This is a genomic window from Hwangdonia sp. (assembly GCF_048381975.1).
Lineage (GTDB): Bacteria > Bacteroidota > Bacteroidia > Flavobacteriales > Flavobacteriaceae > Hwangdonia > Hwangdonia seohaensis.
In genome coordinates this window covers 57,672-115,342 of sequence record NZ_JBLWYT010000003.1, presented here as the reverse complement: position 1 = coordinate 115,342, position 57,671 = coordinate 57,672, and the positions used below count along the sequence as shown (strand labels likewise).

37 protein-coding genes and 1 pseudogene (2 of these 38 cut by a window edge) are annotated in these 57,671 nt (G+C 36.8%); 33 read left to right on the top strand and 5 right to left on the bottom strand.

Features of this window, described 5'->3' with window-relative positions:
- The 6 genes from ACN5J7_RS06700 to ACN5J7_RS06675 form a co-directional block, all read left to right on the top strand.
- Positions 1 to 1,170: the 3' portion of a sodium:solute symporter gene (locus ACN5J7_RS06700; RefSeq protein WP_418603304.1), read on the top strand. It extends 411 nt beyond the left edge of the window; the window shows 1,170 of its 1,581 coding nt (coding positions 412-1,581); its start codon lies off the left edge, out of view; it ends in the stop codon at positions 1,168 to 1,170.
- 14 nt (positions 1,171 to 1,184) lie between these two features.
- Complete coding sequence (locus ACN5J7_RS06695; RefSeq protein ID WP_418603303.1) at positions 1,185 to 3,269, top strand: beta-glucosidase family protein; 2,085 nt, start codon at positions 1,185 to 1,187, stop codon at positions 3,267 to 3,269.
- A gap of 55 nt (positions 3,270 to 3,324) precedes the next feature.
- The gene (locus tag ACN5J7_RS06690; protein WP_418603302.1) at positions 3,325 to 6,192 is read left to right on the top strand and encodes an FAD-binding and (Fe-S)-binding domain-containing protein; all 2,868 of its coding nucleotides are present in this window, start codon (positions 3,325 to 3,327) and stop codon (positions 6,190 to 6,192) included.
- Positions 6,193 to 6,214: 22 nt separating this feature from the next.
- Positions 6,215 to 7,330, top strand: a complete 1,116-nt coding sequence (locus tag ACN5J7_RS06685) for a pyridoxal-phosphate-dependent aminotransferase family protein (protein ID WP_418603301.1) — start codon at positions 6,215 to 6,217, stop codon at positions 7,328 to 7,330.
- Between the two features lie 171 nt (positions 7,331 to 7,501).
- A complete protein-coding gene (locus tag ACN5J7_RS06680; RefSeq protein WP_418603300.1) occupies positions 7,502 to 8,938 on the top strand; it encodes an alpha-L-fucosidase in 1,437 nt (478 codons plus the stop codon).
- A 67-nt stretch (positions 8,939 to 9,005) separates the two neighbouring features.
- Positions 9,006 to 11,042 (top strand): family 20 glycosylhydrolase, encoded by a 2,037-nt coding sequence (locus ACN5J7_RS06675; protein WP_418603299.1) that lies wholly within the window; start codon positions 9,006 to 9,008, stop codon positions 11,040 to 11,042.
- Between the two features lie 137 nt (positions 11,043 to 11,179).
- Here ACN5J7_RS06675 and ACN5J7_RS06670 read toward each other — a convergent pair whose 3' ends face one another.
- Positions 11,180 to 11,929: a DeoR/GlpR family DNA-binding transcription regulator gene (locus ACN5J7_RS06670; protein WP_311940397.1), complete on the bottom strand. Its 750-nt coding sequence runs from the start codon at positions 11,927 to 11,929 to the stop codon at positions 11,180 to 11,182.
- A 614-nt stretch (positions 11,930 to 12,543) separates the two neighbouring features.
- Between ACN5J7_RS06670 and ACN5J7_RS06665 the strand changes: the two genes are divergently transcribed.
- The 10 genes from ACN5J7_RS06665 (at position 12,544) to ACN5J7_RS06620 (ending at position 29,566) form a co-directional block, all read left to right on the top strand.
- A complete protein-coding gene (locus ACN5J7_RS06665) occupies positions 12,544 to 15,732 on the top strand; it encodes a SusC/RagA family TonB-linked outer membrane protein (protein WP_418603298.1) in 3,189 nt (1,062 codons plus the stop codon).
- Between the two features lie 13 nt (positions 15,733 to 15,745).
- Positions 15,746 to 17,233 carry a SusD/RagB family nutrient-binding outer membrane lipoprotein gene (locus ACN5J7_RS06660; RefSeq protein ID WP_418603297.1) on the top strand — a complete coding sequence of 496 codons (1,488 nt, stop codon included), beginning with the start codon at positions 15,746 to 15,748 and terminating at the stop codon, positions 17,231 to 17,233.
- A 163-nt stretch (positions 17,234 to 17,396) separates the two neighbouring features.
- On the top strand, positions 17,397 to 18,584 hold the full coding sequence (locus ACN5J7_RS06655; RefSeq protein WP_418603296.1) for an exo-beta-N-acetylmuramidase NamZ domain-containing protein: 1,188 nt from the start codon (positions 17,397 to 17,399) through the stop codon (positions 18,582 to 18,584).
- 13 nt (positions 18,585 to 18,597) lie between these two features.
- A complete protein-coding gene (locus tag ACN5J7_RS06650; RefSeq protein ID WP_311940405.1) occupies positions 18,598 to 20,046 on the top strand; it encodes a sodium:solute symporter in 1,449 nt (482 codons plus the stop codon).
- A gap of 20 nt (positions 20,047 to 20,066) precedes the next feature.
- Entirely contained in the window at positions 20,067 to 20,894 is an 828-nt protein-coding gene (murQ, locus tag ACN5J7_RS06645; protein ID WP_311940407.1) for an N-acetylmuramic acid 6-phosphate etherase, read from the top strand.
- Positions 20,887 to 22,593, top strand: coding sequence for a glycoside hydrolase family 3 protein (locus tag ACN5J7_RS06640; protein WP_418603295.1), 1,707 nt, complete (start codon positions 20,887 to 20,889; stop codon positions 22,591 to 22,593). Before murQ ends, ACN5J7_RS06640 begins: the two co-directional genes overlap by 8 nt.
- Positions 22,594 to 22,645: 52 nt before the next feature.
- Positions 22,646 to 24,115, top strand: coding sequence for a glycosyl hydrolase family 18 protein (locus ACN5J7_RS06635; RefSeq protein ID WP_418603294.1), 1,470 nt, complete (start codon positions 22,646 to 22,648; stop codon positions 24,113 to 24,115).
- A gap of 47 nt (positions 24,116 to 24,162) precedes the next feature.
- Positions 24,163 to 25,380, top strand: a complete 1,218-nt coding sequence (locus ACN5J7_RS06630) for a DUF1343 domain-containing protein (protein ID WP_311940413.1) — start codon at positions 24,163 to 24,165, stop codon at positions 25,378 to 25,380.
- Positions 25,381 to 25,389: 9 nt separating this feature from the next.
- Entirely contained in the window at positions 25,390 to 28,323 is a 2,934-nt protein-coding gene (locus ACN5J7_RS06625) for an FAD-binding and (Fe-S)-binding domain-containing protein (RefSeq protein ID WP_418603293.1), read from the top strand.
- A 46-nt stretch (positions 28,324 to 28,369) separates the two neighbouring features.
- On the top strand, positions 28,370 to 29,566 hold the full coding sequence (locus tag ACN5J7_RS06620; RefSeq protein ID WP_418603292.1) for a DUF5009 domain-containing protein: 1,197 nt from the start codon (positions 28,370 to 28,372) through the stop codon (positions 29,564 to 29,566).
- 72 nt (positions 29,567 to 29,638) lie between these two features.
- On the opposite strand, the gene ACN5J7_RS06615 is transcribed toward ACN5J7_RS06620, so the two are convergent.
- Positions 29,639 to 30,397, bottom strand: coding sequence for a polysaccharide deacetylase family protein (locus ACN5J7_RS06615; protein ID WP_418603291.1), 759 nt, complete (start codon positions 30,395 to 30,397; stop codon positions 29,639 to 29,641).
- Positions 30,346 to 32,133 (bottom strand): glycoside hydrolase family 9 protein, encoded by a 1,788-nt coding sequence (locus ACN5J7_RS06610; protein ID WP_418603290.1) that lies wholly within the window; start codon positions 32,131 to 32,133, stop codon positions 30,346 to 30,348. The genes ACN5J7_RS06615 and ACN5J7_RS06610 overlap by 52 nt, the downstream gene beginning before the upstream one ends.
- 195 nt (positions 32,134 to 32,328) lie before the next feature.
- Here ACN5J7_RS06610 and ACN5J7_RS06605 point away from each other — a divergent pair, with 195 nt between their 5' ends.
- Entirely contained in the window at positions 32,329 to 32,574 is a 246-nt protein-coding gene (locus tag ACN5J7_RS06605; RefSeq protein ID WP_418603289.1) for a CBU_0592 family membrane protein, read from the top strand.
- A 6-nt stretch (positions 32,575 to 32,580) separates the two neighbouring features.
- Here the strand turns inward: ACN5J7_RS06605 and ACN5J7_RS06600 are convergent, their stop codons facing one another.
- Entirely contained in the window at positions 32,581 to 33,192 is a 612-nt protein-coding gene (locus ACN5J7_RS06600; protein ID WP_311940421.1) for a TetR family transcriptional regulator, read from the bottom strand.
- A gap of 156 nt (positions 33,193 to 33,348) precedes the next feature.
- On the opposite strand from ACN5J7_RS06600, the gene ACN5J7_RS06595 reads away from it, so the two are divergent.
- From ACN5J7_RS06595 to ACN5J7_RS06540, 12 genes and pseudogenes are all read left to right on the top strand, one after another.
- Positions 33,349 to 36,483, top strand: a complete 3,135-nt coding sequence (locus tag ACN5J7_RS06595) for a SusC/RagA family TonB-linked outer membrane protein (RefSeq protein ID WP_418603288.1) — start codon at positions 33,349 to 33,351, stop codon at positions 36,481 to 36,483.
- A gap of 13 nt (positions 36,484 to 36,496) precedes the next feature.
- Positions 36,497 to 37,963, top strand: a complete 1,467-nt coding sequence (locus ACN5J7_RS06590) for a SusD/RagB family nutrient-binding outer membrane lipoprotein (protein ID WP_418603287.1) — start codon at positions 36,497 to 36,499, stop codon at positions 37,961 to 37,963.
- Between the two features lie 19 nt (positions 37,964 to 37,982).
- A complete protein-coding gene (locus ACN5J7_RS06585; RefSeq protein WP_418603286.1) occupies positions 37,983 to 38,825 on the top strand; it encodes a hypothetical protein in 843 nt (280 codons plus the stop codon).
- Positions 38,826 to 38,966: 141 nt separating this feature from the next.
- Complete coding sequence (locus tag ACN5J7_RS06580; RefSeq protein ID WP_418603285.1) at positions 38,967 to 40,334, top strand: xylulokinase; 1,368 nt, start codon at positions 38,967 to 38,969, stop codon at positions 40,332 to 40,334.
- Positions 40,331 to 41,401, top strand: coding sequence for an endonuclease/exonuclease/phosphatase family protein (locus tag ACN5J7_RS06575; protein ID WP_418603284.1), 1,071 nt, complete (start codon positions 40,331 to 40,333; stop codon positions 41,399 to 41,401). The genes ACN5J7_RS06580 and ACN5J7_RS06575 overlap by 4 nt, the downstream gene beginning before the upstream one ends.
- Before the next feature lie 21 nt (positions 41,402 to 41,422).
- A pseudogene (locus ACN5J7_RS06570) lies at positions 41,423 to 42,681 on the top strand (hypothetical protein); the annotation flags it as partial.
- A complete protein-coding gene (locus ACN5J7_RS06565) occupies positions 42,682 to 43,314 on the top strand; it encodes a right-handed parallel beta-helix repeat-containing protein (protein WP_418603510.1) in 633 nt (210 codons plus the stop codon).
- A gap of 25 nt (positions 43,315 to 43,339) precedes the next feature.
- Positions 43,340 to 45,697 carry a glycosyl hydrolase family 95 catalytic domain-containing protein gene (locus tag ACN5J7_RS06560; protein WP_418603283.1) on the top strand — a complete coding sequence of 786 codons (2,358 nt, stop codon included), beginning with the start codon at positions 43,340 to 43,342 and terminating at the stop codon, positions 45,695 to 45,697.
- A gap of 20 nt (positions 45,698 to 45,717) precedes the next feature.
- On the top strand, positions 45,718 to 46,584 hold the full coding sequence (locus ACN5J7_RS06555) for an alkaline phosphatase family protein (RefSeq protein ID WP_418603282.1): 867 nt from the start codon (positions 45,718 to 45,720) through the stop codon (positions 46,582 to 46,584).
- A 32-nt stretch (positions 46,585 to 46,616) separates the two neighbouring features.
- Positions 46,617 to 48,800, top strand: a complete 2,184-nt coding sequence (locus ACN5J7_RS06550; RefSeq protein WP_418603281.1) for a right-handed parallel beta-helix repeat-containing protein — start codon at positions 46,617 to 46,619, stop codon at positions 48,798 to 48,800.
- 163 nt (positions 48,801 to 48,963) lie between these two features.
- Positions 48,964 to 51,567: a beta-mannosidase gene (locus ACN5J7_RS06545; protein WP_418603280.1), complete on the top strand. Its 2,604-nt coding sequence runs from the start codon at positions 48,964 to 48,966 to the stop codon at positions 51,565 to 51,567.
- A 15-nt stretch (positions 51,568 to 51,582) separates the two neighbouring features.
- Positions 51,583 to 53,181 (top strand): cellulase family glycosylhydrolase, encoded by a 1,599-nt coding sequence (locus ACN5J7_RS06540; RefSeq protein ID WP_418603279.1) that lies wholly within the window; start codon positions 51,583 to 51,585, stop codon positions 53,179 to 53,181.
- 136 nt (positions 53,182 to 53,317) lie between these two features.
- On the opposite strand, the gene ACN5J7_RS06535 is transcribed toward ACN5J7_RS06540, so the two are convergent.
- Positions 53,318 to 53,974, bottom strand: a complete 657-nt coding sequence (locus tag ACN5J7_RS06535; RefSeq protein WP_418603278.1) for a YceI family protein — start codon at positions 53,972 to 53,974, stop codon at positions 53,318 to 53,320.
- A gap of 157 nt (positions 53,975 to 54,131) precedes the next feature.
- On the opposite strand from ACN5J7_RS06535, the gene ACN5J7_RS06530 reads away from it, so the two are divergent.
- The 4 genes from ACN5J7_RS06530 to ACN5J7_RS06515 form a co-directional block, all read left to right on the top strand.
- Positions 54,132 to 54,677 (top strand): nucleotide exchange factor GrpE, encoded by a 546-nt coding sequence (locus tag ACN5J7_RS06530; RefSeq protein ID WP_311940447.1) that lies wholly within the window; start codon positions 54,132 to 54,134, stop codon positions 54,675 to 54,677.
- 51 nt (positions 54,678 to 54,728) lie between these two features.
- A complete protein-coding gene (dnaJ, locus tag ACN5J7_RS06525; RefSeq protein WP_418603277.1) occupies positions 54,729 to 55,847 on the top strand; it encodes a molecular chaperone DnaJ in 1,119 nt (372 codons plus the stop codon).
- 347 nt (positions 55,848 to 56,194) lie between these two features.
- On the top strand, positions 56,195 to 57,121 hold the full coding sequence (locus ACN5J7_RS06520; protein ID WP_418603276.1) for an ABC transporter ATP-binding protein: 927 nt from the start codon (positions 56,195 to 56,197) through the stop codon (positions 57,119 to 57,121).
- Between the two features lie 111 nt (positions 57,122 to 57,232).
- Positions 57,233 to 57,671 carry the beginning of an ABC transporter permease gene (locus tag ACN5J7_RS06515; RefSeq protein ID WP_418603275.1) on the top strand. 869 nt of this gene lie beyond the right edge of the window, so only the first 439 of its 1,308 coding nucleotides appear in the window; its start codon is at positions 57,233 to 57,235; its stop codon lies off the right edge, out of view.

Here is a 57,671-nt window from a genome sequence, read left to right as displayed (position 1 = left end):
GCTGCGGTTTTATATGCCGGCGCTTTAGTCGTGCAATTAGTATTTCCAGACATTCCCGTTTGGCAAATTGTAACCGTATTAGCTGTGGTTGCCGGTGCTTATACAATATCAGGTGGTTTGAGTGCGGTAATTTATACCGATGCAATTCAAGCCTTGTTACTCGTTATGGGGTCTGTAATTATAACGGTTATCGCTTATAATTCTATTGGTGGTGTCGACGGTATTCGTGAAGTAGCAACCACGGGAACATTAAATCTTATAAAACCAGCGGATGACAAAGCGTTGCCGTGGCCTGCACTTATAGTGAGTTTGCCTTTGCTCGGTTTTTATTATTGGACAACAAATCAATTCATCACCCAAAGAATACTGAGCGCAAAAAGTATAGATCATGGTCGGTGGGGTGTTTTATTCGCAGGTTTTTTAAAACTGATAACCTTGTTCATTATGATATTACCAGGCGTTATGGCAAGAAAACTTTATCCCAATCTCGAAAACGCAGATTTGGTATTGCCTACCATGATATTCGATTTATTACCACAAGGTATTATAGGTTTAGTTGTGGCAGGCATAATAGCGGCATTAATGTCGAGTTTAGATTCTACTTTAAATTCTGCATCTACATTAGTTACAATGGATTTTGTACATAAATTTAAACCCAATCTCAACACAAAACAGTTAATGAATGTTGGCCGGATAACCACGGTTTTATTTATGGTTTTCGCAGTGCTTTGGGCACCTCAGATAGCAAAATTCGATTCATTATTTAGGTATTTGCAAACCATGTTATCTTATATAACCCCACCAATTGCAGCTGTGTTTTTATTCGGGTTATTTTGGAAAAAAACGACCTCTAATGCAGCATTCAACTCTTTATTGATAGGAATGGCAACAGGAATAATCATATTTTTAAATAATGTCATTTTCGAAAGTATTGATATCCATTTCTTATATGTGGTTCCGGTATTATTTACGGCAACGAGTCTCTCTTTGATAATAATTAGCCTGTACTCCAAGGAAACCAAAAAAGATGTAGAGGCATTCATTTGGAGTAGGGAGATTTTTAACCAAGAAAAAATCGAATTAAAAAATAAAAAATGGTACTTGAATTATAGAATCTTATCCATTATTCTTTTAATAATAACCGCAATTTTAGTGTACATATTTAGATAAAAAAACATAATAAGATGATAGAAAGCAATAACAATAAAACCAAAAACAAATTGAATATTAATAGTCTTATCTCTAAAATGACACTGGCAGAAAAAGTGTCTATTATCCATGCATCGCAAAAATTTGAATCGGGAGGCGTAGAACGCCTAGGTATAGATAACTTGGTGGTTTCCGATGGACCTCATGGAATTCGTCCGGAATTAATTCCAGATATAGTCGCTTTTGTTCAGGCTGGAAGAGACGACGATTTTTCAGTTTATTTACCAACCGAATTGGCTTTAGCTTCAACATGGAATATTGATTTCGCTTACGAGTTTGGTAAAACTTTAGGTACAGAAGCTAGGTATAGAAAAAAAGAAGTCTTGTTGGGCCCAGGCATAAATATTATCAGAACACCTCTTAACGGGCGGAATTTCGAATACTTGAGCGAGGATCCGTATTTAACAAAAACATTTGCCGTAAAATACATTATCGGTGTTCAGGACCAAGGTGTGGCAGCGTGTGCCAAACATTTGGTGGCCAACAACCAAGAATGGGAAAGGTTTACCATAAGCTCGGAAATGGATGAAAGAACACTGCAGGAAATATATTTACCTGCTTTTAAAGCTGCCGTTTTAGAAGGAGATGTAAAATCTATTATGGGCGCATACAATAAATTTAGAGGGCAATATTGCTGCCATAATGATTATATATTAAATCATATTTTAAAAGAAAAATGGGGGTTCGAAGGCTTGGTGATGTCCGATTGGAATGGCACCCACGATACTATTGAGGCCGGGAATAACGGGCTCGACCTCGAAATGGGAACCGAACAAGAATGGGACAATTACTATATGGCAAACCCGTTAATTGAAGCTGTTAACAACAACCAAGTGCCCATGTCTAAAATAGACGATAAGGTAAAACGGGTTCTTAAAGTAATGGCTTTTGTTAGGAATTTTTATACCAGTGGTTTGGAAGCTTTGGATACAGACAAGCACGACCATTTTGCGTTAAAAGTTGCCAGAGAGTCTATTGTTTTACTTAAAAACGAAAATCAACTTTTACCGCTAAATCCTTTGAGCTTGAAAAAAGTATTAGTGGTTGGTTCAAATGCTAAGAGAAAACACGCTATAGAAGGCGGAAGCTCACAAGTTAAAGCACGATATGAAGTAACGCCGTTAGAAGGGATTCAAAATCATTTTACTGATGTAGAAATTACATATTGCCAAGGCTACTCAGAAGATGAGGATGCAAATGCTGATGCGTTAAGGGAAGAAGCTGTAAACGCAGCAAAAAACGCCGATGCTGTTATTGTTGTTGGTGGACTTAACCATACGGGACATGACAGGGAATATATTGACAGAGTGGACATGAATTTGCCTTATGGTCAAGACGATTTAATCGAGGCCTTGGTCGATGCAAATCCAAACACGATAGTCTCTTTGGTTGCAGGAACACCAAATAATATGAGCCGTTGGATTGATAAAACCCCTGCGGTAATTCAGGCTTGGTACAACGGTATGGAAGGCGGTAACGCTTTAGCGGAAGTGCTTATTGGAAAAACAAACCCATCTGGTAAACTTACCATTACTTTCCCTAAAAGACTCACCGATTCTCCGGCGCATTCAAGTCCAAAATCATATCCAGGAGTTGATGGGAAAGTGTTTTATGATGAAGGAATTATGGTGGGTTACAGACATTACGATACGCATAAAATAAAACCCCAATTTTGTTTTGGCCACGGGTTGTCGTACACTTCTTTTTCGTACAGTAACCTGAGTGTCTCAAATTCAAAGTTAACAGATGATAAAGAAACCATTCAAGTTAAATTTAACGTGGAAAATTCGGGGAGCTTAACGGGGTCAGAAATTAGTCAATTATACATTGCTCCAAAAAACAGTTTGGTAAAAAAGGCGGCAAAAGAATTAAAAGGATTTTCGAAAGTGAAATTGAATCCCAATGAAAATCAAAATATAGAACTGACTTTAACCAAAATCGAATTTCAACATTTTGATGAGAATACAAACGAATGGGCTGTCGAGGCTGGGAGTTACGATATTTTAATAGGAAGCTCTTCCGAAAATATACATCTCGCCACAACGATCGACGTCGAATAATAAATTGGACAAATAGCAAGCGGCATTAACAACTAAATTTTTTTTTTGAGCTTTTATGGAACAAATATTTCAGCATTTAAAAAGTAAAATTAAAGGCGAGGTTTTAACCGATGCTGCATCATTAGGGATGTATTCAACAGATGCTAGTATTTATCAAATTAAACCGATAGCCATTGTACTGCCAAAAGATGCTGATGATGTTGGTATCGCCATAAACACTGCTTTTGCCAATAATATTGCCATTTTACCTAGAGGTGCTGGTACAAGTTTAGCGGGACAAACCGTTGGGAAATCTATGATATTGGATTTTTCAAAATATATGAATGCCATCATTGAAATTAACGAAACCGAAAAATGGGTTCGTGTGCAACCGGGCATGGCAAGAGACGATTTAAACGCTGTTTTGGCGCCTTTAGGTTTGCATTTTGCACCCGATCCCGCAACCAGTAGTAGAGCCAATGTTGGTGGTATGGTGGGAAATAATTCATCGGGTACCAAAAGTGTTTTGTTCGGAAAAACGGTAGACCACGTCTTGGAAGCCCATGTTATTCTAGCCGAAGGAACACCCTTGCATTTAAAGAATTATTCACCGGAAGAATATCAAAAAAAAGCAGCACAAAACAATCGTGAAGGCGAAATTTATAAAACATTCAAAAATTTAGTACTTCAAAATCAAGAAGAAATAAAAGCCCGTTTTCCAAAGGTTATGCGGCGCGTTGGCGGTTATAATTTAGACGAGTTTGTCTATACTGATAATTGGAACTTAAGCAAACTTATTTGCGGCAGTGAAGGAACGCTTGCCACAACGGTGGAACTAAAATTGAATCTCGTTGATCTTCCCAAACATAAATCCGTTTGTGTGGTGCATTTTTCTGAATTGCTGGAAGCTATTTCCGCAGTCGAATCGATGTTGGAATTCAATCCTTCCGCAGTAGAAATTTTAGATAAAACGGTGGTTGGGTTGAGCAGAGAAAATTTATTGACAAAACACCACTGTCATTTTATCGAAGGTAATCCGGCTGCAATTCTTATAGTTGAATTTTATGGAGATACCAAAGCGGATGTGATGGACAGGCCTCAAAAAATGATAGCCTATTTAAAAGAGAATAACTTTGGATATGCCTATCCTTTATTCCCGGAAGGAAAATCCTATGATGATGTTTGGGTAGTGCGTAAAAAAGGATTGGGTTTGATGCTCGGTTTAAAAGGAAACAAAAAACCTTTACCGTTTATTGAAGATGCTGGGATACCCTCAGAATCATTACCCGAATACATAGACCAAGTATTAAAGGTTTGCGAAAAACACCAAACCAAGGCTGCAATGTACGCCCATGCAAGCGTTGGTGTTATTCATGTAAGACCTATTTTAGATTTAAGATTGGCAGAAGATATTGAACGACTAAAAAACATTACCGAGGATACTTTTGAGTTGGTCATGAAATACAAAGGGTCGTGGAGCGGAGAGCACGGAGATGGATTGGTAAGAAGCGCCTATAATAAACGGTTTTTTGGCGATACACTTTACAATGTCTTTATGGATATTAAAAAGCTAATGGATCCTAAAAACTTAATGAATCCGGGAAAAATCATTGAAGCTCAAACCATTGAGAAGAATTTAAGATATGGGGTTAACTATAAAGATGAAAAGGTAAAAACCGAATACAATTATAAAGCCGAAGAAGGATTTGAAGCCGCAGTACATATGTGTTCTGGTGTTGGTGAATGCCGAAAGGTTTTGGGCGGAACAATGTGCCCTAGTTTTAAGGCTACCAGAGATGAAGAACATTCTACACGCGGGCGAGCCAATGCGTTGCGCTTAGCCATGTCAAACCAATTGGGGGCAAATGCACTTTCCGGTAAAAGATTGCATGAGGTGATGGATTTATGTTTGTCCTGTAAAGCATGCAAGTCCGAATGCCCAAGCAATGTGGATATGGCTAAAATGAAGGGTGACGTATTGCAAATGTATTACGACCAAAATAGGATATCTTTTAGGGATAAATTGATACGCGACTCTTCCAAGGTGGCAAATAAAATTTCTGGAGCCACGTCGGGCATTGTAAACGCCATTCAAAAATCGAGTATATTTAAGTATATTTTAGAAAAAGCTGCGGGTTTTGATAAACGTAGAACCCTACCGGATTTTGCGAAAGAACCTTTTTATAAATGGTTTGCTAAAAATGCGTTTAAAACAAACAAAGGGAGCAAAAAAGTTGTTTTGTTTGCTGATACCTATTTAAATTATCACGAGCCACAAGTTGGAATTTCAGCACTCGAATTATTGAATTCCTGTGGTTATGAAGTTGTTTTAGCAAATGTGGGCTGTTGCCAACGTCCAAAAATTTCCCATGGATTTTTAAGAGATGCGAAACGTGAAGGTGCAAAAACCATTGAGGGATTAAAACCTTTTTTGGACCAAGGATTAAAAATTGTGGTGTGCGAACCAAGTTGTGCTTCGGCATTAAACGATGATTTGCCGGATTTAATTAGCAATCAAGAAACAGCAGAACAATTAAAAAATGGTGTTAGGATGATTGATGTTTTCCTATCGGATGAATATAATAACGGCAGGTTGGATGTGGATTTTGAACCCGTATCAGAACAAATTGTAATTCACGGACATTGCCATCAAAAGGCCCTTTACGGCACAAGTGCCATGAAATCATTGTTAAAAAATTCTAAGAAAGACGTGTCGGAGATTCCATCCGGTTGTTGCGGAATGGCAGGGTCTTTTGGTTATGAAAAAGAGCATTACGACTTGTCGAAAAAGATTGGCGAAGACATTTTATTTCCCGCGGTTAATAAACTAAAGAAAGATTCAGAATTGGTGGCTTGCGGATTTAGTTGTCGCCATCAAATAGAACATTTTACAGAAGCAAAACCAAAACATTTTGTTGAGGTTATTCGAGCTATAAAAAAATAAGATTTTTAAAATATAAATTATCATGAGACAGATAAACGAGCTAAACACGAGTAACAGAATTTTAATGGGACCAGGCCCAAGCGATGTGCACCCAAGGGTATTAAAGGCGATGTCTACCCCATTGGTCGGCCATTTGGATCCGGAGTTTTTAGAAGTCATGGACGATATTAAACAAATGACTCAGCAAACCCTAAAAACCAAAAACCCATTAACGTTTGTGGTTTCTGCACCCGGAAGTGCCGGTATGGAAACCTGTTTGGTAAACCTGTTGGAACCGGGCGATGAAGCTGTAATTTGTATCCATGGAGTTTTTGGAACTAGACTAGTAGATATTGCTGAGCGTTGTGGTGCTAAAGTGATAAAAGTAGAATCAGAATGGGGCAAACCAATAAATCCAAACGAAGTTAAGAAAGCCTTAGCAAGGTGTAAACCTAAGTTGCTTGCCATAGTTCATGCGGAAACATCAACCGGTGTTTTGCAACCGTTGGAAGAAATTAGTAAACTCACAAAGGAGTCGGGTGCTTTATTGGTTGTAGATGCGGTTACCTCATATTGTGGTGTCGATTTAAGGGTTGATGAATGGGGCATTGATGCTTTGTATTCGGGAAGCCAAAAGTGCTTAAGTGCGCCTCCGGGATTATCGCCAGTTACTTTCAGTCAAGCTGCTATTGATGTTTTGGATCATAGAAAAACAAAGGTTCAAAGTTGGTTTTTAGACCTCACTATGGTCAAGAATTATTGGGAAGGCGCCAAAAGGGCTTATCATCACACAGCTCCTGTTTCCGCGATGTTTGCCATGAGGGAATCGCTCAGGTTGGTATTGGAAGAAGGATTGGAAAATCGGTTTAAAAGACATCAACAAAACCATGAATTGTTAAGAGATGGATTAGAAAATTTAGGATTTGAGTTTTTGGTAGAAAAAGAATATAGATTGCCCATTTTAAACGCCGTTAAAATCCCTAAAGGATTAGACGAACTCGCCATAAGAAAACAATTATTAAACGAATATAATATTGAAGTTGGAGGAGGCTTAGGGCCATTTGCCGGAATAATTTGGCGCGTTGGATTAATGGGCGAGAGTGCCACTATAAATCATGTAAATATGCTATTGGGAGCTTTAAAAACCATAATCAAATAGAAGATTTCAACATGAAATATGTACTGTTTAATCCTATAAATCAAACCAAAAATCATTTATACCACAATAACTTTTTAAGAATGAATTCATTGATGGCATGAAATGAATATTATTAAAATAAAACTTTGAATCATGGTTAGAAAACAAATAAACATTTTCATATTTTTTTTAATGCTTTTCCAATTTGTAGCAGCACAGGAAAAGTATGAACCTAATTGGGAATCAATTGATACAAGACCGGTAGCTCCTTGGTTTGAAGATGCTAAATTTGGTATTTTTATTCATTGGGGGCCTTATTCCGTTCCGGCTTGGAGCCCTGAAGGAACCTATGCCGAATGGTATCAATATTGGATGCAAAACAAAACTCTTTCGGGCAATGGCAAATTTACGGGAAAGGAAGTTTACAATCACCATGTAGAAACCTACGGAGCGGATTTTAGTTATTACGACTTCGGAAAAATGTTTACCGCCAAAAGCTATAATGCCGATAAATGGGCGAAACTTTTTGAAGACGCCGGTGCAAAATACATGATTATTACCTCAAAACACCACGATGGTTTTACATTGTGGCCTAGCGAAACAGCAAATAAATCATGGGGTTTTAATTGGAATGCCAAAGACCTTGGTGCAAAAAGGGATTTATTAAAGGAATTAGAACTTGCGGTTAAGAAAACAGATGTAAAGTTTGGAACCTATTATTCTTTTTTGGAGTGGTTCAATCCAATTTATATCAAAGACAAAGAGAAGTTTGCCGTAGAACACTCGAAACCCCAATTTAAAGAACTTGTCGAAAACTATAAGCCTGATTTAATATGGTCAGATGGTGATTGGGGCATGAGTCCTGAGCAATGGCGTTCTCCCCAATTGTTAACATGGCTGTTCAATGAATCTTCAATCGGTGACTCGGTAGTTATTAATGATAGATGGGGAGATGGCACAAGATTTAACCATGCCGGTTATTATACGAGCGAATACGGTTCGGAATTGGATGGAAGCAAGCCTTGGGAAGAATGTAGAGGTCTTGGTTTTTCTTTCGGATATAACAAAAATGAAGATGCTTGGGATTACGCTTCCGAAAGAACATTAATTTATTTATTGTTAAATGTGGTAAGCCACGGAGGAAATTTATTGTTGGATATAGGCCCTGATGCAGACGGTAATATCCCACCAATTATGCAAGATAGGTTATTGGCCATGGGAGAATGGTTGAATGTAAATGGCGATGCTATCTACGGAACAAGAAAGTGGAAGCATGCCAGCCAATGGTCAGAAAAAGGTATAAAAAACTGGAAACCGGAAGGTGTTCATTACATGCCCAATAACGTAATTATAAAACAAACCATCGACCCCGAACCAGGATATGCGGTACGTGAAATATTCTTCACAAAGAAAGGCGAAGATGTTTTTGCCATTGTGCCCAAGTGGCCAAAAGACACGTTAGAGATTCGCGATATAAAAGTTTCCAAAAACACTGAAATTACTTTGGTGGGTACCGATATTAAGATCGATTTCGAACAAAAAGGAAAAGATATCATTTTAAATATTCCTTGTTTGTCGCCAGAAGAACTGCCATGTAAATATGCTTATGCGTTTAAAATATCACAGTAGATAAAAAATCAAACACATCATTAAACGCGATAAGTTTTCGAAATTCAAAAAAATAAAAATATTAAGTATGAATAATAAGCAATTTGCAGTTCAACTATTCATTTTCATATTCAGTTTGAGTATGTTAGGGCAAAGTAATTCAGATTTCGAATCAAAATTTACCGTTGCGCATTTAAAATCGGCACCCGTTAAACTCATTCCCTTTCCGCAAGAGTATAAATGGCAAGATGGATATTTGAATTTATCAGAAGTTACCATTGATTCAAAAGAAATAAGCAATCAAAACACTGTTGTATTATCAGAATTAAAATCAATATTAAGTGCGAACAATATAAAAGTATTGGCAAACGCTTCCGCCTTCATAACTTTCAAAAAGGATAAAAAAATTAAAGATGAAGGGTATAAATTAAAAGTTGCAAAAAAAGGGATATCCATCGCTTCATCATCAGAAAGCGGTCGTTTTTATGCTTTGCAAACTTTACGACAATTAATCGATAATGCCCAAGTTCCTTTCGTGGATATTTCAGATTGGCCTCAACATGCTTTTCGGGGCTATATGATTGATGTTGGAAGAAATTACCAAAGTATGGAGAGCCTAAAAAAGCAGCTGAATATTATGGCAGCGTATAAGTTAAACAAGTTTCATTGGCATTTAACCGACAGGCCAGCTTGGAGAATAGAAAGCAAATTATATCCTGAACTTACATATAGCAACAACCATAGACAGACCAGAGACCCGGGAATCTATTATACCTATGATGAAATACGAGAAATTTTTAAATATGCCAAAGACAGACACATTCAAGTAATTCCTGAAATTGATATGCCGGGGCATAGCGATTCCTTTGTAACATCTACCGGAGTTAAGATGGAATCTGAAAAAGGCATGGAAATTTTAGAAGGTGTTTTAAATGAATTTTTCACTGAAATCCCTCAAGAAGACTGCCCCATAATCCATATTGGCTCTGATGAAGTAAAAATCCCCAACCCCAAAGGATTTATAGCCGCCATGGTAAAAATCTGTAAAGATGCCAACCGAGAAGTTGTCGTATGGCATCCCGGATTAGAGGTTGATGATGATGTTATTCACCAAACTTGGATTGCGGAAGATGTTAAACCCGGTAATTTTAGGGAAATAGATTCATGGCATAATTATGTGAACGGTGCAGAGCCCATGATGCAAATCCAAAGGCTGTTTTTCAGACCTATCGGGTTTCCTTCAGTGAATAACGTTATTGGCGGCACGCTCTGTTTTTGGCCCGATGTAAATTTAAAACACGAATCGGAGACTTTTGAGCAAAACCCGGTTTATTCTTCCATGTTAACTTACGCTTGGACAACCTGGACAGCTGATTTAGCAAAAGGATACCCGGAATATTACACCAAAATGCCATCAAAAGACACAAAGGCATTAGATTATTACAGTGCTTTTGAAGATATTATATTGTATCATAAAGAGAAATACTTTTCAAATGAGCCGTTTCCGTATTTCCGACAAAATGATAAAGAATGGCAACTTATAGGGCCTTTTAATGGCGATGATGGCGATGTGATATTAAAGGAAATGAAAGAGACTTATAATTATGGCGATACGATTTTATCTTGGAAAAATGCCATTGGAAATACCATTGTAATGAAGGAGCGTTGGATGCTGACTGGACACTTTGAAGATGCTAAAGTAGGACAAACGGTTTATGCCATGACTTATATACATTCGGATGAAAACCGTGAAATTGAAGCTATGATTGGATTTGAAACCGCTTTAAGAGCAAATAAAATATATTTAGGAGTTCCTAAAATTGGTTCTTGGGATCCCGCAGGAGGAAATATTTGGGTAAACAACAATCCGGTTGCTCCACCTTTATGGGAAAATGCAGGTTGGAAACCCTCTAAGCAAACAGGTTGGGGCTCAAAAGTAGATCAAGAAATTCCTTGGGAAGAACAAGACTTCTATTGGACCAGAACACCGACTAAAATACAATTAAATAAAGGTTGGAATACCGTTTTTGTGAAAATTCCCCGTGCTACTACCTATCAAAATTGGATGTTTACTTTTATTCCAACAGATATGAGTGGATTAAGATTTAGCCCTGATAAAAACTAGGATGCAAAAGAATAGTTGGCAGCCTAAAAACCTGCAAACTTTTCTTTCATGTTCAGTTAATAGATTTGTAGAATTCGATAAGCTTGCTAAACTTTTTATAAAGCTTAAGTTTTTTGCTCTCGTTAGTAAGTCCAATTTTACAGTAAGTTTACATCTTTTAAAATATATTCTTTAAGCTTTGGATCGTCAGTATTAAGATCGGTAACCATGGTGCCAATATCTTTTAGGCTACAAACATCATAATTATGCCTTACGTTTAATTTATTTGAGGTAGCTAAATAAACAATCCTGTCAGAGGCATCAATCATGGCCTTTTTTATTATAGAAACCTCGTAGCCTTCATCTGTTATACCTTGCTCAATATCTACACCGCTTACACCTATAAAACAGATGTTTGCTCTTATGTTAGAGAGATATTGGATAACATCAATGCCTGTTGTAACCATTGAGTTTCTATGAATTTTACCTCCAATAAATATAGTTTCTATTAATGGATGTTCGGTTAATTGCATGGCTATAGGCAGGCTATAGGTGTAAATGGTTGCTTTTATGTTTTTTGGAAATAATTTAGCAAGCATTAGGTTTGTGGTGCCTCCGCTCATAATAATAACCAAACCATCTTCCAATAAAGTAATGGCTTTTTGAGCTATAAGAATTTTGCTTTCTCGATTGTATATAACATCTTCATTATAATGATAAAGTTTTTGGATAGTTGAGATGGCACCACCATGTATTTTAGTTAATAATCCGCGCTCATCCAATTGTTTAATATCTCTTCGTATGGTATCTTCAGAAACGTTTAGTTTTTCAGATAAACTAATAGAACTCACTTTTCTGCTAATATTTACTTCATCAATTATTTTTTGTTGACGTTCTTTTTTTTTCATTTAAATCTGTTTTAAATATAACAAAAATGCGAAATTGTGTATTAATATAAGTGTTTTTTGCGTGTTTATGCTTGTAAACTTGCATGTTTGAAAAACAAATAATGGGTTTCGGCATCGCTATTGCTAACTTTTGCTAATGTATAAAATTATGGGTACTTCTAAAATAATAATTTTATTAAACGCTTAAATTAAAGGTAATTGTTTTTCGTGTTATGGAACAGGATTAATGATTAAATATAGCGTTTACAAGTCTTTTTTAACATGAATCGTGATAAATGTTATCCTAATAAATATTGTTTTTCTTATAAGCACAGAATTAGTTTTGTTATTAAAGCAGCGTTTAATTTATATCGGAGGTTTAAAAAAATACAATAATTAAGTATCGCTTCAACTAATAAATTTGCTTTTTTATGGTTAATCGCATTATCATTTTATTAAATTTTTGCTGTTTTTCTTTTTTTGTGATAAATAAGGTGTGATTTAATAGGATTATTGCATTAAAATAGTAGTTAATTACAGTTTATTTGTATTAAATACGCATATTTTTGCAAAAAAAGTGCTGTTTTGTAATTTGTTTTTATATTTTTACAGAAACTACAAATACTATAACTTATATGAAAAATTATTATTATCAAATGCTCACCTTGTTAATGGTGTTTTTTGTGCATAGTGCTTTTGCGCAATCTGCATCCATTTCTGGTGTTGTTACAGAAAAAGGAACAGGTATACCTTTAGTTGGCGTAAATGTTATTATTGATGGCACTTCAGAAGGAAGTGTTACGGATTTTGATGGTAAGTACGCTATTCAAGCAAACGATGTTGCAGGTAAATCGATTGTTTTTAGCTTTATCGGTTTTAAAACTGTTACTCAAGTTTTAACTGGCGAAAACCAAGTAATAAACATCGCGATGGAAGAAGATGCAACTAGCCTTGATCAGGTGGTTGTAACAGCTTTAGGGATTAAAAGAGAGGCAAAGGCCTTGGGTTACGCCCTGAGTAAGGTTGATGGCGATGAATTATCGCAAGTAAAAACCACAAGTGCTGTAAACTCATTGCAGGGTCGCGTTGCAGGGGTTAATATTTCAACTAGTAGCACTGGTGCTTCCGGTTCAAGTAGGGTAATTATCCGTGGTGCAAGTTCCTTAACAGGCAACAATCAACCATTGTATGTAGTTGATGGTATACCGGTTATAAACAACACAAATGGTTCGGTTGTAGGCCCTACGAATGATGGAACTGGTGATGGTGGCGACGATATATCATCACTTAATCCTGATGATATCGAATCTGTTTCCGTATTGAAAGGTAGTTCAGCTTCAGCACTTTACGGTTCGTTGGCCTCAAATGGTGTTATTATGATTACCACAAAATCAGGAAAAGGACAAAAGAACCTAGGTATAGAGTACTCTAGTTCGTATACGTTTGATAGGATAAATACAAGTCTTCAAGATATGCAAACCATATATGGGCAAGGAAACAATAGGCTGAAACCAGGATATGAATACGATGTAAATAATAATCCGGTAGAAATTTCAAATGTTGAAAATGCTATTGATGATTCTTTTGTAAGTTCATTACAATCTTGGGGTGCTATAATGGATGGTTCGCTGGTATATAATTGGGATGGCGTTAAAAGGCCGTACAGTTACAAAGGCAATAATTTAGATAAGTTTTATGATACCGGCACAACGGCAGTAAACACCTTGGCATTAACAAAAGGAGGTGATGGATACAACTACCGTTTTTCTTTTTCTAATTTAGAAAACAAAGATATTTTCCCAGGATCGACTTTAAACAGAAAATCATTATCGTTAAATGCATCGGCTGAGATTAATCCCAGATTAACTTCAACAATTAATGCTAAATATGTTATTGAAAAAGTACACAACCGTATTAATATTGGAGACACGCCAGGAAATGCAAATACAGTAGCGTTTGTGTTGCCTAGTAGTTTAGATATTTACGATTTAAAACCGGGGTCTAATACAGAAGGAACAGAGCTTCTATTTCAGCCAAGTCAATTTATTTCAAACCCATATTGGGCCGTCAATGATTTTAATAATGATGACAGGAAAAACAGACTAACCGCATCTACCAATTTACGTTACGATATAACAGATTGGTTGTATGCATCTGGTCGTGCTGGTATTGATACCTACGATTTGTCAAGAAGAAATGTAACACCTTACGGAACGGCTTATCGTCCTGCGGGTCAATTAGAGCAAAGAAAAGCTACGTATTCATCTTTTAATGCAGATGTTATGCTAGGGATAGATAAGGCTATTACTGGTAAAATATCAACTAATTCTATTATTGGTGCCAATACAAGAACGTCAACTTTTGACCAGTTAAGCGCGCTTGGGAGAGGTTTTATTGTAATTGGTTTAGAGGATTTAAACAATACAACTTTACCCGAACCAACCAATAGTTATTCTAAAACCAAAACCAATTCGTTGTACGGTTCTTTTGAATTTGATTACGATAAATTCTTTTACCTCACATTTACAGGAAGAAATGATTGGTTCTCAACCCTGTCTTTTCCTGGTAAACAAACTCCAAATAACGACTTTTACTGGTCTGTAAGTAGTAGTTTATTGTTAAACGAGGCTTTAAATTTGCCAGATGTTTTTACTTATACTAAGTTAAGGGCAAGTTATGCGCAAGTGGCCGGAGGTGCTAGAAATGCCTATGCCTTAAATTTAGACTACGCTATAACAGGGTCGTTCCAAGGACAATCATTTGGACAATTAAATGGAAACTCTATACCTAACCCTAATTTGGTGCCGTTTCAAAAAACAGAATACGAATTTGGTTTAGATGCGAGATTTTTTAATAATCGTTTAAATCTTGATGTCGCTTATTACCATAACCAAACCACTAATGACATTGTTAGGGCCGCGGCGTCGCAATCATCTGGTTTTACATCATCGATCCTAAATATTGGTGAATTGGAAAATAAAGGAGTTGAATTGTTAATTGGTGGTACGCCTATTAAAACCGAGAATTTTTCATGGAACACATCGTTTAACTTAGGTTTTAACGAAAGTAAAATTATTTCTACGGATGATGAAGATACACCCATAAATGTTGATGGCAGCCAAACCCGATCAAGAACAGCGATAATTTCCCATATCGTTGGCGAAAACTACGGTGTAATTTTTGGATCGTCTTATAAGAGAGATGAAGACGGAAACATTATGTACGATATTAGTGGTACAATTCCAAGACCCATTCAAGGAGAAAATAAAATATTAGGGCAAGGTGTTGCGCCTTATACATTAGGTTTTTCAAATACCTTCAGATACAAAAACGTATCATTAGGGTTTTTAATTGATGCCAAATTTGGTGGAAGCGTGCATTCAGGCACCAATAGAGAATTGATGTTAAGAGGATTACATAAAAAAACGCTCGAAGGTAGAGAAACAGGCTTAGTTGTTTCGGGAATCGACGATGCTACTGGTCAGCCATTTACAGCAACTGTAGCACCAGAAAATTTAAGAACGTATTATGGCCGAATTGGAGAAGAGAGCGCAGGTATATCTGAGGAGTTTGTTTACAGTACCGACTTCATTAAATTTAGAGAGCTAAGTTTGTCGTATAATTTGCCAAAAGATATTCTGAAAAATATTTTTATTAATGATTTAAGAGTTTCATTAATTGGTAGAAACCTTTTCTTTATTCATAAGGAAATTGACAATGTTGACCCGGAAGCAGCTTTAAACAACCTGAATTCCCAAGGCATTGAAAGATTCGGAATACCATCAACCAGAAGCTATGGTTTTTCTGTAAATGTTAAATTTTAAAAAGAAAAGAAAAATGAAAAAAATACTTATTTTACTAGCAATAGTTGTAACGTTTGGATCTTGCGATGAAGGCTTTGAGGAGCTTAACGTAAATCCTACAAAACCAACACAGCTCGACCCTTCAACAAAGTTAACCTATATTCAGTTACATACTGGAGGCAGTAACTACGTTGCTTATTTATTTTGGAACGTTATTCATTTAATGCAGAATGTTCAGCACCTAAACAACACCTCTTATGTTTCATTTTTATATAAAGAAGGAAATACACATTGGCTTTTTGAAGAGCAATTTAAAACTACGGTTAAAAATATAGTTGATCTAGAGGCTCAATTAGAAGCAAGTACAAGCCCTACAGCAACCACCGATTTGGCCATAGCGAAAGTGCAACGGGTTCTTATATTTAGTAGAATTACCGATGCTTACGGAGATATCCCTTATAGCGAAGCTGGTAGAGGCTTTTTAGAAGGTATTCGTTTTCCAAAGTACGATAAGCAAAGCGATATCTATGCCGATATGTTGGCAACGCTAGAAAGTGCTGCCGCTACATTAAGCTCTGGAGGCGATAGCTCTTTTGGATCTGCCGACTTGTTATTTGCCGGCGATACTGCAAAATGGCGAAAATTTGCAAATTCACTCATGTTGCGTTTAGCTATGCGCATGGTAAACGTCGATGAAGCTGGAGCTCAAGCTTGGGCTACCACAGCCATTAACGGAGGTGTTATGACAAGCAATGATGATATTGCCTATACCCAATATGAAGACTCTGCTAATGATGGAGGTCCAAATGTTAACCCGCTTACAAAATGTTTTACGTCAAGAGGACCTACCCAAGTGAAAATCTCTAAGACCTTTATGGATTTTATGAAGGATAGAAACGATCCAAGAGTATCGGTATTATGCTCAACGGTTGATGGAAACACGGATTTTGCACTACAATTTGGTCAAGATATAAACGACCCAACTAGAGGCACAGCAAATTCGAAACCGAACATTAACATTTTTGGAGGCTCTGGAGTTATTGTTTATGATGCGCCTTTTTTCTTTCAAACTTATGCTGAAGTAGAATTTATGTTAGCTGAAGCAGCAGAACGTTGGGGATTAGCTGGAGGCGATGTTGAAGCGCATTACAACGCAGGTGTAACTGCCGCAATGAGTTATTTGTCTTTATATGGCAATGGTGTTAATATTACATCTACTCAAATTCACGATTATTTAGCAGCTAATCCATTTGTGCCTACGGATGCCTTAAAAATGATTAATGAGCAATATTGGGTAGCCACGTTTGGAAATGGCTTAGAAACCTTTTCAAATTGGAAAAGATCGGGGTATCCTGTTTTGGTTCCCGCAGATGTCGCAGACCTTGTTTCAGATGGCCAAATACCAAGAAGATTACCATATCCAGGTTCTGAAAAATTAAACAACCCAGAAAATGTTGCTGCCGCTATCGAGCAACAAGGTGGCGACTCCTTGTTAACCAGAATGTGGTGGGATGTAAATTAAATCAATAAAAAGAGATAGATTTAATATTTTGATGTGATTACAGTTTTAAGCCTCATTAATATAGTTAGTGTTTAGTTTTGAGTTAGTAATTGAGGTGAGGGAAATCAGTTTATTACTCTCACCTCTTTTTTTAATTGGTGTATTTAAGCTCAAAGAGTTTATTATGAAAAAAGTTAGAACAGGTCTTGATGTATTGATAAACAACGAAGGCTTGCAAAAAACTTTCAACGGGAATGTGGCATTGCTTTGCCATAACGCTTCTGTTGATGCTACCTGTGTGCACGCTGCATTTAGATTTAAAGAACTATTTGGGGCTAGGTTTGTAAAATTATTTGGACCACAGCATGGTTTTAATACCGATGCTCAAGATAATATGATTGAAACCGATCATTACATACATCCTTATTTCAATATACCTGTGTATTCGTTGTATTCTGAAACACTTATACCCACAGACGATATGCTAAAGGGTATCGATTATTTATTTGTTGATTTTCAAGATGTTGGGTGCCGCATGTACACATACATTTACACACTTACGCTTCTACTGGAAAAATGCAGTGATAAAGACATTCAAGTTGTTGTATTAGATCGCCCCAATCCAGTAAACGGAATAGACACGGAAGGCAATATTTTAGATTTAAAGTTCGAGTCTTTTATAGGAAGGCACCCTATACCTGTGCGCCACGGTATGACTATTGGCGAAGTGGCATTGATGCATCAAAAGTTTTGGACAAAAAAGAAAACCAACCTTAAAATAATAAAAATGCAATACTGGGAGCGTAATATGTATTTTGAAGATACTAAGCTGCCATGGTTGTTGCCTTCTCCTAATATCCCGAGAATTGAAACTACATTCACCTTTCCGTCAACCGTTTTGTTTGAAGGTACCAACTTAAGCGAGGGACGCGGTACCACCCAATCTTTGGAAATAATGGGGCATCCAAAAATCAATTCATTTTCATTTTATAGCAATCATTTATCAAACAGGGTAAAACAGTCTAAACTAAAAGGGGTTGAACTTCGGCCTATAACATTTACACCCACTTTTGATAAAAAAGCGAATGAAGTTTGTGGTGGTTTTCAGGTTCATGTTTTAGATAGAACAACTTTTAGGCCTTGGCGTGTTGGTCAATTTATAATACGCGAATTATACCATTATTTAGGCAATGATTTTGAATGGAAAAACCCGTCTTTTGAATATAACTACACGCAAATGCCCATAGATATTATTAACGGAACGGATAAATTACGGCATTGGGTAGAAAATAACGATTCTATGGATATGTTGGATGATTTTGAACATTTAAAAGATTACAGATTACAACTCAACGACATAAAAATTTATTAATAAAACAATATAAATGAACGCCACATTAATTCTAATAATTATTGCATCCTATTTTGGAGTGTTAATGTTAATATCGCATTTCGTTTCCAAAAAATCCAGTGACGAATCTTTTTATACGGGCGATAGGGAATCGCCGTGGCAGGTCGTTGCTTTTGGTATGATTGGTGCCGTATTATCGGGTGTTACATTCGTGTCAATTCCCGGTATGGTGGGCACCAATTACTTTTATTACTTACAGTTTGTTTTTGGTAACGTTGTGGGATATGTGTTTATAACCTACATCTTAATTCCTATTTATTACGATTTAAAATTGGTTTCAATATACACCTATTTAGAAACGCGATTCGGGATAAGAACCTATAAAACAGGCTCATTGTTTTTCTTGATATCACAATCTTTTGGAGCTGCTTTAAGATTGTTGCTTGCCGCAAAAATTTTACAATACGCGGTATTTGATGCCTTTAATATCCCATTTTATATAACCGTACTTTTAATACTGGTTTTAATATGGGTGTACACGCACAGATCGGGTATTAAAACCATTGTTTGGACAGATACGCTTCAAACATTTTTTTTGCTAATGGCAGCCATTGTAACTATTTATGTGACTAAAGATGCTTTAAACTTGAGTTTTTCAGAAACCATTTCAACAGTTACAAAACACGAGTATTTTAAGGTTTTCGATTGGGATTTCAATTCAGGAAACAACTTTTTTAAACAGTTTATTTCTGGGGTTTTAATTGCCATTGCCATGGTTGGTTTAGATCAAAATATGATGCAAAAAACATTAACCTGCAAAAACAAAAAAGAAGCCCAGCGTAACATTTTAACATTTAGTCTCATTTTAGCGGTTACCCAATTTTTGTTTTTGGGCTTGGGTGTGATGCTATATTTGTATGCTGAAAAGTTCGGTATTCAACTGGAAATTGAAAACGGAAAATTCATTAATACCGATGCTTTATTCCCGATGCTTTCTTTAAATCATTTTGGAATCATAGCCAGTATCAGTTTTATTTTAGGAATTACCGCAGCGTCATTTTCAAGTGCAGATTCTGCGTTAACCGCTTTAACAACATCGTTTACCCACGATTTTTTAGATATTCAGCATAAAAGTTCCAAACAAAAAAAGCAGCTTAAAAATAGAGTGCTATTCGGTTTTTCAGCAATAATTTTTACCATTATAATGCTGTTTTCAGAAAGTAAAGGCGATGTTATTTCAACCATTTTTAAGGTCGCCGGTTACACGTATGGGCCATTATTGGGGCTTTATATGTTCGGGATTTTCACCAAAATAAAAATTAAAGATGCTGCGGTGCCTTTTATATGCATTGTAATGCCGTTGATAACCTACTTTTTAAACGATGTCTTTATTCGCTGGTATAATTTTGATTTTGGATTTATGAACGTTTTTGTAAATGCACTATTAACCGTTGTAGGTTTAATGATTATGAAAAGGAAGTAGTGAAACTTAAAATAATCAATATGAAAAATAAGCTTACCACAGAACAGGCTTCCGGTTATAACGATCTGGAAAAAATGAGTACCGTTGATTTGCTCTCAAACATGAATAAAGAAGACAAAACAGTGGCTTATACAGTTGAAAAAGTGCTTCCTTCAATTGAGAAATTGGTAGAGGATATTTACAGTAAAATGAAGTCTGGCGGCAGATTATTTTATATAGGCGCGGGAACAAGTGGTCGATTGGGTGTTCTCGATGCCTCTGAATGTCCACCAACGTATGGCGTACCAGATAATTTGGTAATCGGACTTATTGCAGGAGGCGATATGGCACTTAGAAAAGCGGTGGAAAACGCCGAAGACGATACCGAAATGGCATGGAAAGATTTACAAGAATACAACATTACAAAAAACGATGTGCTTATAGGAATCGCCGCATCGGGCACAACGCCCTATGTTATTGGCGGGGTTACAGCAGCAAAAAAACATGGCATCATCACGGGCTGTATTACCTGCAATAAAAACTCTCCGCTGTCTTTAGAAGTAGATCATCCAATCGAATTGGTTGTTGGCCCCGAGTTTGTTACGGGAAGCACCAGAATGAAAGCGGGAACGGCACAAAAACTGGTTTTAAACATGATCTCGACAACGGTTATGATTAAACTGGGAAGGGTAAGAGGCAACAAAATGGTAAACATGCAACTGTCAAACAAAAAACTTGTTAAAAGAGGGGTTGACATGATTATGAACGAACTTAAAGTTGACGAAGAAAAAGCAAACCAGCTATTATCTAAACACCAAAGCATTAGGGAAGCCATTGACACATTTAATTTAAATAACAAAAATGAATAAGTTTCTAGTTATATCCGTAATTTCTGTTTTTGGTTTTATCTCGTGTAATTCCAATAAAAAACAACCTAATAGCAACCCAACAAGTATCGATTTGAGCACGCAATGGGTAGATAGCTTGTATAATAACATGTCTCTTAAGGAAAAAGTAGGGCAATTATTTATGGTCGCTGCCTATTCAAATCGAGATAGTATCCATACGGGTTTTATCAAAAATCTTATTCAGGATTACCATATTGGAGGTCTAATATTTTTTCAAGGAAACCCCGTAAATCAAGCAAACCAAACCAACAAGTACCAAGCCATCTCTAAAGTGCCTTTGTTTATAGGTGTCGATGGCGAATGGGGTTTAAACATGAGGCTGGATAGCACCTCAAAATACCCATATAACATGACGCTTGGAGCTATAAAACAAAATCATGTTATTGAGCGTATTGGAAAACAAATAGGAAAGGACTGTAAAAGGTTAGGGATTCACATAAACTTTGCTCCCGTAGTCGATATCAATACAAACCCAAAAAATCCTATAATTGGTGTCCGTTCTTTTGGAGAGGATAAAATCAACGTAACAAAAAAAGCCATTGCGTTTACCGAGGGTTTACAAAGCGAAGGCGTATTGGCATGTGCGAAACATTTTCCTGGGCATGGCGATACTGATACAGACTCGCACAAAACATTGCCTACCGTTTCCTTTACAAAAGAACGGATTGATTCGGTTGAACTTTACCCGTACAAGCAATTGTTCAACAAAGGCATTGCGGGCGTTATGGTTGCCCATTTAAATGTGCCTGGTTTAGAGCAAGAAAACGGATTGCCTTCTTCTCTGTCGCATCAAATAGTTACAAATGTTTTAAAAGAAAGATTAGCATTTAAAGGACTCATTTTTACAGATGCCTTAAATATGAAGGGAGCCGCAAATTATAAAGAACCGGGAGATATAGATTTAGCGGCGTTTAAAGCAGGTAACGATGTATTGCTTTTTACTGAAGATGCTCCCAAAGCCATTTCTAAAATTATGGAGGCATACAATACCAACGAAATAACCGAGGAGCGCTTATCCCATTCTGTAAAAAAGATTCTTACCGCTAAATTTAATGCAGACTTAAATCAATTTAAACCTATTGCGGTAAATAATCTTTTAAATGATTTGAATAAAGGAATCAATGATGCTTTGTATGAAGAGGCTATCAATAATGCGATTACGCTAATAAAAAATGACGATGCTGTTTTGCCATTACAAAAAAAATCAAATGAAAAAATAGCATTCTTAAAATTAGGAGATGGAGGAGACGAAACGTTTTTAAATGCCATAAAATTAAAAACCAATGTTACTGATGTTTCCAATTTATCACAAAAAAATCTATCAAACGAACTTAAAAAATACGACAAGATAATTGTTGGTTACCACCGTTTAAATAGTAGGATAACCAAAGCTATATCGAATAAAAATAGAATGTTAATTGAAAACCTGTCAAAAAACCATAAAGTAATTTTAACTGTATTTGCAAGCCAGTACAGTTTACAAAACCTGTCTCTTGAAAATGTTGAAGGTGTTATTGTTTCCTATGAAAATTCAGAATGGGCAAACAATATTTCTGCACAAATTATTTTTGGGGATACCGAAGCCAAAGGAGAATTACCAGCCTCAATATCAAAAACTTTTCCTACACATTATAGTATGTCAATGATACAAAACGATTAAACAAATTTTTGTTTAACTACAAACATATTAATAATCCTAAAACGTAGAAAAAATGAAAAAAAACTTACCACACAAATTATTATTTGTATTAATTTTTGCAATATTTCAAACGGTTTCAGCACAAGAGTTAATTACAAAAGGCGCGCACCAATTACAAAAAGAGGAATTTGGAAAAATAACCACAGATGTTAACAAATCTGATGCAAAAAATAAAACAGAGCCTATTATTGGTTTAAATCAATCAAAAGCAACCACCTTAAACAAAAAGGTATTTGGGTTTTTGCCTTATTGGGAACAGAGTGCTGGCGCGCACAGCAACATTCAATACGATTTATTAACCCATATTGCGTGTTTTGATTTTTTGGTGCAATTAGATGGGTCTATAAGCAAACCTGTTGGTTGGCCTTGGACTACCGAAATAAATGCTGCCCATGCGGCGGGCACCAAAGTAATTATGACCGTTGTTAACTTTGGTGGGGCAGACGGAGCTGATGCCGTTGCCTGGGAATTATTTACTAATACCGCTAAAAGAGATATTTTCTTTGCCAATGTTAAAAGTATAATTCAAACCTATAACTTAGATGGGGTTAATATAGATTTTGAAGGTATGACCTCAGCTCACAGAGGTGCAGAATTGAATACTTTTATGGCAGAATTAACGGCGTATATACATGCTGAATTACCGGGCAAAGAAGTGTCTTTTGATGGGCCTGCTGTAAATTGGGGAGGATGGATTATTGATGATTTGGTAAACAGTGTAGATTATTTGATTGTTATGGCATACGATTATACGGGATCTTTTAGCTCAAATTCCGGTCCGGTGGCACCATTAACACATCACACGTCTTGGAAACGCTTTGTTACAAGAACCATAGAAACGGGTACTTATGCGGTGCCAACCGCTAATAATCCAGAAAAGTTAATTTTGGCAGTGCCGTACTACGGCCAACATTGGAAAACGGCAACAAATGCTCCCGAGTCCACGGTAACCGACTATGTAGGTTCAACCAGATATAGAAATACTGTTACTGAGGCTGATAACTACGGTGGGTTTATTTGGAATTCGGATTTTCAATCGCCTTGGTACAGGTGGAACGACGGAACCGATTGGAATCAGGTTTGGGCAGATAATGAATTAAGCATTTCAAAAAAGTTCGATTTAGCTATTACTAATAATTTAGGAGGCGTAGGTATGTGGGCATTAAATTATGATGGCGGCCGACCAGAACTTTGGGATTTGATAAACACAAAATTTGGTGCAACAGCTTCATTAAGTGATGTTTATAGTGGGGAAATCAAAATTTATCCAAATCCAACCTCAGATTTTGTTCACATCTCAAATAATAAATCTATAATAGGTGTCAAAATGGAAATGTTTAGTATTTTAGGTGCATCTGTTTTAAAAGTATCCAAAGATTCTAAAACCATAAATATGAGTCATTTAGAAAACGGAATGTATTTTTTAAAGATTGAAGATGAAAACGGAAAGCAAGCAACTTTAAAAATTGTAAAATCAAATTAAAATTTAAGGCACACCTTAAAACCATAATTTAAAAACACACACATGTTATGAAATATATTGTATTACTCTTTTTAGCCTTAACAGCTTGTAATTCGACAACTAAAAAAAAGCAAGCTATAAATGACGCTGTCGTAAACCAACCCGTGGAAACTAAAGCAATTGTTACGGGAGCAAATCAAACCAGCAAATATTTGCATCTTTTACAAGGTAAAAACGTAGGCGTTGTGGCCAACCAAACCAGTGTTATTTTTAAGGACGAAAGCGGTGAGTCGCACACCCATATCGTCGATTCGCTTTTGGCGTTAAACGTAAATGTTACCAAGGTATTTGCACCAGAGCACGGTTTTAGAGGTGTTGCTGATGCTGGCGAATATATTGAGGATGGCGTAGATGAAAAAACGGGCTTACCTATTTTTTCACTTTATGGAAAAAACAGAAAACCACCTAAAGAATTTTTAGAAGGTATAGATGTTATGCTTTTTGATGTTCAGGATGTTGGGGTTCGGTTTTACACTTATATATCCACGCTTCATTACGTTATGGAAACTTCCGCAGAACTCAATATTCCGGTAATTGTGTTAGATCGTCCAAATCCTAACGGCCATTATATCGATGGGCCTATTTTAGAAGAAGACGTTACGAGTTTTGTGGGCATGCATCCCGTTCCCATTGTTTATGGGATGACCATTGGCGAGTACGGAAAGATGATAAATGGAGAAAAATGGTTGGATAACGAAATCCAATGCGACCTTACTGTCGTGCCATTACAACATTATACCCATGATTCGGAATATGATTTGCCCATAAAACCGTCGCCTAATCTGCCCAATGCGAAATCTATTAATTTATATCCGAGCGTGTGTTTTTTTGAAGGCACTACGGTGAGTTGCGGACGCGGAACCGAAATGCAATTCCAAATTTTCGGTGCACCTTTTTTACCTGAGGAGACATTTGATTTCAGTTTTACCCCTCAGCCAAATTTTGGGGCTAAAACACCCAAACACCAAGGAGAACTATGCTTCGGAAGGGATTTAAGAGATGTTGAACGACTGTCTGAGGTTAAACTCGATTGGTTAATTGAAGCTTATAAAGCCACAGCAGATAAAACCAAGTTTTTTAATAACTTCTTTCCTAAATTGGCAGGAACTCAAAAATTACGGGAACAAATAGAAAGTGGTCTTTCTGAAGAAGCGATTAAGGAAACATGGAAACCCGGATTGGAAGCATTTAGCAAAACCAGGGAAAAATACGTGTTGTATAAATAAAAGGATTGGATGAATATTGAAACCTCTACCGCAAAGGATTTTAATGCATTATCAACTATTTTGGAAGGCGAGTTGTTTACCGATGCACTCCACAAAACCATTTATGCCACCGATGCCTCTGTTTACAGAAAGTTGCCTTTAGGCGTTGCATATCCAAAAAGCAATCAGGATTTAAAAGCGCTGATTGAGTTTGCAGTAAATAATAAAATCACGCTTATTCCAAGGGCTGCAGGTACCTCGTTGGCGGGTCAATGTGTGGGCGATGGTTTGGTGGTAGACCTATCAAAACACTTCACTAAAATTGTAAGTTTTGATGAGCAAAATAAAACCATAACCGTACAGCCAGGAGTGATACGGGATGAGCTTAATAATTTCCTAAAACCCTACGGACTTTTTTTTGGCCCCAATACCTCCACAAGCAATCGGTGCATGATTGGCGGTATGGTAGGAAACAATTCTTCGGGGACAACCTCCATTAAATATGGCGTTACACGAGATAAAGTTCTGCGGTTAAAAACCATTTTAAGTGATGGTTCCGAGGTGGTTTTTGAGGATTTAAACACAGAAGAATTCCTTTTAAAAACGAAAGGGAAAAGTTTAGAGAGCAGCATTTATAAAACTTTACACCACGAGCTTTCCAATACCGATAACCAATTAGAGATAAAAAACGAATTTCCTAAGCCTTCCATCCATAGAAGAAATAATGGTTACGCCGTCGATGAGTTGTTAAAATCAAAAATATTTGGAGGCGATGAGTCTCAAATCAACCTGTCAAAATTAATGGCAGGTAGCGAGGGTACTTTGGCTTTTACGACGGAAATCACCTTAAAATTAGACGACGTGCCACCATCCAAAAACATAATGGTAGCAGCGCATTTTCATTCCATTGAAGCCAGTATGAAAGCCGTGGTAATTGCCATGAAGCACAATTTATACACCTGCGAATTAATGGATAAAACCATTTTGGATTGTACCAAGAATAATAGGGAACAAATCAAAAACAGGTTTTTCGTTGAAGATGATCCGAAAGCAATTCTTATGTTGGAAATCTGTACCGATAACGATGCGGATTCCAATGCCTTGGCAGATGCTTTAATTTCTGATTTGCAAAAAAATAAATTGGGCTATGCTTTTCCAAAATTAATAGGGAATCAAATAAATCAAGCTTTAGAACTTAGAAAAGCCGGATTGGGTTTGCTCGGAAATATTATAGGCGACAATAAAGCCGTTGCCTGTATTGAAGATACCGCAGTCGATTTAAAGGATTTGCCAAATTATATTGCTGAGTTTTCAAAAATGATGGAAGATTTCGGGCAAAATGCCGTGTACTATGCACATGCTGGTGCTGGTGAATTGCACTTAAGGCCCATTCTTAATTTGAAAAAACAACAAGATGTTGTGCTGTTCAGGGAAATAACGTCCAAAACCGCAGAATTGGTTAAAAAATATGGAGGCTCTTTTAGTGGCGAACATGGAGATGGCATTGTGCGAGCAGAGTTTATACCTAAAATGATAGGCGGAAAAAACTATGCCCTTTTAAAACGAATCAAACAAACCTTCGACCCCAATAATGTTTTCAACAAAGGAAAGATTATCGATGCCTTTTCAATGGACGAAAACCTGAGGTATGAGGTAGATCGGGTGGAGCCGGATATAAAAACCATTCAGGATTTTTCCGATAGTTTAGGCATTTTAAGAGCTGCCGAAAAATGTAATGGTTCTGGCGATTGCAGAAAGCTTCCTGATGCCGGTGGTACCATGTGCCCCAGTTACAGAGCAACAAAAAACGAAAAAGACACCACCCGAGCTAGGGCAAATGCATTACGGGAATTTTTAACGCATTCCGATAAAAAAAACAAATTCAATCACATAGAATTGTATGAGGTTTTCGATTTGTGTTTAAGCTGTAAAGCATGTGCCAGCGAGTGCCCCAGTAATGTAGATATAGCAACTTTAAAGGCAGAGTTTTTATATCAATATCACAAAGAAAACGGTCTGCCTTTAAGAAGTAAACTCTTTGGAAATAGCACGAACCTTAATAAGTTAGGCAGCATAACGCCACGGTTAACCAATTTTTTGTTGAATACCAAAATCACCAAAAACTTTTTGGGGATTGCATCACAACGAAGCATTCCAAAATTGGAAGCGATTACATTTTTCAATTGGTACAAAAAGAACAAAAAAAGGCTTGATACCGCGCCCTGCAAAAACGGTGAGGTTTATCTTTTTATAGATGAATTTGTGAATTATTACGATGTGCCCGTTGGTATTGACGCCATCGAACTTTTAACAACATTGGGTTACAAAGTAAATATCACTAATCATAAAGAAAGCGGTCGTGGTTTTATATCCAAAGGCATGTTGGGGAAAGCAAAAAAACTGGCCGATTTTAACGTTGGGTTTTTTAAGAATCGTATTTTTGAGGATGTTCCGTTAGTAGGTTTGGAACCTTCTGCAATTTTAACCTTTAGGGATGAATACGTAAGACTTGCAGACGATAAAGAAGCTGCAAAAAATATTGCCAAACACACCTTTACCGTTGAAGAGTTTATAACAGGTGAATTAAACGATGGACGAATAAATTCCAACCAGTTCACAGCAGAAAAAAAGGTGGTTAAAATTCATGGGCATTGCCATCAAAAAGCTTTAAGCAGTATGGAATCAGCCTTTAAAATGCTTAGCATTCCTAAAAACTATACCGTTACAATCATTAATTCGGGTTGCTGCGGAATGGCAGGTTCCTTTGGTTATGAAAAAGAACATTATGCATTAAGTATGCAGGTGGGCGAGGACACCCTGTTTCCAAAAATAAGAAACATGGGCGACCAAACGATTATTGTCGCTTCGGGTACGAGTTGCCGCCATCAAATTAAAGACGGCACAGATAAAAACGCTAAACATGCCATAAGTGTGTTAAGGGCAGCACTTTTGCAACAAAATTGAGTGTTCGCTTTTAAAAAGAAATAACTTTAATCATTTAAACCATAATATGGGTACAACTATAACATATGTTGAAACCAAAAGAACGCAATCTATTGATGTTTTTAGGGCAGTAACCATGTTCTTGATGATTTTTGTAAACGATATTCCGTCTTTAAAAGAAGTGCCAAATTGGTTAAAGCACACGGCGGCACAAGAAGATGGGATGGGGCTGTCGGATGTTGTATTTCCTTTGTTTTTATTTATTGTGGGCCTTTCAATTCCTCTGGCCATAAACACCAGAAGAAAAAAGGGATATAATGAGGTTTCCACAGCAATGCATATTGTTTCCAGGACCATTGCTTTATTGGTTATGGGCGTGTTAATGGTAAATATTGGTCGGATTAATCCCGATTTGATGCCTTTTGGAAAAAGTGTTTGGCAAATACTAATGACGGTGGGAATTATGCTAGTCTGGCTATATTACAAACCTATTGCGTACTTAACCAAAGCAGGGGTAATCGCGTTAAAATGTTTAGGCATAGGTGTTTTATTGTATTTGGTTTTTGTGTTTAAAGGCGGAACAGCCGATAATCCCATAGGGATAAAGCCTTATTGGTGGGGGATTTTAGGATTGATTGGTTGGGCATACCTTTTAAATGCATTCTTTTTTATGTTTTTGGGCTCTAAAATAAAATATATCATTTTAGGATGCTTGCTGTTGTTTTTGTTCAATATCCAAGAGTTTGGGTATTTCACAGACTTGCCATCTTTTAAAATTGTGGTTAGTGCTTCCAATCATTTATTGGTGATGCTAGGCGCGTTATGCACTGTTTTGCTGTTGCGTTATAAAGAGCAAAAAAATGAAAATAGATTTTTGTGGATTCTATTGGTTATTGGAGTAGTTCTTATTGCCTTTGGGTTTTTTATTAGACCATCATTTATAATTTCAAAAATAATGGCTACGCCTTCATGGACAATTATTTGTGGCGGCATAGCATTTCTGTTGTTCGGCTTATTTTATATTGTGGTAGATAAATGGGGACAATCAACATGGGCCAACATTATAAAACCGGCGGGAACCAGCACCCTTACTTGTTATTTATTGCCATTTTTAATATATCCATTATTGTCTTTATTGAATTTTAGATGGCCTGAATTTGTAACACATGGTTGGGCAGGTATTATAAAATCATTGCTTTTTGCCCTGGTTGTTATAATAATAACAGGAGGTTTAGAGAGAATAAAAATTAAACTGAAAGTGTAAATTTAATGCTTTATAAAAGTCGATTGATTTTAAGTTACATTCCGAAGGAATAAGGTCAATTTATAATTATTATTAATCGAGCATCGTGTTTAAAGATACAAATTGATATCCCTTAAGCTTTAATGTTTTAATGAGGTTTTCCAATTCCAAATAAAATTTATCCGTACGATCGGGGTGTGTACCAATGTGGCTTAAAAGTAAAAAACCGTGGAGTGATTCCTCAGATTCATAATCTAAAATAGACTTGTAAATAGTTTCGGTACTTTTATAGTTTTTGTCTTTGGGCGTAGTGTAATCGGCTTGCGAAAGCGTTCCTTTTGTAAAGTTAATAAGCGACAGGATGTTCTTCTTGGTCCACGAGGTAATGGTGCTATCGTTCCATTCGTAAGGTGGCAAATAGTAGTTGGCATCGGTTTTGTTTATGCCGAATTTTTTCATTTCAGCATAATTCAATTTTAAATCTTCGTTAAACTCGCTTTCGGTTACCAACAGTTTTTTGTCTGCTGTCCAATCATTATACAACAAATGTTTGTTGGAATGCGCTCCCAAATAATGGCCATCTTTTTTTAAATCTGAAATAAGTGCGTGAAATTCTTTATTTCGATAAAAATCACCTGTAAAAAAGAATGAAGCTTTAATGTTTTCCTGCTTCAAAACTTGTAAAATATGAGTGCCACCGTCGGCGTATTTGTGACCGGAAAACATCAAATGAATGTTCTTCTCTTTGAGGTTTCCCCGTACAATAGCACCCGTTAAATCTAATTCACGGTTTTCTTTTTTTACTTTTTTTTTACATCGGCTTCCAAAGAAGCTAAATAAAACACCAAACAAGCGGTACCGTCCATGGTGGGTTCGTTTGTAGAATAATCGCCAACATCGTCATGATAGACCACAAAATCCGATTGAAAATCGGCATAAGGGTCGGCGTTAAGTAGCTGTAACCCTTTAAGATTATTGTAAATAGACCCATAAACAGGACCATCGACCAATCCGCCATCGGTTTGGTAACCGTGTAAATGATTTAGTGAGGAATGCGGATAAATAGGGGAGTCGCCGTAACCTTCTGGCAGTCCAACTATCATGCTGGTTCCCCACGGGTTGCATCCAAACAGCCAATCCCTTAAGGCAGCTTCCATTTCCAAATAGGTGTCATCTCCTGTTAATTCTCTGTAAGCTTTGGCTTGAGTTAAAGTAGCTGTAACCAAATTATTGGAGCACCAAATAAATGGCACGCCGATAAGGAATGGATTGTCTTTACCACGTTGCGCAACAGCTTCTAAACCAAATTTATAATAGTCTGTTACGGTTTTTTTATCATCTGTATTAGCAATAAGAGCCAACTCGTTATGCCCCGCGTTGTAGAACGGATAATATTGATAGTGCTTTGCTGTGTCTTGTCCCATCCAAGGCGTTACTTTTTCAGAAGACGCATAATTTAAAGCTTCACTGTAATAGGTTTTGTCGTTTGTGAGTTTGTAAAGTGTGGCAGCGGCCAATTCCATGTCGTCGTACCAATTATCTTCCTCGTAAAAATACGGCGATGTGGCTGGAGCTGTTTGCATGGTACCTGGTTTCGTATTTCCAAAGGCATAAGCGTCTTTGGCTTTTTGGGTTAATTTTTCGGTATACTCAGGAAAAAAAGGCGCTAATACCTCTGCACCAATTCCAAAGGAAGACGCAAATTTCCCGGCAGTCGATGATACACCGGTTGTTCGGTTTTTATTTTTAAACAAGCCCTGAATTTCTCCACTAACAAAATAAACCGGTCTGCCTTTAAATTCTGGATGATAAACAACACTATCTTTGTTTGGTAATCTGTATCCGGCATGATCCCTGTCATCGGCAATTTGATTGTAAAATTCTGTTGACGACGGATTCATTTTAATAAGCCAATCCATGCCAAATTTAGCTTCGTCAATAACATCGGGAATACCATTGGAACCTTTCAATCCGTTTGCTTGGTGAGTATCTCCAAAAGCTTCTGGGTTTTCTCTGTAAGCGTATAATAATTGATAAATAGCATTGGCAGAAGTTGCGGTATATTGGAGATAATCCGTGGCATCATGCCAGCCACCAGCAACATCAATATAAGAGCCGTCTGGTTTTTCGGGGTGGTAAATAATAAAACCATCATCTACGTGACAAGAGTCTTTAAGGTACGGATTAAACCCACAACGTTGCTGTCTCATGTATTTTAAGAGAAAATCGGCAGTGCCATCATACACATTATCGTCAATTCTAAAAACAGGCGATTTGGTGTTTTTGGCCATGATGTAATAACTGCCAGCTTCGTTGAAATCTGAAAAATCCAAGCGGTAAGATGTTTTAAATGGTCCAAACCGACCTTTAGCTTCAACGCTGTTAAAAGACGCCACAATGGCATCGGTCTTTGAGTTGTGCAGGGTAAATTCCTTAACCGTTATATTATCTTTTGATCCGATAACAGCCACTTTAATGGTATTGGGTTGATATCCCATTTGGTTGATTCTAATCCAGGATTGATGTTCTTCTTTAGAACATCCCAAACTCAAAAAAGCTATAACAAAAAGAAGAGCTAAATGTCTCATAAAATGTAGTGTGTTTCGTAACAGTTGGTTAAAACTAATTAAATTTATACACTAATTAAAGGTTTTATGCTTTGTTTTTTGAAAGTGTGGCGCATCAATAAAAAGAATGTCGCTACTTAAGATGAAAATCGGGCCAAATGTAAAAAATGAAGCAGATTTAATTACATTTGTTTTTGTTAACACTAAATTTTTAAGTTGAATATATTTGAGATTATTGGTTGGTTTGGGGCCTTGTTATTTATTTTCGCTTATCTATTATTAAGTTTTAATAAGATTAAGGCAGACAAAACACCCTACCAATTAATGAATGTTCTAGGGGCGATATGCCTCATGATTAATTCGTACAAGATAGACGACGACCCTAATTTTATATTAAATTTTGTATGGATGTGTATTGGGGTAATTGCCATTATAAGTATTATCCGAGCTAAAAGTAAATAGTTTCTTTTAGGTGATTTCCACGGTCATGTCCATGTTTAAAATTTCGAAAGCCGCTTTTTTGTACTGCAGCAATTTTTCGTTGTAAACTTCTTCATCATCAAATAAGGATAGGTAATAATACACCCCTTCAACCATTATAAAAATAAGGTCTGACGTTTGTTTTGAATTTTCAATTTGTAAATGGCCATCTATTTTTGCCGCCTCTATAACTTCGGATAATAATTGCCTTAAATGATTGTGCAGTTCTTTAAATTCGGTTTTAATTCTTTGACTTCTAAAAATTAAGCTGAAACAACTGTAAAACACACCATCATCAAAAAGCGCATTCCACTCCCTGGAAAATAAGTTGTCCACTACTTTAATAAGTCGGTCTCTGCTATTTAGCTGTTCTTCTTCAGCAAGATAAATAAACCTGTAGCTTTCTAAAATAAAATTAATTAATCCAAAAATAAGCTCTTCTTTTGAAGTGAAATAGTGGATTATCAAACTAGGATTTACTCCCATTTCTTTTGCCACTTTGGCAATCGAGGCATTTTCTAAACCTTCTCTTTTGGCTACATTGTAAAACGCCGAAACAATCTCTTTTTGCCTGGTTTTCTTTAAGCTTTTTCTACCCATGCTACGAATATAAACATAATTTTTTTTTCAAAAAAAATAAATTGATTGAACGTTTATTTAATTTATTTTTTATATTAGCGAAACGTTTGTTGAGATTCTTTACGAAAAATGCAACAAACGTTGTTAATCATTACGAACTAAACAATTCAAATTATTATGAAACAAACTTTACTTAGTTTTTCCTTTCGGAAGAAAAAAAACCAAAAACTGCTATCGTTGCTGTTTTTTTTCGCTTTTACTATGATCTGTTGGGGGCAGGACATAGTTATTAATGGAAAAGTTACAGACTCGAATTCGAAGCAACCCATTCCAGGTGTAAATATTGTTGTTAAAGGAACAACAATTGGAGATGCAACCGATTTTGACGGAAACTTTTCGCGCACTGTTCCCTCTAAACAATCTGTTTTGGTTATTTCCTATATTGGGTTTATTACCCAGGAAATTACAGTTGGCGACACCAATTTTTTTACCATTGAGTTAATTGAGGATGCCGCTCAATTAGATGAGGTTGTAGTAACGGCCCTTGGTATTAAAAAAGAGACAAAATCATTGGGTTACGCTGTGCAGGAGGTAAAAGGCGAATCTATGGTAAAAGCGCGAGAGCCTAATGTAATTAACTCGTTAACAGGTAAGGTTGCTGGTTTAACCATTAGAAACAGTACCGATTTATTTGCCGACCCAAGCATTTCGTTAAGAGGTGGTACACCCTTAATTGTTATTGATGGAATTCCTAGTACCGACAACGATTATTGGAAATTAAATGCCGATGATATTGCCGAAATAAGTGTGCTAAAAGGTGCCACGGCATCTGCACTTTATGGATCGATTGGTAGAAGTGGCGCTTTAATGATTACCACAAAACGAGGAGAAAATGGCGTTACAAGAGTAGACTACAACACAAGTGCTATGTTTCAGCCTAGTTATATACGTATTCCAAACGTTCAAACAACCTATGGCAACGGTGATAACGGGTCGTATGCTTACGTAAATGGCGGCGGCGGCGGTACCGAAGGTGGTGGTTGGATTTGGGGTCCAAAATTAGATCAGTTAGATCCGTCAACCCCAAGTGGTTTTAACGAAGTTGTTCAGTATAACAGCCCTATCGACCCCAATACGGGTAACCGTATTCCAATACCATTCATTTCAAGAGGAAAGGACAATGTTAAAAATTTCTTCGATACCGGACTGATTTACACAAACAATATCTCTGTAAGTGGCGGAAACGATAAAGGTAACTTTAGGGTAACAACATCTCATATCTATCAAAAAGGGGTTGCGCCAAATACGGGACTTAACAATTCTTCATTTGGGGTTTCTGGTGGTTATAACCTTACGGAAAAACTAAAGGTTGATGCCTCATTAACGTATAATAAACAATACACTAAAAACTTCCCACAAACGGGATATGGTCCACACAACCAATTGTACAACTTGGTATTATGGACTGGCGTTGATGTAGATGTACGGGATTTAAGAGATTATTGGGCCGAAGGTCAAGAAGGCGTGCAACAAAAACACTTTAATACCTCTTGGTATAATAACCCCTATTTTATTGCCTACGAAGCCTTACAAGGTTACTATAAAGACAATACTTATGGGAACTTAAATATTAATTACGACCCAACTGAGGATTTTACAGTTAATTTTAGAACAGGATTCAACTCGTCTACAACCAATAGAGATTGGAAAGAACCGCAAAGTATTATAGGTTACGGTTCCTTATCTAAAGGTGACTATTTTTTAAATAGCTCGACCTCTTTTTCTTTAAACGCCGATCTTATCGCATCGTACACAAAAGAAATAAATGAAGACCTAAAATTAAATGCAAGTGTAGGTGCTTCAACGCGGTATTGGGATAATAGAAACCTATCCTTACGTACCGATGGTTTAACTATTCCCGATTATTACAATACAGCAAATTCAATAAACCCATTAAAGGGCTCAAATTGGTATGGTAAAGAGTTGGTGAATAGTATTTACACCACTTTGGATGTTGAGTTTTTACAAGCGTTTTACTTAGGTATTACCGGCAGACAAGATTGGGTATCCACCTTACCGGTAAAAAACAATAATTTCTTTTATCCATCGGTTTCTTTTTCTACCGTACTTTCAGATTTAGTTGATTTTGGAGACCCAATTTCATTTGTAAAACTTAGAGGTTCTTGGGCCAATGTGTCAGACGGTAGAACAGGGTCAACCTATTCACACTTAACGGCGTACAACAATGGGATAAGTTGGAACAACAACTCTTCATTAAACTACCCGAGCACCTTATTAAATGATAATATTAACCCTGAAACTTCTGATACTTATGAAGTAGGTTTGGATATCAGGTTTTTTAAGAGCAGATTAAAGCTTGATGCCACTTATTACAGCATCAAAGAAACCAATAACATTGTTACCGTGCCCATTTCAATAACCTCTGGATTTGGTTCTCGATTAATTAACGGAAACGAATACGCCAGAAAAGGTGTTGAATTTATAGTAGCGGGAACCCCGATAAAATCTGATGATTTTAGATGGGATATTGCCACCAACTGGAGTAGTAGCCACAGAACATTAGAAAGTGTTTACGATGGTTCCGATCGTATTGGAAACATAAAAGTTGGTTCTAGAACCGATCAAATATATTCTACACCGTACTTAAAAACACCGGGCGGACAGTTAATATACGGTTCCAATGGATTTCCGTTAAACGATACTTTTTCAAGAAGAAGAGGCTATTCGGATGCTAATTGGGTGTATGGTTTCCAAAACACTTTTACCTATAAATATTTTAGCTTAAATGTTGCTTTTGATGGCAGACTTGGAGGTATTATTTACTCTACAACAAATCAAAAAATGTGGTGGAGTGGCACGCACCCAGGAACCGTAAACGAGCACAGGGAAGCGGCCAACAATGGCGTAGATTCTTTTATTGGTCCAGGTGTTGTGGTTGTTGGCGGTGATGTGGAATACGATATTTTTGGAAACATAACCACTGATACACGTGTGTACGCACCAAACACGACCAAAATAAATTACATCTCTTGGAACAAAAACACGAGCAATGCCGTTTTTGATCATTATTACAGTCAATCGTTCTTAAAGTTAAGAGAGGTAATGCTTACTTATAACATTCCGGAAAAGTATACAAGTGCACTAAATATTGACAAAGCATCTATTTCATTTGTGGGAAGAAATTTGGCCTTATGGTCCGATTTACCAAATGTTGATCCAGATTCAGGTTTTGATAATCTTCAAACACCTTCAACAAGAAACATAGGATTTAACTTGAACGTGTCATTCTAAAAAAAAACAAAAGATGAAAAATATAAAACTCTTATACAGCTTAATATTACTTTTTACATTGGGAAGCTGTACGAATTTTGACGATTTTCAAATCGATCCCAATAGAACCACAAAAGGCGACCCTAGTTTGCTTTTAACAGGAATTCAAATCAGTGCATTCAATATTGTATCAACAGATGCCGCCTTTGCAAGTAGGCAAATGGTAAATGTAGAGCACAATAACACGTATCAATTATATGGTTGGCAGCGTAGTGGATTTGGCACGTACAACAATTTAAGACAAGTTTTGAAAATGGAAGAGGAAGCTACATTGGCTGGTAAAACAGCTTACGCGGCCTTGGGTAAATTTTTCAGGTCTTATTTTATTATGGACCTCACCCGAACCTTTGGCGATGTTCCGTACAGTGAGGCGCTTAAAGGAAGTACCGATGAACCCATTTTTACAGCAAAATACGATAAGCAGGAAGATATTTATATTGGTATTCTTGATGAATTGGACGAAGCAAATTCTATGTTAGCTACTGAAACCGGCACGATTAGCGGCGACCTTATTTACGACGGTGATTTATCAAAATGGCGCAAAGCGATAAACGCATTGAGCTTACGAATACTGATTACATTGTCTAAAAAAGAAGGCAATTCTAACGTAGGTGTAGTTAACAGATTTAATGCCATTGTGAATAACCCGAGTCAATATCCCATATTTACATCAAACGATGATAATACTGCATTGCCTTACTATGATTTAGACGGTAACGAATACCCATATTTTAATTCCAATCAAATTAAAACGAATTATTACATGGACGAATCGTTTATAAATCATCTTAAAGACAGAGAAGATCCAAGGCTGTTTGCCTTTGCTCAACGCGAAGAAAATGGTGCAAATCTCCCCGAAGATGATTTTAATGCTTATGGCGGTTTACCCGGAAGCGATTTGGCCTCGGCAAATTCTGCTAGAGTATCTCAAGGCGAAGGTTCATTGATAGCAGAAAGATATTATAACGACCCCGTAAACGAGCCAAGTATTGCCATAGGTTATGCCGAGGTGCAGTTTATATTAGCAGAAGCAGCAGCCAGAGGATGGACCAGCGGAGATGCGAGTGAGCATTACCAAAATGGTATTCGTGCTTCAATGGAATTTTATAATATAGACGGCGCTGCCATTAATACGTACTTATCAAACCCGCAAATAGTTTACAATGCGTCGCAAGGCATTGAAATGATAATAACACAGAAATATTTATCATTTTTTATGAACTCAGGTTGGGAAGCATTTTACAACCAAAGAAGAACCGGATTTCCAGAATTTTCTACCGATGGACCGGGCATTCTAAATGACGGCATGATTCCAAAACGATGGATGTATCCAGAAAGCGAAATTCAGTCAAACAGAGAAAACCTTGAAGCCGCCATTAGCAGTCAATATCCAAATGGAGACACTGTAAACGGTGACATGTGGTTACTTAAAAATGAATAAAAAAACAAATACCTAAACAATGAAAAATATTAAATCATTCATCTTATTACTATCTCTGGTTGCAGTTGTTTCTTGTAGCAGCGACGATAGTATTACAGATCCCGTATATGAGTTTATTGCGTTTCAAGCCGAATCGGTAACAATAAACGAATTTGATGCCAGCACATCACCAGAACCCATTGTTATTGATTTATTGGGTTATGAACCCAAAGAAGATATTACCATTAATCTTTCAGTTGTAGAAAACAATGCGACTGAGGGTGTGGATTATACCTTGTCTACCAGAACCTTGTTGATAGAAAAAGGGAATTATACTTCTGAGCCTTTGTTTATAAGCACTATCGACAATGTAACCGGTAGTTTGGAGGATAGAAGTATCGATATCTATATAGAAAGTACCAGCAACCCTAACCTTAATATCGGGTTGGGATTGGACAGTCCAACAAAAGCATTTATAAGAGTGAACATCGCCGACGATGAGTGTAGCTCAACCACCGATGTTTTTAATACTACAAATGTGCAAAACGAAACGCCGTGGGGCACCTTCCCAGTCGTGGGAAGTGTTAATGGAGACGTCGTGACCTTTCAGGGCGATTTAATTGCCTATGGCCCTTTCCCTAATGCAAAAGTGGATATTACCTTAACCCCAGTAGCCCAAGGTGCTACAAAGGGGAGCGCAACCTTCGATCAACAAGTTGCCGGAACCGATAACGATGGTTATGTTTATGCCTTTAGTCAAGTTGGAGAAGGTACTTACGATGTGTGTTCAGGAACAGTTAGCGTAGAATACGATGTGGTTTATGAGTCAGGAGGTGACTGGGTGTATTGGTACACCATCACCAATAAATTTAAGCTTCCATAAGAATTGAGTTTTTTAAATAGTGTTATGTTTTGGGGAAGAAGATTGTTAGTTTTTCTTCTTCCCCTTTTTTGTTTGCCCATTGCACAACACTCATAAAGTAGAAATGAATTCATATTTCAATCAGTTTAAAGAAATAAAAAAATGTATTACTTAGGTCTGGACGTCGGAAATTCAACAATAAAAGTTGCATTAACCAACGGGCATTCAGGCGAAAAAGTAAATACGTTTCAAGTGCCTATAAATGAAATAAAATCATTTCAAAGTGAAGGGACTGGTTCTGATTATGAAAGTTTTTGGCTCTTGGTTTGTTCGGCAATTAAGAATTTGATAACCGATTCAAAAATTGATGCGAAAAAGATTTCAGGGATTGGAATTTCCTATCAAATGCAAGAACTGGCTCTTATAAATGCAGACCCTCAACAAACAAAAGAAACGGTAACTTTTAAAAATTTATCGGTTTCGGATTTGAAGTGGTTATCGGAAAATGACCGAAATAAATATAATCAAATTGATAAATTTATTTTGCTTGGAGATTTTATAACGTTTAAATTAACCCATACTATTTCTACCACAAAAGACGGACTTTCAGAACTGGGTTTATGGCATTGTGAAACCGATGCGTTGGATGAAGATGCCTTGCACCGTTATCAGATTAAAAAAAGCATGATACCCACAATAGTCGAAAATTTTAGAAACCAAGGGCTAGTTACCCCGGATGCTTCCCAAGACACAGGCATACCGGTTGGAACGCCCATACTGTTCAGGGCAGCACATCAAGCGAGTACGGCACTGGCCACAAATATTTTTAACCCCGGCGAAGTAGCCATATCAACACAATCGCCAACACGAATTTATGCCTTAACCAATTCGTCTAACCCGAATCAAAATATAAGTATTGGCTATAATGTACCAATCGGGAAATCGGTAGTTTTCAAAGGCGGTTGTTTGCAGTACGAGTGGTTAAAAAAACAATTTAAGGAAAGCTCTTATGACATCATGGATCGCAAAGCCTCCGAAATTCCAATTGGGGCAGAAGGCGTTACCGTTTTTCCTTTTGGAAATGGTGCTGAATGCATGTTGAAAAATGCAAATATTGGCACCATTATTAAAGGCGTAAATTTAAAAAATCATTCAAAAGGACACGTATTTCGAGCAACTTTAGAAGGGATTGCATTTGCTATGGTTTATGCCATGGAAAATTTAAAAACCAACGGAATTGAAGTCCATACCATTAACGCGGTAAACGATATGTTAATTCAATCTGAGGTATTTGTAAATACCTTAACTTCGTTAGTCGAGTTGAAAATTGAAACTTATAACACCGATTTGGCAGTTAATGCTGCTCGAGCTTGTTGTTTGCACCTTGGTGATTTTAAACAATACCAAGACATCATTTATAAAAATGATCATGCCCAAACCTTTGAGTTGTTAAAAAACAGAGAACCTTATATAGAAGCCTACCAACATTGGAAAAACGAATTGGAAATTATTTTAAAAAATCATTTATGAGTCGATATATACTATTATTATTTACTGTTCTTGTTTGTTCATCTTGCCATAACACGCAAAATGAAAAGAAGGAAAAAGAAGATACAATACCAAAACCTGCAGTGCTTAAAGTAATGACCTTTAATATTTGGCAAGAAGGTACCATGGTAGCCAATGGATTGGATAAAATAAGAGACATTATTTTGGCCACCGACCCAGATATTGTAAGCTTTACCGAAGTTAGAAATTACAATGACGAAGACTGGACGGCAAAAATTTTAAAAAAACTAAAAGATAAAGGCGTTGATTATTTTGGCAAGTTTGCCGGTGGCGATGTGTCGTTAATAAGTAAATACCCCATTACGGCATCCAAAGTTGTTTATAATGGTGAAGGCTCTGTGGTAAAGTACGATATAAAACTAAATTCCGGAACCATTGTAGTGGCAGCAGCGCATTTAGATTATACGGGTTACGCCTGTTATTTACCTCGCGGATACTATGGCGGTACTCCAAATTGGAATCTTATTAAAGATGAAAATGGCAACAAATCACCAGTTACCAATGTTGATGAAATTTTAGCTTATAACAAAAAATCGACACGGGACGAACAAATCGCGGCATTCTTAAATTCAGTAAAAAGCGAAACAAATCCTGTCATTTTAATGGGCGATTTCAACGAACCGTCACATTTAGATTGGACCGAAAAAGCCGCAAATCGTTTTGACCATAATGGTGTGGTTATTAACTGGCCAAGTACTTATACACTTTTTCTAAAAGGATTTATCGATGCTTATAGAAATTTTCACCCAAACGAACTTACACATCCGGGAATCACTTGGCCATCATTAGTACACGGCAAAGATTCAACAAGTTGGACACCACTTTCGGATGAACGCGACAGAATTGATTTTATTTTCTATAAGGGCCATAATATAAAAACCACATCGGCAGCTATGGTGGGGCCAAAAGCATCCTATGCCTATAATGAATTGGTATCAACGTACACGTCCGAAGAAAATTTTGTTGCAGATACTTTGGAATGGCCCTCAGACCATAAAGCGGTCATGGTTACCTTAATGTTTGAATAAAGACCAAAAAATTAAAAATAAATGATAATGTTGAATGCGAATGGGTTTAAAAAACGAAATATGAAAAGCCACTTTCTTATTATATACTTATTTTTAATTGCAGTATCGGCAAGTGCAAAAACATCGACAATTGAACAAAAAATGCCTGCACTCAAAATACAGAGAACAATTATTAAGGCAGAAAAATTTGGGGTTATTCCAAACACCTCAAGGGATATGGCACCGTTTCTTAATGATTTGATTAAAGAGGCTTCAAGATTTTCTAACGTAACCATCGAATTTCAGGAGGGCAGATACGACGTTTGGCCAGAGCATTCACCAAAACGCGACTATTTTATATCGAACACTTCAAGTGAAATTGAATGTCCTTCCAAAACAAAAACCATAGCGTTGTTATTGGAAGGTTTTGAGAATATCACTATTGAGGGCAATGGGGCACTTTTTATAATCCATGAGAAGATGACCAATTTTGCTTTTGTGAATTGTAACGGCGTAAAAATGCAAAACATCAGTTTTGACTATAAGCGGGCTACCATGTCTGAGCTGAAACTCGAATCGGTATCGAGTAATAGCATTACAGCAAGTGTCAATCCGGGCTCTACCTTTTTAATTACAAATAATGGTCATATTGAATTTTACGGTGATAATTGGAAGCTTAAAAACCACCACACCATTGCCGTAGATCCAGAGCTTTCCGCTTGGTATTATAGCGATTTTGGTCCTCTATTAAAAAGCCAAGCAAAACAAGTCGCTCCAGATAAAGTGGTTTTTGGCGGCGATTTTTCTAAAACCAATTACAAACAGGGACAGGTACTAACTGTACGTGACCCGATTAGGGATCAAGTGGGTGGTTTTATTGGATATAGCAAGAATATTGGATTAAAAAATGTCAATATGCATTATATGCATGGCATGGGGATTGTAAGCCAGTTTTCAGAAAATATTACATATGATGGCGTTAAGGTTCAGCCTCGAAAAGAAACAGGTAGGATTATTGCGGCGTTTGCTGATAGTTTTCATTTTTCGGGTTGTAAAGGGCAGATTACGATTAAAAACTGTACGACTTCCGGTGCCCATGACGATGCTGTAAATATTCATGGAACTCATTTAAAAGTTATTGAAAAAGTAGCTAACAATAAAATTAATTTAAAGTTTATGCATCATCAAACTTATGGTTTTGATGCTTTTTTTAAGGGCGATACTTTAAGTTTTATAAAACCTAAAAGTTTACAAAATACGGTAACGGAATTGTAAAGACGGTATCAAAAATAAGTGACCGAATGGTGCAAATAACCTTGGATAATGATTTGCCTAAAGATTTTAAAATTGGCGATGTGGTTGAAAATATAACATGGACACCATCAGTATTAATTAAAAATAATTATTTTTCAGGAACAAACACGCGAGGCGTATTATTGACGACAAGAAGAAAAAGCATCATAGAGGATAATGTTTTTTACAGAACGGGAATGCATGCCATTTTAATAGCGAATGATGCTTCTAGTTGGTACGAATCGGGTGTTGTAAGAGATGTTACCATTAAGGGAAATCAATTTATAGAATGTGGTTATAATCAGGCTCCAAACAATTATATTATTAATATTTGGCCAGAAAATCATGAAGAAGTTCCCAACTATTTTGTTCATGAAAATATAGTTGTGAAAAACAACCTGTTTAAGGTGTTTGATACTCCTATTCTAAAGGCAAAAAGCACAAAAGGATTGGTATTCAAAAATAACCAAATTGTGTCCTCAGACATTTTTAGTCATCTAAAAGGCAATAAACCTACATTTTACTTTCAACAGTGTAAAGAGGTTATCATAGAATTCAATAAATCAAACAGTCAAACATTTGATTCAATAAAAATAAAAAATATGTTGAATGGTGACATATCAATAAAAAATACGAAGTAGCACCAAACTAATTTTAAACAGGTAAATGAAAAAATTAATAAAACTATCAATAAGTACCTATCTCATTTTAATAACAGTGTCTTCCTTTGCTCAGGAAAACAATTCGTTAGAACTTTGGTATTACGAGCCAGCGAGCAATTGGATGACCGAGGCATTGCCCATAGGGAATGGTTACGTGGGCGCCATGTTTTTTGGAGGGATACAGGAAGAACATATTCAATTTTCTGAAGGAACGCTTTGGTCTGGTGGTCCCGATTCAAATCCGGATTACAATATTGGCATCAGAAAAAATGCCCATAGTTTTTTGCCAGAAGTTAGAAAACTTTTAAAAGAAGGAAAATCGGATGAGGCAGATAGAATTACAAAGTCCGAATTTACAGGAATCATTAATACAGGAAAACACTACAATGCAGATTTTGGCGATTATGGCGCCCAACAAACCATGGGTGATATTTATATAAAAGTAGGCCATTCAGGAGAAGTTTCAAGCTATAAACGAAGCCTTGATATTGGTAAAGCCTTGGGAAAGGTTGAATATAGTATTGATGATAAAAATTACCGTCGCACGTTTTTTGGTAATTATCCCAGCAATGTTATGGTCTATCGTTTTGAAAGCTCGGTTAAAACCGATTACGAAATTCGTTTTAAGAGTCCGCATACCAAAATCGTTCAAAATTTTAAAGATGGGGTTTATGCCTTTGAAGGGAAAGTTGCCGATAACGGAATGCCATTCGAAACCAAAATAGCCTTAAAATTATCCGACGGAAAAATAACGTATAAAGATGGCGTCATTTATATAAAGGACGCTAAAGATGTTGTGCTATTAAGTGCATCATCTACGGCTTATACCTTAACCTATCCAACCTATAAAGGGAACGTTTATAAAGCTGATAACGAAAAAGTATTGCAAGAATTGGCAAGTAAATCTTTTGATGATTTAAAAAGGGAACACCTTCGTGATTATTCAAATTTATTCAATCGTGTTAGTTTAAATTTGGGAAAAAGTACTCAGGTTGCTGTCCCCACAAATGAAAGATTACAGGCTTATTTTAACGGTTTGGAAGATGCCGGTTTAGAAAGTCTATACTTTCAATACGCACGTTATTTAATGATTTCGGCAAGTCGTCCAAACAGTATGTCTATGCACTTGCAAGGTAAATGGAATAACTCAACCAATCCGCCATGGGCAGCCGATTATCATAGCAATATCAATTTAGAAATGATTTATTGGCCGGCAGAATTAACCAATCTGTCAGAATGCCACGTGCCATTTTTGGATTATATTGAAAGTTTGGTTGAACCCGGTAAACTTACAGCTAAAGAATTTTTCAATACCCGAGGATGGATGACAAATACCATGACCAATGCCTATGGTTACACATCGCCAGGGTGGGGCATTCCTTGGGGGTTCTTTCCCGGTGGTGCTGCATGGTTTTCCCAACACCTTTGGGATCATTATGATTTTACACAAGACGAAGAGTTTTTAAGAAAACAGGCTTACCCCGTAATGAAAGAAGCCGCATGGTTTTGGATCGATTACCTTACGAAGGACGAAAACGGTAAATTGGTTTCGATGCCATCGTATTCACCCGAGCATGGAGGCATTTCAAAGGGTGCTTCAATGGATCATCAAATCGCTTGGGACATACTGAACAACTGTATAAAAGCCGCTGAGGTTTTAGAAATTGATGATGCATTCACAACAAAAGCAATACAAACCAGAGATGCTATTTTGCCGCCTCAAATTGGGTCTTGGGGACAACTACAGGAATGGGCCGAAGATGTTGATGACCCCAACAATAAGCACCGCCACATTTCACATTTATTTGCACTGCATCCCGGAAATCAAATATCAACCACCCACACGCCCAAATTGGCCGAAGCAGCGAGAATAACCTTAAATGCCCGAGGTGATAGCGGTACGGGTTGGTCGCGAGCTTGGAAACTTAACTTTTGGGCGCGTTTAAATGATGGCAATCGGGCGCATAAAATGCTGAGGAACTTATTAAAGCCGGTGTCCAGCACCAATGTTGAAATGTCCACAGCCGGTGGAACTTATGCCAATTTACTATGTGCCCACCCGCCATTTCAACTCGATGGAAATATGGGCGGTGCCGCAGGAATGGTGGAAATGTTGCTGCAGTCGCAATCGGGAATTATCGAATTGTTGCCCGCATTACCCGATGCATGGCAAAATGGAAAGGTAAAAGGATTAAAGGCCCGTGGGGGTTTTGAGGTAGATATCCTCTGGAAAGACGGTCGCGTTACAATGGCTACAATTAAGGGCAAGCCCAATCAATCATCTAAACTTAAAGTAAATAATAATACCATAGCGTTTCAATTAAATGCCGATGGTGTTTACGGATTTTCAGATAGAAACTAGAACAATAAACCACAAAGAATATGAAATTTAAATACTGCTTTTTATTATCGTTAACCATGGCATTTTCGTTCACCGAAATCAAAGCTCAAAACAAAGTGCTTATTTTAGGAATCGACGGTTGCCGACCCGATGCTTTGTTGGCTGCCAAAACACCTTATTTAGATAATTTGTGGAAAAACGGAGCCTATTCATTTAAAGCAAAAACCGATGACTTAAGTTGGAGCGGTGTTTGTTGGACCGGTATGCTTACCGGGGTTTGGAAGGATAAACATAAAGTAATGGGCAACCAATATTTAAATCCGAACATTGCAGAATACCCTCATTTTTTTAACTTGGCAAAACAGCAGCAACCGGATTTACGTACCTATTCCATAGCCAACTGGTCACCAGTTCATAAAATTCTTCAAGACAATGATGCCACGGTTGTAAAACATAAACTAACCGATGGATTGGTTACCAGAAGTGTCGTAAAAACACTTAAAAAAGAAGATGTTGATGTGATGTTTGTCCATTTGGATAATGTAGATCATGCGGGTCATAAATATGGGTATGCGATTGACAATTCGAAATATATTGAGTCTATTGAAAAAACCGATAAAAAAATAGGTAGAATAGTCAAAGCACTTCAAAAACGAAAAAATTATGATAACGAAAACTGGCTTATTTTAGTGTCAACCGATCATGGTGGAAGTGGCACAAATCACGGAAAGGCCATTCCGGAGCACACAACCATATTTTATATAGCTTCGGGTAAAGATGTTGAGAAAGGGGAAATTAAAAAACAGGTTTATGTCATTGATGTGGCGGTAACGGCTCTTAAACATTTAAACATTGATTTAATGGAAGCATGGAATTTGGACGGCAGCGTTTCTGGGTTGAAACAGTAATTCTTATATTTAAAAAGTTTAATAAAAAAGACATGAGGCTTATAAAAACTATATTTCAATTTTTAACTGGACTCCTGTTTTTATTAACTTTTGTTTCCTGTAATTTGGGAAAAAATGGTGCGACTGTCTCCTATTCTATATTTATTTCACCACAAGGGAATGATGCCAATAAGGGTTCAAAAGACAACCCTTTTAAAACTTTGGATAAGGCTAAAGATGTCATCAGAAAATCTAATGGTAAAATAAACACTGTTTATTTACGAGCGGGCACTTACAATTTATCGACTTCTTTTATCTTAGAAAAAGAAGATTCCGGAAGTAAAGAATCTCCTGTGGTTTATAAAGCTTACGAAAACGAAAAGGTTTCTATTTCTGGCGGTATTCAAATACCACTATCCCAAATAAAAGACATAAAGGACCATACCATAATAAAAAGGTTGCTACCGCACATAGCGCAAAACGTAGTTGTTATTGACCTAAAAGAACTTAACATCGGTCAATATGGAGATTTTGGTCCTCGAGGATTTAACCGACCATATATTGCGGCTCCCAACGAATTGTTTATAAACGGAAAAGCACTCGATATTGCCCGATGGCCAAATAAGGGAGAAGAAGCCATTCCAATTGGTGAAATACTTTTTAAAGGATCTATTCCCAGAAATGGAGATTATGCCAATAAAGGGGCGGTATTTAAATGGAATACTTCAAGGCCTAAAAGGTGGCTAAATGCCCAAGATGTTTACATAACGGGATTATTTAATTATGGATATGCGGGTGATGCCATTAAATTAAAAGAAATTAATCAGGAAAACGAAACCTTCACTACATTACAACCGCACTTATATGGTTTTGAAAACAAACACCCATGGAACAATTGGGTAGCTTTAAATGTATTGGAAGAAATAGATGTGCCCGGGGAATATTTTATCGATAAAAAAAATGAGAAAGTCTATTTTTATCCACCAAAAGAACAGCCTTTAACTACCATCCAACTTTCGGTAATAGAGCAACCATTGGTGCAATTAATTAATGCTTCACACATTATTTTCGACGGTATTACATTTGAGTGCTCACGCGGCATGGGGGTTTATATTGAAGGCGGTAATGGTTGTTTGATAACCAATAGCGTTTTTAAAAATTTAGGTTTGGTAGCCGTCAATATTGGCATGGGAGTCGAGCCGGATACAAAAATGCAGCATGAATTTACGGGCAAACCCATTTCAGGAGCCATAGGTAGTTTGTATTCCCATTTGTACAAAAATCCTACCTTCAACAGAAATGCTGGTTCAAATCATGGCATTACAAATTGTGAAATTTACAATATGGGTGCCGGTGGTATCATATTGGGAGGCGGGAACCGCATAACACTCGAACCTGGAAATAATTATGTAAAAAACTGCCAAATTTATAATTTTAACAGGCTCGATAAAACCTATAAATCGGGAATAAATATTGACGGCGTTGGGAATAAAATACAAAATTGTATAATCCGTGATGCACCGGGTACGGCCATATATTTACATGGCAACGATCATATTATAGAGTACAATGAAGTGCATCATGTAATGATGGATGGGGACGACCAAGGCGCCTTTTATTTAGGTAGAGACCCAAGCGAATTTAACAATATTGTCCGTTACAATTATTTTCACCACATCGGTATTTCACCAACTGCACATTCCACTTTTTGCCTGTATTACGATGATGGTTCTTGTGGCAATCAAGCTTACGGCAATGTGTTTTATAAAGCTGGTAACCACTCTACGATTATTATTGGCGGCGGAAAGTATAATAAAATATTTAATAATGTATTTATAGATTGCAATCGGGGCATTCAAACTGGCGATAGGTTAAAGCATTGGTCCAAGGCATTGCTGGACAAGGGCGGTTTATTCGAAGAACGTTTAAACCTTGTTAAATACAATCAAGGGATATACGCTAAAAAGTATCCCGAATTGGCAAATTATTGGGAGGATTCACCTGCCGACCCATCCAATGCTATTTACAACAATGTGTTTGTTCATACTAAAGAACTCATTAATAAAAGAATTGAAAAAACAAGTTTCTCCAACAATTGGGAAACCGATGCGGACCCTGGGTTTGTAGATATGAAAAACCAGCAATTTGGATTTAAAAAGGATGCTAAAGTTTTTGATACAATTCCCGATTTTAAAAATATACCTTTTGAAAAAATGGGACTTTATCACAAGCTCTGAATGAAAAGAGTTGCATGAATTATGAATCGAATAACATGAAAATCACAATATCAACCAATCCGAAGTTTAACGGAGAATCTTTTAAGGCGCCTAGTTTTTTAAGAATTATTTTGAAAGTTTAACAACATTAAATAGAGTAATATTAACACGACAATAACACAATATGAATAGAATAACCAAAAAACATATTAACGTTTTAATTACATTTTTTATATCCATCGTAATGACTAATCTTAATAGCAATGCACAAAGTAAAGTTGAAATAAACTCTGACTGGAAATTTAGACAGACCAATATTGGCGAATGGCTTTCGGCTACTGTTCCGGGTACGGTTCACACCGATTTGTTACATAATAAAATTATTGAAGACCCTTATTATCGCACCAATGAAAAGGATTTGCAATGGATTGATAAGGTGAATTGGGAGTATAAAACCACTTTTAATCTAGACCAATCCGTGTTAAGCAAAGAAAATATAGAAATCATCTTCAATGGTTTGGATACCTATGCCGATGTTTACTTAAACGATTCAAAAATTCTATCGGCAGATAATATGTTTAGAACCTGGAAAATCGATGCTAAACCATGGCTTAAAAGCGGTGAAAACGAATTGCATATTGTTTTTCAATCCCCAATTAACAAAGGATTGGAACTTTACGAAAAATTCGGGTTGCCACTACCGGCCAATAACGATCAATCTGAAAATGGAGGATTAGGTGAAAACAGAGTGAGTGTGCACACCAGAAAAGCGGGCTATCACTACGGTTGGGATTGGGGCCCACGATTTGTCACTTCTGGGATATGGAGACCCATTGAAATCAATGCGTGGAACACCGCACAAATAGATAATAGTTATATCGTAACACAAGACATAAAAAACAATACCGCTCAAATAGCAGCAACGGCAACCATCAATATATCAACCGGTGGTAATTACAAACTAATCACAAAATTAGATGGTAAAAAAGTAGCTGAAAATAGCGCTTTACTTGAAAAGGGCATACAAGAAATAAATTCCAATTTCAAGGTTAAAAACCCAAAATTATGGTGGCCAGTGGGCTTGGGCGATGCACATTTATATACCGTAACGCAAGAACTCTATTTAAACAACACCTTAATTGATACAAAAGAAACCAAAACCGGAGTTAGAACCGCTAAACTAATTCAAAAAGAAGATGCCGATAAAAGCGGACGAAGTTTCTATTTTGAAGTGAATGGCATTCCTGTTTTTGGTAAAGGCGCCAATTATATTCCTAACGATCTTTTCTTGCCAAGGGTAACTTTAGAAGATTACAAAACCGTTATAAATTCGGCAGTTGAAGCCAATATGAATATGCTTCGCATTTGGGGCGGCGGTATTTATGAAAACGATGAGTTTTATGAATTATGTGATGAAAAAGGGATTATGGTTTGGCAAGATTTTATGTTTGCATGCAGCATGTATCCCGACACGCCAGAACTGCAGGAAAGTATTAAACAAGAAGCCATTGATAATGTACAGCGATTAAGAAATCACCCGTCCATTGTTTTGTGGTGTGGTAATAATGAAATTGAAGTGGCTTGGTCTGAATACGACCATTCGCGTGGTTGGGGTGGTTGGCGAAAATCGTACCCAAGAGCACAACAAAACAAGATTTGGGCCGCTTACGAAACCATTTTTCACGATATTCTTCCAAAAGTCGTTTCTTCTGAAACTGAAGCCATAGATTATTGGAAGTCATCGCCTTCGGCAGGTCCGGAACAGGTGGCGACTTATAATACAACTTCCGGAGACATTCATTATTGGGGCGTTTGGCATGGGCTTCATCCTTTTTCCGATTTCAATAACCACGTAGGGCGTTTTATGAGCGAGTACGGATTTCAGTCGTTTCCTGAATTTTCAACGGTAAAAAAATATACCATTCCTTCAGATTGGGACATCGAATCGGAAGTTATGGCAGCACATCAGCGTAGTGGTATTGGCAATTTACGCATTAAGCAATATATGGAAAGCCATTACAAAACACCAAAAGATTTTGAGTCCTTTTTATATGTAAGTCAGCTGTTACAGGCTAAAGCCATAAAGGAAGCCCTTGAAGTCCACAGAAGGCGCATGCCATACTGTATGGGGTCTTTATATTGGCAGTTAAACGATTGTTGGCCGGTAGCGAGTTGGTCGAGTATGGATTACTATAAAAATTGGAAAGCGCAACAATATATGGCGAAAAAAGCTTTTGAACCCATTCACGTTTCTCCAAAAATATCCGATAGTAAAGTGGAATTTTATGTGGTATCCGATAAGTTAAAAAGCCAAAAAGCCGTATTGAAAATAACTGCAATGGATTTTAATGGAAACATTATAAGTTCAACAAAAAATAATATTAACATTCAGCCCAATACCAGTACTATGTATCACACCGCTGAAATGGCCTCATTGATAAATGAATACGAAAAGCAAGACGTTGTGGTACTTTCTGAAGTTATAATTAAAAATAAAATAGTGTCGGAAAACATCACCTATTTTACCGAACCTAAAGATTTAAAACTTTTAAAACCGGAAATAATTAAAACTTTCAGTATTTCTAAAGACGGAAAAACACATCTTACTTTGAGTTCGAAAACACTGGTGAAAGATGTCTTTATAACGGTAAGTGGCACGTCTTTAAAGTTGTCGGATAATTATTTCGACCTCATACCAAATACTAAAAAAGAAATAGAAATTGGAAACCAATCGATAGATATAACTGCCGTGGAGATTACAACACTGTTCGATTCCTATAGCAATTAGAAAAATAAATTAAATATGAAGATGAAAAAAATCATGCTTTTCAGGTATGTGTTTATAACTATTTTAACCATGGGTTTATTTGTGTCTTGTGAAGAAAACGCGACACCCAAAAACATATTACCAGAAACCATAACCATTAAAGGCGATAAGTTTGTTGATGAAGAGGGAAGAGAAATTATTCTTAATGGAATAAACATTGTCAGTAAGAATAAAGAAGAAGGGTATATTTTTCAGAGCGGTCCGGAGTTGTATGAAAACTTAAAGAAATGGGGTGTTAATTGCATTCGGTTCATCATAATTTGGGATGGCTTAGAGCCCGAACCCGGTGTTTACAACGAAGCCTATCTAAAAGAAATTGATAAACGGATCCAATGGGCAAAACAAAACAATATTTTTGTGGTGCTGGACATGCACCAAGATCTTTTCAGCGTAAAATATAGCGATGGCGCTCCGGAATGGGCCACTTTAGATGAAGGCAAACCACATACGGAAGGTGCCATTTGGAGCGATGCCTATATGCTAAGTGAAGCCGTTCAAACGGCATTTGATAATTTTTGGCAAAACAAACCAGCCTTAGACGGTATTGGAATTCAAGACCATTATGCCGCCCTTTGGCAGCACATTGCCAAGCGGTATGCCGATAACAGCACGGTAATTGGTTACGATATTATGAATGAGCCTTTTCCGGGTTCATCCGGAGTGCAATCCACCATGGTTTTGCTTTCGGCCTATGGGCAACTGCACTATAAATTAACGGGCGAAGTACTCACCGAAAAGCAATTGGGGGACATGTGGAGCGATGAAAAAGGTAGAATGGAAGCTTTAAAAATCCTATCGAACAGGGAAAATTATCATTTTGTGTTTAGCCAATTGTTTGAGCTTAATAGCCAGTTTGAGGTTAATCACTTGCAGAACATGTATCAAAAGGTAAGTGCGGCAATACGGGAAGTCGATACAAAACACATCCTGTTTTTAGAGCACAGTTACTATAGCAATACAGGTGTTGCAAGTAGTATTGAAAGAACAACCTTGGCTGATGGCGAGCCCGATCCTTTGGTGGCGTATGCGCCACATGGTTATGATTTGGTAACCGATACCGATGCCGTGGCAAACGCCTCTAACGAGCGGGTGGCTTATATTTACGATCAAATAAAAAGTAAGGGTGAACAACTGAAAATGCCCGTGTGGCTTGGTGAGTGGGGCGCGTTTTACGGCAATTCGGAAAGTGTGATTCCTGTGGCAAAAAATGCCATTTCGCTTATTGAAAAGCACCTTTTTGGAAATGCGTATTGGTCCTATGACCCCGGAACTGGAAATTTGCGATATTTTAATGAGGTTTTGGTGCGATCTTATCCGGTTGCCGTTAACGGTACATTACTTAATTATAAAAACAATTTCGATGAAAAATCCTTTGAAATGCATTGGGAAGAAGATGGAAACAATCAAAATTCCACAATAATTTTTGTGCCCCAGCTTTCAAAATTATCGCAAACATCAAAAGAGCAAATTCCAAATTTGGATATAAAAACAATACCTAATGGTGATTCGGGATGGCTTCTCGTTCCGCCTTTGGTAAACCCTTCACAACGAACCATCAATATTCAGTTTGATTGATGTAGCGTAACCAGACGAATGTTTGCAATTACGGGTTAAACGAATTTATGCTTTTCTAAAAAGTCAAAAAAAGCTACTAAATAAAAAAGCCATTTTGCAATTGCAAAATGGCTTTAAAATAAAAACTATTTTTAGTTTAAGACTTTGTAGCCTTAACTGTAATTTTTAATTCAATATCATCATTGATAAATTTATCGCCTAAATCGTCAAAAAACGATTTTGAACCATACTTTACATTCCATTTAGAACGATCAATGGTAAAGGTTTCACTCGTTAAAGTTACCGCACCATCAGTGTTAGTAACCGTTACAGGAAATGTAACATTGTTTTTGGTGTCTTTAAGTGTTAAGTTTCCAGATAACATTGTTTTTCCTTCAACTTCATTTAAACCTGTAATTTCAAAAGCGGCGTTCGGGTGTTTTTCAACATGAAAAAAATCATCACTTTTTAGATGTCCGGTAAGTTTTCCGTGGTTCTTATCATCTTTCGGCATATCCAAAACTTCAATAGAGTTCATATCGATTAAAAACGTTCCGCTGTTAATTTGTCCGTCTTTTAGGTTAAGCACACCGTTTTCTATACTTATAGTTCCGAAGTGTGTTCCTGTTGGCTTAAATCCTTTCCACTCAATTGTAGATTCAGAAACGTTAGCCGTATATTTTTCAGCTGTAGCTTCGGTTGTTGCTACGGCTTCGGCTTCTTTTGTGTCGGCCTCTTTGGCTTTGTTTTTACAACTATTTAAACTTACAACCAATGTTGCGATAGTAAATATTGCAGCAATACTTTTTTTCATGTTATTTCGATTTTAGTGTTAATTTGCGAAATTAATCAAATTATTGCTCTTTTTTGTGAAAAAAATATTAAAATATTTTAATGACATTTTGACATTTTCACAATAATGGCAGTACTTTTGCCAACTCAAATTAGCATGTACATAAATTTTAAATACAATGTCGAAAAAAGATAAGAAAAATATAGAAAGCGAACAAACAGAAAACGTACATACCGAAACTGTTGATGTAGAAGAAACGATTGAAGAACAAACTGTTGAAGAAAAACTTCAAGACGAAATAAAACAAGAAAAAGATAAGTTTTTGCGCTTATTCGCGGAATTTGAAAACTACAAAAGAAGAACCTCTAAAGAGCGTATTGACTTGTTTTCAACAGCCAGCGAAGATGTGATGCTAAGCTTATTGCCGATACTTGATGATTTTGAGCGCGCTTTAACGCACATTGAGGAGGATAAAGAAGCTGAAGAACTGCGCAAGGGCGTATTGTTAATATACCAAAAACTGGTGAACACATTAGAGCAAAAAGGCCTAAAGGCTATGGTGATTAAAAAAGGTGACGATTTTAATGCCGACAATCATGAAGCCATTACGCAAATAGCAGCACCAACCAACGATTTAAAAGGAAAAATCATTGATGTTGTTGAGAAAGGCTATAAACTGGGAGAAAAAATAATTCGTTTTCCTAAAGTTGTAATTGGGCAATAAATAATATTAATTTAAACAAGTTTTTTCTTAAAGAAAAGATTTAAAAAGAATATGGCTAAAAGAGACTATTACGAAATATTAGGAGTTAGCAAAAGCGCAAGTACTGCCGAAATTAAAAAGGCATACCGTAAAAAAGCGATAGAATTTCACCCTGATAAAAATCCAGATGATAAAGGAGCCGAGGCAAAATTTAAAGAAGCAGCCGAAGCTTACGAGGTATTAAGTAATGCTGATAAAAAAGCACGTTACGACCAATTTGGGCATCAGGCCTTCGAGAATGGCGGTGGCGGATTTAACGGTGGCGGCATGAATATGGAAGATATATTCAGTCAGTTTGGTGATATATTCGGCGGTGGATTTGGCGGCGGATTTTCCGGTTTTGGCGGTGGCGGTGGCCAGCGTAGGGTAAAAGGCAGCAACCTTCGTATTCGTGTAAAACTAACACTTGAGGAAATTGCCAACGGCGTTGAGAAAAAAATAAAGGTTAAACGTAAAGTACAAGCTCCGGGAACCACTTATAAAACCTGTTCTACCTGTAATGGTAGCGGGCAAGTTACCCGTATTACAAATACCATTTTAGGGCGTATGCAAACCTCTGCACCGTGTAATGTTTGTGGTGGTGCAGGACAAACCTTGGATAAAAAACCTGCCGATGCCGATGCACAAGGCTTAAAGGTTGCCGAAGAAACCGTATCAATAAAAATACCCGCTGGTGTTGTAGATGGCATGCAGCTTAAAGTATCCGGAAAAGGAAACGATGCACCAGGAAATGGAATTTCTGGCGATTTATTGGTGGCCATCGAAGAGGAAAACCACGCTACTTTACAACGCGAAGGCGATAACTTGCATTACGATTTATATGTGAGTTATCCAGATGCCGTTTTAGGCACTTCAAAAGAAATTGATACCGTTACCGGAAAAGTGCGCATTAAGGTTGAAGCTGGTGTGCAATCAGGTAAAATTTTACGCTTACGCGGAAAAGGTATCCCAAGTATTAATGGTTACGGCAAAGGTGATCTCTTGGTACATGTAAACGTTTGGACCCCTAAAACATTAAACAAACAGCAAAAAGAATTTTTTGAAAGCATGAGAGATGACGAGCATTTTTCACCTAAACCAGAAAGTTCGGATAAATCATTTTTTGAAAAGGTAAAAGATATGTTTTCCTAGTTATTGGAAAATATAAAGTTCTCTTGTAGTTTTAGCTTTAATTGCAAAAAAAAACTTATATTTGAACTATCACTAATTAACTTTAGTGATAATTTTTCTTTTTCATAGCAATTTTTTTCCCATCCTTAATTTTTTTTAAGGGTGGGTTTTGTTTTTAGTGAGGTTCCGTATTTTAAAATCGCAAAGCGATGAATAAAATATAGTAAACCGAACTAATCCCGATGCATATCGGGATCTCATAATCCATTTTTTTCACCCGATTTAAAAAAGTTTAACCATCTTCTCTAAGTTACTCTGTAACATTTAATATATTTACCACACTTATTTTAAACACTAAAAATTTTTAAATGAATAATCTGTTAGTGGCTCATTCGGTCTCTAAGAATTTTGGCGATTTTAAAGCTTTAAACAACGTTTCCATTGAAGTACCCAAAGGCAGTATTTTTGGTTTGCTGGGGCCAAATGGCGCGGGAAAAACAACGCTCATCCGAATTATAAACCAAATAACCATGCCAGATACCGGTACGGTACATTTAGATGGCGAATTGCTAAATCAACAGCATATAAGGGATATAGGCTATTTGCCGGAAGAGCGTGGTTTGTACAAATCTATGAAAGTAGGCGAGCAGGCTCTGTATTTGGCACAATTAAAAGGCTTGAGTAAAGCCGAAGCTAAAACCCGATTAAAATATTGGTTTGAACGTTTGGAAATTGGTGATTGGTGGAATAAAAAAATCCAAGAACTATCAAAAGGCATGGCGCAAAAAATACAGTTTGTGGTAACCGTTTTGCACGAACCGAAACTGTTGATTTTCGATGAACCCTTTTCGGGCTTCGACCCCATAAACGCCAATTTAATTAAAGACGAAATTTTGCGCTTACGCGAAAATGGTGCCACCATTATTTTTTCAACACACCGTATGGAATCTGTTGAGGAGTTGTGCGATGATATTGCACTGTTGCATCAGTCAAATAAAATATTGGATGGTAAATTGATTGATGTTAAGCGTCAATACAAAACCAACACCTACGAGGTTGGTATTAAAACCGCAGACAACAGCAGTTTGCAACAAGAATTATCCGAAAAATTCAGGGTTTCAAAAGCTAATTTTAAAACTTTGGATGATGAGCTGAAACTGAATGTTAAGCTTAACAATGGCGAAAAGCCAAACGATTTTTTATCCTATTTAACCACAAAAGGGGAAGTGTCCCATTTTGTTGAATTAATCCCAAGTGTTAACGATATTTTTATTCAAACCGTACAGAATAATTAATCGAAAAAGAATGCTTTGGGATTTTGTCTCAGAGTTGCCGTTAAAATTGTCATTCCCGAGAAGACGGGAATCTAAAATACAGAATTTTTAGAATTAAAAATTATTTATTTAATGAATCATTTACCACTTATAATAAAGCGCGAATATTTAACGAAAGTTAAAAATAAATCATTTATAATAATGACCATTTTAAGTCCTATTATTATGATAGCGCTTATCTCGGTTGTTGCCTATTTGTCGCAGTTAAACAATAACAAAACCCGTGTTATTTCTGTTTTAGATGAATCTGAAATGCTGAAAGATGTATTTAAAAACACAGAAAACACGACCTATCATATTTTAGAAAACATGTCTTTAACCGATGCTAAAACCATCGTTAAGGAAACCTCTAATTACGGTTTGTTGCATATTGAAAAGTTTGATGATTTTGATGTGCTTTCAGAGCATATTAAATTTTATTCGGAAGAATCGCCATCGTTGTCGTTAATTTCTGGTTTAGAATCGAAAATCGAAAAAAAACTGACCAATTTAAAACTTCAGCAAAAAGGGG

Excerpts from the sequence above, each read along its gene's own strand:
- ACN5J7_RS06595 (WP_418603288.1), top strand. The coding sequence starts at position 33,349 with ATGAAACAAACTTTACTTAGTTTTTCCTTTCGGAAGAAAAAAAACCAA.
- ACN5J7_RS06560 (WP_418603283.1), top strand. The coding sequence starts at position 43,340 with ATGAAAAAATTAATAAAACTATCAATAAGTACCTATCTCATTTTAATA.
- ACN5J7_RS06520 (WP_418603276.1), top strand. The coding sequence starts at position 56,195 with ATGAATAATCTGTTAGTGGCTCATTCGGTCTCTAAGAATTTTGGCGAT.
- dnaJ (WP_418603277.1), top strand. The coding sequence starts at position 54,729 with ATGGCTAAAAGAGACTATTACGAAATATTAGGAGTTAGCAAAAGCGCA.
- ACN5J7_RS06585 (WP_418603286.1), top strand. The coding sequence starts at position 37,983 with ATGAAAAATATTAAATCATTCATCTTATTACTATCTCTGGTTGCAGTT.
- ACN5J7_RS06695 (WP_418603303.1), top strand. The coding sequence starts at position 1,185 with ATGATAGAAAGCAATAACAATAAAACCAAAAACAAATTGAATATTAAT.
- ACN5J7_RS06545 (WP_418603280.1), top strand. The coding sequence starts at position 48,964 with ATGAATAGAATAACCAAAAAACATATTAACGTTTTAATTACATTTTTT.
- ACN5J7_RS06530 (WP_311940447.1), top strand. The coding sequence starts at position 54,132 with ATGTCGAAAAAAGATAAGAAAAATATAGAAAGCGAACAAACAGAAAAC.
- ACN5J7_RS06690 (WP_418603302.1), top strand. The coding sequence starts at position 3,325 with ATGGAACAAATATTTCAGCATTTAAAAAGTAAAATTAAAGGCGAGGTT.
- ACN5J7_RS06550 (WP_418603281.1), top strand. The coding sequence starts at position 46,617 with ATGAGGCTTATAAAAACTATATTTCAATTTTTAACTGGACTCCTGTTT.
- ACN5J7_RS06590 (WP_418603287.1), top strand. The coding sequence starts at position 36,497 with ATGAAAAATATAAAACTCTTATACAGCTTAATATTACTTTTTACATTG.
- ACN5J7_RS06665 (WP_418603298.1), top strand. The coding sequence starts at position 12,544 with ATGAAAAATTATTATTATCAAATGCTCACCTTGTTAATGGTGTTTTTT.
- ACN5J7_RS06685 (WP_418603301.1), top strand. The coding sequence starts at position 6,215 with ATGAGACAGATAAACGAGCTAAACACGAGTAACAGAATTTTAATGGGA.
- murQ (WP_311940407.1), top strand. The coding sequence starts at position 20,067 with ATGAAAAATAAGCTTACCACAGAACAGGCTTCCGGTTATAACGATCTG.
- ACN5J7_RS06680 (WP_418603300.1), top strand. The coding sequence starts at position 7,502 with ATGCTTTTCCAATTTGTAGCAGCACAGGAAAAGTATGAACCTAATTGG.
- ACN5J7_RS06555 (WP_418603282.1), top strand. The coding sequence starts at position 45,718 with ATGAAATTTAAATACTGCTTTTTATTATCGTTAACCATGGCATTTTCG.
- ACN5J7_RS06660 (WP_418603297.1), top strand. The coding sequence starts at position 15,746 with ATGAAAAAAATACTTATTTTACTAGCAATAGTTGTAACGTTTGGATCT.
- ACN5J7_RS06650 (WP_311940405.1), top strand. The coding sequence starts at position 18,598 with ATGAACGCCACATTAATTCTAATAATTATTGCATCCTATTTTGGAGTG.
- ACN5J7_RS06630 (WP_311940413.1), top strand. The coding sequence starts at position 24,163 with ATGAAATATATTGTATTACTCTTTTTAGCCTTAACAGCTTGTAATTCG.
- ACN5J7_RS06565 (WP_418603510.1), top strand. The coding sequence starts at position 42,682 with ATGGTGCAAATAACCTTGGATAATGATTTGCCTAAAGATTTTAAAATT.
- ACN5J7_RS06540 (WP_418603279.1), top strand. The coding sequence starts at position 51,583 with ATGAAGATGAAAAAAATCATGCTTTTCAGGTATGTGTTTATAACTATT.
- ACN5J7_RS06610 (WP_418603290.1), bottom strand. The coding sequence starts at position 32,133 with ATGAGACATTTAGCTCTTCTTTTTGTTATAGCTTTTTTGAGTTTGGGA.
- ACN5J7_RS06600 (WP_311940421.1), bottom strand. The coding sequence starts at position 33,192 with ATGGGTAGAAAAAGCTTAAAGAAAACCAGGCAAAAAGAGATTGTTTCG.
- ACN5J7_RS06575 (WP_418603284.1), top strand. The coding sequence starts at position 40,331 with ATGAGTCGATATATACTATTATTATTTACTGTTCTTGTTTGTTCATCT.
- ACN5J7_RS06535 (WP_418603278.1), bottom strand. The coding sequence starts at position 53,974 with ATGAAAAAAAGTATTGCTGCAATATTTACTATCGCAACATTGGTTGTA.
- ACN5J7_RS06640 (WP_418603295.1), top strand. The coding sequence starts at position 20,887 with ATGAATAAGTTTCTAGTTATATCCGTAATTTCTGTTTTTGGTTTTATC.
- ACN5J7_RS06580 (WP_418603285.1), top strand. The coding sequence starts at position 38,967 with ATGTATTACTTAGGTCTGGACGTCGGAAATTCAACAATAAAAGTTGCA.
- ACN5J7_RS06655 (WP_418603296.1), top strand. The coding sequence starts at position 17,397 with ATGAAAAAAGTTAGAACAGGTCTTGATGTATTGATAAACAACGAAGGC.
- ACN5J7_RS06620 (WP_418603292.1), top strand. The coding sequence starts at position 28,370 with ATGGGTACAACTATAACATATGTTGAAACCAAAAGAACGCAATCTATT.
- ACN5J7_RS06670 (WP_311940397.1), bottom strand. The coding sequence starts at position 11,929 with ATGAAAAAAAAAGAACGTCAACAAAAAATAATTGATGAAGTAAATATT.
- ACN5J7_RS06625 (WP_418603293.1), top strand. The coding sequence starts at position 25,390 with ATGAATATTGAAACCTCTACCGCAAAGGATTTTAATGCATTATCAACT.
- ACN5J7_RS06635 (WP_418603294.1), top strand. The coding sequence starts at position 22,646 with ATGAAAAAAAACTTACCACACAAATTATTATTTGTATTAATTTTTGCA.
- ACN5J7_RS06675 (WP_418603299.1), top strand. The coding sequence starts at position 9,006 with ATGAATAATAAGCAATTTGCAGTTCAACTATTCATTTTCATATTCAGT.